A 57,671-nucleotide genomic window follows, 5' to 3' on the forward strand; every position below is an offset into this window, starting at 1 on the left:
CATCAGCCCCATAACCATCCACCTTCCAAGGAATATTATGAACAAAGCCGTGAAGATGGTTGCCAGTCTTCGGTTCATTGACAGGAAAACGATATACGCTGCCATTCCAATGAAAGTCGCCGTCTTCATAACGATTCGGTGGAAACAGTACCGGGATGCCATGAATGATCGGATTGGCTTTGAAGGCTTCCATCTCGTTTTGCTCCGGTTCGTGCAGGAAGCTGTACTGGTTGGCTGTATCGCGAAAGGCAATCAGATTGGCGCCCACACCCGGCAAAACAGCAGCTTCATAATTCGCTGCGCGCAGCCATACAGCCGGTTCTTCTTGATACATGCCTTCATGAGCCTGTGCTTGATTGTTCATATTTTCCTCCTGAAATGATAAGAATAATAGCCTATACCCATTATAAGAAAAAGATCTAAAAAAACAAACAAAATGATAATTTTACAGCATGCCAATTGGTCAGCACCCTTTATATAATGAGGGAAAGGAGCTGATAACCATGCTAACCAAAGCAACCTATGACAGCACAACCGCTTATGTGAATACGTATTCGATTCCTTCCGAATTAAAAATCACCGATATTCGATTTGCCGATATCGAGGGTTCCCCGATGCACTGCAGTTTAATTCAGGTATACACCAATCAAGGTTTAATCGGTTATGGCGAAGTAAGGGATGCGGCAGACAAGAACTATGCGTTACTATTGAAATCCCGTTTGCTTGGTGAAAATCCATGCCAGATTGATAAGCTGTTTCGTCGTATCAAGCAATTCGGAGGCCATTCCCGTCAAGGCGGAGGGGTGAGCGGCATCGAGATCGCACTTTGGGATTTGGCAGGAAAAGCATACGGTATCCCTATTTATCAAATGCTGGGAGGCAAGTTCCGCGATAAAATCCGGATGTATTGTGACACCGATGTGCAAGGCAGAGATACCGGACTGACAATGGGGCAAGCGCTGAAATCACGGATGGAAAAAGGCTATACGTTTTTGAAAATGGATCTGGGCATTAATCAAATCATCCAGGAGCCGGGCACCTTAAGCGCACCTTTGGGCTTCTTTGAAGATATGAAAAAGCTGTCGGACGTATGGGCAAATCGGAAAAATACCGAAATGACGGAAATGGAAATCATCCATGCCCGCAACCGAATGTATGACGCCTACAATGTTGCGCATCCTTTTACCGGCATCCATGTAACTGAAAAAGGGCTTGATATGCTGGAGCAGTATGTAAGCGACGTACGTTCAGTCATCGGCTATGAGGTACCGCTCGCGATTGACCACTTTGGTCATATCGGCGTGGAGGACTGCATTAAACTGGGACGCCGGATCGATAAATATAATTTGGCCTGGATGGAGGATATGATTCCATGGCAATACACGGAATTATATGTCAGACTGGCGAGATCGGTCACGACACCGATATGTACCGGGGAGGATATCTATTTGAAGGAAAATTTTAAACCGCTGCTGGAATCCGGTGGAGTTGCGGTGATACATCCGGATCTTCTGACTTCTGGCGGTATATTGGAAACGAAAAAAATCGGCGACATGGCGCAGGATTACGCTGTTGCAATGGCCATTCATATGGCTGAAAGCCCGATTGCCTGCCTGGCTGCTGTCCATTGTGCAGCAGCTACGGAAAACTTCCTTGCGCTTGAATTCCATTCCGATCACGTCTCCTGGTGGGATGATATCGTGATTGGGCGTTCACTGCCCAAACCGTTAATACAAAATGGCTTTATAACCGTACCGGATGCGCCGGGACTAGGCATCGACTCCTTAAATGACGAGGTAATTGCCGAGCATTTGCATGCGAATATTCCGGGCTTGTGGGAATCGACGGACGAATGGAACCATTCGTGGTCCAACGATCGTCTCTGGAGCTAAATAAAGACAGGATTCAGAAAAGCGAACCATCGGCGCAGCCGTCATTCGCAATTCCGAATCCTGTCTTTTTGTAGGAGTCGCACCTCATTGAGGCCTGAGTTATACCTTTAATTCGGCTAGCAGAATTTGCCGTTCGCGCTCTCCCGCAGCTGCCGCTTCCATTAAACCTCTGATATAACCAACTCCGTACAAGCGACCAAGTAATTCATAGCCCGGATTATCGTTATTCTCGCCCTCCATCGTCGGGACGTGGTCAGGTCGAGCGGGACCTTGAAAACCAACCTCGTAATAGGTCTTCATAGCTTCAAGCATATCCGTTTGACCATCATCATGAAACGTTTCCTCGAACTTCTCTGGCGTTCCGCGAACATCACGGAAATGGACGAAAAAGATTTTGTCCTGCGCTGCAAACTTGCGGATCACAGTCGGTATATCCTCACCTGCTGTCGCTAGTGTTCCTTGGCATAACGTAATACCGCTGTATTCGCTCGGCACCAGATCAATAGCTTGCTGCAGCGCATCCGAGCTTCGCAGAATTCGTGACACCCCACGAATCGGAGAGATCGGCGGGTCATCGGGATGCAGGGCCAGCCTGACCTTTGCTTTTTCCGCGACAGGTACAATCCGTTCCAGATAGTATTTCAAATGTTCCCATAATTGATCCTCACTTACGATACCGGCTTCGGTCAACGGCGCATTGGCTAATAAGGCATGATCGTAGCCTGAGACCAGCGCGCCTCCACGGGTACGGATCGTGGTTGAGGTGCGAAACCAATTGAATTGAGCCATAAAGTTATAGCAGAGCACAGAGATGCCAGCAGCCCCCATATTCGTGATGAACTGGCACATGATATCAATCTCTTCATCTCGTCCTGGCAGGCCAAGTTTGATGCGGTTCGTTTCGGGCGCCGATTCAATGACTTGAAGATTGAGTCCAAAATCAGCGAATCTTTGTTTCATTTGCACCAAATTCATATAATCCCATGGTTTCATACCGTGATCTTCCTTGGGCAGAGGACCAACGGCATCATTAACGCCCATCTGCTTGGCAAGATGCCAGAGCCTGCTTGGATATCCGGGGAAAAATTCAGCTAATTGAAGCATGAATAGACCGACCTCCTTATAATGAAAACCCGTGCTTTGTTCTGCATCGTCCCCTAATATACCGCCCTGTTCTTTTGCAAGAAGCAGGACGGTACAAGGATACCCAGGACGATTTACTTTTTGTTCAGCTTCGCTTCGGTTTCCTTGCCTTTGGCTACGATTTTGTCATATGCCTGTTCAATCGTTTGTTTTTTGAACATGACCGCTTCCATTTCCGACTTATACAAGCTTGTGAAATCGGACCAGCCTTGAGGAGCCGGATAGAACGGAAGTGCCTTATCGAGTGCATTGCCTAACAGATCCTTACCCATCAAGTCTTTTTTGCTTAAGGTGGGCTCCAGGGTTTTGTAAATCGCATCGTTGATCGGAACGCCGCGAGTCAACCCGAGTGTTTTGCCTACTTCCTGATCGGAGATAAACCATTGAATAAATTTCTTGCCTTCAGCCGCATATTTGGTGGATTTGCTTAAGCTGAAGAAGATTGTGGCTTGTGCCCATCCGCCTCCAGCCGGACCTACAGGATTGTTGACTACCGAAATTTTACCCGGGTTGAGTGTTTCCATGACGCCAACAGAACCGACAGTAACGCCTCTTGCCATGACACCGGATACCATCGCGTCGGCTTTGGGATCATTTTCTTTAAAGGCCGTGGTCGCTTCTGCAGATGGAAGGGTTCCGTCAGCACGCCATTGCTCATGCATTTGTTGAAATTTGAACCAGAGATCCTTATCCAGATTAAATTTGGTTCCATCCTGCATGATTGGTCCTTTGCCATTGGATGTCTGATAGAACTGATACCAGTCCCATACGCTTGTATTATCGGTAAACGGATATTTACCTTTAGGCAGCTTGTCATGAGCTTCCTTCATGTAAGTGAAATATTCATCCCATGTCCAATCCTTATGTGGCAGCTTCACGCCAGCCGCCTCCAGCTCCGCTTTGTTGAAGGCGACTCCCGCACCGTTATGACTGAGCGGAATTCCATATAATTTGCCGTCAATCTTGACGTTGTTGACGATTCTTGGATCGACAAGTCCCTTCAGATCGACATCGGATAGATCCATAAGCAAGCCTTTTTTGGCATATTCGTTAATATAAGCTCCGTCCATTTGCAGGATGTCGGTCATGGAATTGGAGGCAGCAAGTGTAGGCAGCTTGGTCCAAAAGGCATCAAACGCCATATATTCGGAAGTGAATTTAATATTTGGGTTTTTGGCGGAATACATTTCGAGTGCTTTCAGAGTCGCTTGATGGCGGTCATCCGGTCCCCACCACATAATCCGCAGGTCGGCATTTTTGCCGGCAGCAGGTGCATCCTTGGCAGGAGTACTGGTGCCAGTGGTCTCAACGGTTTTGGAGCAAGCAGTCAGAATCAATGAAAAAGCAAGCACCGCTACAATTATATTTGTCTTTTTATTAGCTTTCATTATACATAACACTCCCTTTGATCATATAGTTGTACAGGTTCCACCCGTTAATCGATCTGCCTGCACAGCGCAGCGTACACTTCCATAACATGGCTAGCTCATGAATGGATTGCATGCCTTCCGTGAGGCCGATGAACCTGCAGGCTGTTTATCTAACATATATCCATCATTTTCGCTTCACGCAGTTGGTTTATGAAGATTCCAACTATCAGTCTGTCATCCGGGTGCGGCCAACATCCCAGATCGTTCAGTACATGGGGATACAGTTATCCTTTAATACCGGTTGTAGCAATGCCTTCAACAAAATGCTTTTGTGCCGAGATGAACAAAATGACGGATGGAATAATCGATAGCAGGGACATCGCGAGAAGCTGTCCCCATTGAATTTCAAACTGATCAATGAACATGCGAAGCGCCAGGCCAACGGTATAGTTATCAACCGAGCTTAAATATAAAACCTGCGCAAAAAAATCGTCCCAGCTCCATATAAAAGTGAAAATCGCTACGGATACCAATGCTGGCTTGATTAATGGAAAAATAACATGTGAAAATGTTTTGTACACCGAGGCTCCGTCGATCTTGGCGGCCTCATCGAGCTCTCTTGGGATCCCGCGTATAAATTGAACGACAAGAAATACGAAGAAGGCGCCGCCTCCAAAAAAGTGCGGGAGAATAAGCGGGATATAGCTGTTTACTAATCCCCAATTGTTAAACATGATGTATTGGGGCACGATGGTAACCTGTCCGGGAAGCATCAGGGTGAGCAGCAAAATCGAGAACCAGAAGGAACGAAGCTTGAATTTGAGTCTGGCAAAACCAAAGGCGACGACCGCGCTGCTCAATACGGCTCCGAGCACATTCCAGAATTCCATCACCAGGGTGTTGAGATAAAAGGTAGTAAAGCTGTATTTGGGTGAAAATACCCAGCCTTTGGAGTAATTTTCCCACATAAAGGTGGTCGGCCAGATCGATGTCGATTTCATATCTGTTACCGTTTTGAGCGAAGCGCCCAGCCACCAGAAAATTGGATAAATCATGATCAAAGAAAATAGGATCAGGATCAAATGGCTGCGAAACGTGCCGAAACTGGTGACTCTGTTCATTTGTCATTCCCGCCTTCCGACTCATAGAATACCCAATACTTGGATGCCAGGAAGTTTAAGCCGGTCATGATCGCTATAATCACGAGCAGGATCCAGGCAAGCGCCGAGGCATATCCCATTTGATAATGTTTGAAAGCCTTTTCATAAAGATAAAAAGCATACATATATGTAGAGTTTGCGGGTCCACCAGCCGTAATGATAAATGCAGAAGTAAATGTTTGAAAGGAGCCGATGATGCCAAGGATGAGATTGAAAAACATAACGGGAGAGAGCATGGGCAAAGTAATGTGAAAGAATTGGCGTATCTTGCCTGCTCCATCGACGGATGCAGATTCATACAAATCCTTCGGTATTTGCCGTAAGCCAGCCAAAAAGATAACCATCGTGGAGCCGAACTGCCATACATTGAGTAAAATGATGGTGCCGAGCGAAGTATCGGGGTTGGCGATCCAGGCTTTACCTTGAACACCAAACCACGAGAGGATTTGATTAACATAGCCGTCCAGACCGAACAGGTTGCGCCAGAGGATCGATACCGCTACGCTGCTTCCGATTAGCGAAGGGAAGTAGATCGCCGTACGGTATACATTCATTCCTTTCAGACTTTTGTTAATGAGAAGCGCTACCATCAATGAAAAAAATAACTTGAGTGGAAGAGAAAACAACACAAACGTAAAAGTAACTCCGAGCGATTTGGTGAACAGATTGTCTTTGAAAAAGATTTCCGTGTAATTGTCGAGTCCCGCCCACACGGGCTGCTCAAGGAGTGAATACTCCGTGAAGGACAAATAAAAGGAGCGTCCTATCGGCCATACGGTTAGCAGTAAAAAACCGAGCAGCCAAGGCGAGATAAATATGTACCCTTCCAAGTGGTTGCTGAATAAGTTTTTTTTACTTTTGCGAACGGGAACTTCTGCTATCGTGTTCATGCTGGATATTTCCTTAACCCCCATTGAGTCACTTCCTTATCCTATGATTCTTGTACTTTCACAGTGTAGCAAAGCGAATTTAACATGCACAGGTGAGGATTTTATGATATTGTTTGATTTTTTAATCAGTCTGATCAGGGTGAATTTAGCTTGCTGCAGGGGGAAATACACATGATGTAAAACCATCAATGCGGTAGTTGGAGGCCATAAATGTAATCACGGAGCATACAAACGGATGTCATGTAAACGCATTCAAAAAGCTTGAACAGTGGAAAAAACTACCTCCTTTCTATTCCAATATACAGACGGTTAGTCATTCCATATAGGGGAATATCATCAGTTGTTAGGGGGAATATGATAAGAATTTACCTATTTGATGAAAAATTTATAATTACTGTACGAAAAGTGCGTAAAAAAACCACATCGACAAATGTATAAATTTGCTTAACATAAGAGGTGAAAATACAATCAGTGAGAAGGAAGGGTTGCACTTGAAATATGATAACCCCGAAGACATTATTCAATTGACGCCACTGTGGCAGGGCGAAAGATTTGCCAATGGCCGTCCCCGGGTATCGGATGATGTATTACGCCGTATGGCGAAAATTACTTTGGAGGAAGCATGGGGCACCTTGTGGAATCACGGCTATGCCTTTCAATTTGAAGGCGATCTCAAAATTGTGCATCCGAATCAGGTGATGGTAGGGCGTGCCGTGACATCCGTATTCGTTCCCAAACGTCCGGATCTGCATGAGACTTTACTGAGCTATGGTCATCAGCAGGAGGACAGAAAAGGCTTTTTCAATCAATGGGTCATCGACACACTGCAGGAGGACGATATTGTAGTGGTTGATTTGTTTGATAAAGTCCATCAAGGGACCTTTGTGGGTGGGAACCTGTCAACGGCGATCGCTTCCAAAACGAAGCGGGGTGGTGCCGTGATCTGGGGTGGTATCCGCGATAACCAGCAAATAGTTGAAATTGAAGGGATCAACGTGTTTTATCGTGGCAGTGATCCGACAGCGATAGCAGATGTCACCATGGTAGGAATCAATACCCCGTGCCGGATCGGTAAAACGATCTGTCTTCCAGGTGATGTGGTGCTGGGAACACCGTCAGGTGTGCTGTTCATTCCGCCTCATCTGGCAGAGCTTACAGTCGTTCAGGCAGAAAAGTCGCAGGTACGCGATATTTTTGGCTTCGTTCGCTTGCGCGAAGACATCTATACAACAGCACAAATCGATTCGCCATGGACTGTTTCTATCTGGAATGACTTCACAGCATGGTTGGATAGCACACAGGAGTCGGCTGAGTACCGTCATCTGACCTGGGATCAGGAGCTGGAGCACGCTATGAGAACAGAGACAGAAGGAAATTCAGGTCAGGTTCGATTGTAAGATGAAATTAAAAAGGGGCAAAACAGGTGATCCCGCCTATTGCCCCCATAGCTTAGTGATTGGCTGATTCCCGATAATCACTTGGCGAGCATCCCACCTTTTTTTTGAATATTTGGCTGAAATAGCGGGAGTCCTGATAACCAATCGATTCAGCGACTTCATAATTTTTTAGATGAGTGTTCTTTAACAGGTGTTTGGCTTTGTCGATGCGAATGTCGGTTAACTGCTCGATGAAGGTTTTGCCAGTATTCGTTTTGAATAACAAGCTGAGGTAGGAGGGTGTCATGTACACTTTTTGGGCAAGGCTGTCAAGCGTGGCGTGCTGAAATTCATTCTCCATGTTCTGGATCGTTTTCATAATAATACTCGTATGGTTGTAGTTAAACTTCCGCATAATAATGCCCCGTAATTCCATGAAGCATTCAAATACATAGGCTTTAATTTCCACGAGATTTCTCTTGGTGACCACCGAGAGGACATCGAATTGGTTGCAACGGGTATCATTCCCGAACTCCGCAAGAACTCTTTTTTCCATTCCGACCAGCAAACGAACCGTAGCTTCGTACAAGACCAGCATTTCACTCGAACCGTTCTCGACCAAAAATTCGTAAAAGACGTCTATCACGTGTTCAACTTCAGAGGAATCTACGGCTGATTTGAAAGTATCATAAAGCTCCTTTTCTTTCACATATGAATATTCACACATGTACTCACTCCTAACCAAGTTTTCCGAATTACAATCTTTTTGTTAGGTTAATTGTTATGTTGTTAGTAAAAGAATACTGTTTTCAATAAAATGATATCGGTTACATTACCAATTTATGATAATAGTACAATGAATAGGGTGGAATTTCAACCTAATTTATTAGAACTTAGAGAATTATAGCAGATATTTTAAAATTCAAGCATACATCATACAAATAAAACCTAACAAAATAATTTGTTAGGTTGCTGTGTGTTAAGTCTTATTTTTGAAAAATGCGGGTGCTGCCTCTGACAATCATTTGACTTTGCAGTAAAACTTTTTCATATGGCATCAAAGGGTTATCGATTCTCCACAGCAATAAATCAACAGCCTTGGCTCCCAGCGCCGCTTCCTCGGCTATGATGGTTGTCAATTCAGGGAACAATTTGATGATGTCTTCATTGTTATCAAAGCCGGTTATAGAGCAATCCTCGGGTACCTGAATGGCTAGCTCGTTCAGCACATTCAAGACATGCAGAGCAACTTGATCATTGGCACATACGAAAGCAGTGGGGAAGGTGCTCCCTGTGAGCTGTACAAGCTCGGCTGTAAGCCGATTGTAATTGTCTTCATCTACAGACGGCTTGATCTTAAGCAGGCTGCTGTTGAATGTATAATCATTCATTTTCTCATCCATCACGGATTTAAACCCGCACCATCGGTCATAAAAACTTCTCGAATAATGAATATCCCCGACAAACTGGAAGCGGGTATGGCCTGTATCCAATAAATAATGGGTTAACCTTCGTAAACTATCAAAGCTGTTCATAAAAACGCTATCGGAAGCGAGCAACTCATCCTCATGATCAACCAGAACGAAAGGGATCGATAAATTTCTAAGTTCCAGAAGCATTTCGGGAGCAATAAGGCCCACACTGATTACGCCTTTTAATCCTTCAGGTTTAATAACGAGGTTAAAATTTTGTGGAGAATCATCAGTGATGATAATCGTACCGATGCCTCTTTTCTCCAAATTAGCTGAAATTCCTTCCAGAATTTTGCCCCAATAGGCCGATTCCTTGTTCTGACTTCTGATGTTGGGGATGAGAATGCCGATTATTTTGTAATCAGGATCTGTGGAAGGCTGCGGATCAGGGCTGCTGTTTTTTTGATTGCTATAACCGAATTCGGCAGCGACTTTATGTATCTTTTCACGGGTTGCTTCACTTATACCTGATTTGCCAGACAAGGCCTTGGATACAGCGAACTTGGATACGCCTACTTTATCGGCTATTTCCTGCATAGTGACCTTTTTGCTTCGAGACATGATGCTCACTCCGATAATAGGTTTTGATATAATTTTTGCATACTTGTAAACCGAATATCAACTGTTTTTATTTACAAACCGATGGTCGGTATGTATAATAACATTAACTAAATAAACTGATTATGTTATGGAGGTGTTACTTCTTGAAACAGGAAGAACGAAGACAGCTAACGAAGCAAAAGCTGCTCGACACGACCAAGGAGCTGATCCGCGAGAAGGGCTGCGATTCCTTGACGATGAAAGATATTATGGATCATTCGGGTTTGTCCAAAGGAGCTATTTTTCATTATGTAAAAAGCAAGGATGAGATTTATGCCTGGGTGCTCAAGGAAAGAAATGAGATGATCAATCGCAGCTTTATGGGAGAGGTCGAGCGTGGAGATAAGGATTTTGAGGGGCCTTTACGGAAAATAACGGAAACTCTTCATCACTTGGATGATCCCGCGGATGTGTCGAACAAAGTTCTGAAATATTTGATCGGCAAGGAGGACCAGCCTGAGGTTGCGGAAGTGCTGGAAGAGTTTTATGAGCAGACACTCAGTTTTTCCAAACAATGGATTATTACTGGTCAGCAGCATGGTGTCATTCCGAATACGGTTGATGCGGACAAAACAGCAGGATTATTTGTGTTAATTTCACTTGGCTTGCGGATCCGTTCTTCTTTAACTTCTGCTCCTGCTACTTTCAGTCTACAGGATTATTTCAGCTTTCTGTCTGATACGTTGAAGCCGCGTTAAAAACATGGAGAGGTTGTGTATGCAAATGAGCTATTGGTTAGTGATCCATATTATCGGAGTTGTTCTGTTAGTCGGAAATATCGTGACAGCAGCGTTCTGGAAAATACGAGCGGATCTGCAAAATAATCCGGTTGTGATTCATAGTGCAGTCAAAAATGTGATGCTGGCGGATTATGTGTTTACGCTGCCAGGTATCGCATTGATTACGATATCCGGCATAGTCATGGCGGTTCGTTCAGGAATGCCGATGTCAGGCTTGAGCTGGCTTACGTTGTCGGTAATACTGTTTGCTATTTCAGGGATCTTGTGGCTGACACTGCTTATACCGCTTCAGCGCAGCATGATTCGGCATAGTGCTCAATCCGTTGAACAAAAAGCGGTTACGGAGGGATATCGTCGTGCTTCCCGCTATTGGGCTATTTTTGGCATCGTGTCGACGCTTCTGCCGGTCGTTATTTTATATTTGATGATTACGAGGACCTTATAATTAGGAAGAGAGAGGTGGAGGAACATGGCTCCGTTATATACGCTTATTATATCGTTATTATCATTTCGATTGTTTGGGGCGCTTGGTTGGTCATATTTTATTTCTTGGCATGCATCGCTTCAGGCCGCGGTGGCCGTCATGCTGCTGCTTACAGCTTCAGCCCATTTCGGGAAAAGACGTCCCGATCTGATACGGATGGTTCCCTCCTGGCTTCCTGCGCCGGATAGGATCGTAACCATTACCGGTTGGCTTGAACTGGCCGCTGCTGCAGGAATTCTGATACCTGGCATTTCGCAATTGACCTCGATTTGTCTGGTCATCCTGCTTATAGCGATGTTCCCTGCAAATATTCAGGCTGCCCGTCAGGGCTTGACCATTAATGGCAAACCTACACCTCCTCTCGGGATTCGTTCCTTGCTGCAAATTATTTTTGTGGTCGCAGTTCTAATAGCTGGATAGAAAGCTTTTTGTTTTGGGTAACTTATATATAAGCAGCTTGTAGCAGCATAAGGACCATGCTCCGCACATCTCACAATCTAATATTGAAGGCGAGTTGTACAAATGAAAAAAATCTCTTGCAAAGAGAATGAGTTTTCATTATTATATATTTAAATAATTTAAATATTAACTTGTATAACATTAAACCTATGATAGAGAGAGGTGAAAAGCATGGAGAAAGCAATGAGCTCATCTAAGGAAAAGGAGTCTATTTACGACAAGGACTCCTCATTGGAAGCCCATGATCCGAACAATCGGAAAGGACTGTTGGTTGCGGGATTAATCATCGCCATGCTGTTCGGTGCATTGGATGGAACGATAGTCGGAACCGCAATGCCGAGAATTGTTGGTGATTTGGGTGGATTAGGTTTGATGACATGGCTGACGACAGCCTATATGCTGACGTCTACGGTTATTGTTCCGATTGCCGGGAAGTTGGCCGATTTATTGGGACGCAGAGTTGTTTATGTAACGGGCTTGAGTATTTTCATCATAGCATCCGCCCTGTGCGGATTATCGCAAAATATGACCGAGCTTATATTGTTTCGCGGCTTGCAGGGTATCGGCGGCGGGATTATGATGCCGATGGCGATGATTATTATAGGTGATATTTTCACAGGCAAACAGCGTGCCAAATGGCAGGGGGTATTCGGTGCCTTGTTTGGGCTTTCCTCCATTATTGGTCCGCAGGTCGGCGGCTGGATTGTTGATGCTGCCAGCTGGCGTTGGGTGTTCTACATTAATTTGCCAGTGGGGGTATTGGCTATCGTATTGATTGCAATTGCTCTTCCCAAGTTCCAAAGAAAAGACAAGGTTGAATTCGATATTGCCGGTATGACGACGATGATTGTGGGTGTCGTAAGCTTGCTGCTGGCATTAACGTTCGGCGGGAAAAATTTTGCCTGGGTTTCCTGGCAGGTCATTGGATTGATTGTACTTGCGGTCGTTTCTTTGGTTAGCTTTGTTGTGATCGAATCGAAAGCGAAGGAAGCGATACTGCCTGTCTCGCTATTCCGCAATAAAACGTTCACGATCATTAACGGAGTTGGCTTTCTGATGAGTGTCGGCATGTTCGGTGCGATCATGTTTGTACCGTTGTTCATGCAGGGCATAGTCGGAATTAGTCCGGCAGCGTCCGGTACTGTGATGACGCCCATGATGATCACGATGATTGCAGCGAGTGTTCTCGGCGGTCAGATGGTTCAGAAGATCGGTGTACGTACGCAGATGGGTATTGGGATGGTCATTATGGCTGTCGGATTTATTTTGCTGACCACACTCAGCATGACTACCTCGAAGCTGACGGCTTCCAGCTTTATGATGGTCATAGGTCTTGGCATGGGGCTGGTTATGCCGCTGCTTACACTGGCTTTGCAGGAAAGCTTTCCTAAGTCAGAGCTTGGCGTGGTCACCTCATCAAGTCAATTTTTCCGGCAAATTGGCGGTACCTTTGGGATGACCATACTTGGAGCGATTATGAACCATCATTCCAGTAATTTGCTGACCGTTAATCTTGTTCCTGTGCTAAAGCAGATTCCTCAGCAAGGAAGTTCATTGATCAGTGATATGATTGCCAAAATCAGTTCGGACCCGCAATCACTGTATTCGGTGCTGCTCAATCCAGAGGCGCTAAGCCAGATGCCGCAGGCATTAACCGCTCAGATTGTACCGATTTTAAAAACAGCCTTGGTCGATTCCTTGCATACGGTGTTTATGTTCGGTCTCGTATTCGTCATTCTGGGCGCCATTCTAAGCCTGTTTGTTGGCAAGGTACAGCTGTCGGACCGTAAAGGCTCTGATCCTAACAAGGAGCCACAAGAGGCTGTGTAATAATGCGGATTACAAGCCACACGATAACGTGTGGCTTCATGCGGAAGAGTAAAGCAGATGATAGTCGTGATTCTATACGATATTTGCGATTAATTGGCTATTTTTGGAGTTTTAAAAACATCTGTTTTTCTGCTATATTATTTCGTGTACTAAATATTTTTATTATAATGATTAAGACATGTAAATGTTAAAGGGGAAATGATTTTGTTTAGTAAAAGGAGTGAACGTCCTTGATTGACTTTTTTAGTATGGAGAAGATCGAGCGTCTTCATCGGCAGATTCATAAAAAATTCGTATCTGAATGGAACACCGTCAGTCCGAGTCCGATGAATTTGAGCTTGCCTCAGGCGAATATGCTGCATATGCTGCGCAAAGAGGGGATTCAAAGAGTATCCGATCTTGCTGAGAGATTGTGTATGACACCTGGGGGACTTACATTATTATGCGATAAGCTGGAGGAAAAGGGATTAATTCTAAGATATCGGGATGAAGGCGATCGCCGTAGCGTATATCTGGAAATTAGTCCGCAAGGAGTGGAAGCCAGTATAGCAAGTCAGCAGTTGAAGAAGGAGCTTATTGAAAAAATGCTGCAGGGAATATCTGCCGAGGAGCTGCGAATTTTAGATAAGCTGTACACGACTCTTTTGCACAACCTCGGAGAAGAAAAGAGCTAGGCCTATATGTTCATTTATTTCGTACACGAAATAATATAATGGATACAGACATTTTAGAGATGGAAAGAGGATTGAGGAGAAACATGAAGCGAAAAGCGGTGTTAATTGTTATTTTGACGGTACTGGTGATCGCCGGTGGTGGTATTGGCGGTATGTTCTGGTATCAGGGTCAAAACTTTGTATCATCTGAGGATGCAAGGCTTGCTGGTGATATTTATAAGGTGATGCCGCGGGTAACTGGAAAGGTTCTTTCGATGTCAGTGAACGAAGGGGATCATGTACTGGCAGATCAAATCATCGGTCAACAGGACAGCAACAATCTGAGTATCAGTAATTTGGAGCAGGCTACGTTAAGATCACCGATTAAGGGAACTGTTATTAAATCATTAATCAAAACAGGCGAGATTGCTTCTCCAGGTCAAACAGTGGCAATGGTCGTCGATCAAAGTCAGCTATATGTGTCTGCCAACATCGAGGAGACGGAAATTCATCGACTTCAAGTAGGCCAACCGGTAGAAATCACAGTGGATACCTTCAAGGGCTTGACCTTGACAGGAAAGGTTCAAGAGATTAGCAAAGCAACAGCATCTACCTTTTCATTGCTGCCTGCTTCGAATACAAGTGGTAATTTCACAAAAGTGACACAGAGGGTTCCCATTAAAATTTCCATTGATAATCAACAAGGATATGAACTATCACCGGGACTCAGCAGTGTGATCAAGATCAGGGTTAAAAATTAAAGAATGCAACCATAATTAAGGTTAACTGATAAAGGGGAGCAAAACGATGAAAACAAGGCATCAAATTTGGGTTCCGGCGGTACTGTCGCTTGCACTGGTGAGCGCATTGTCCGGTTGTGGTTCTTCTGTCACAGGAGGCCAGGCTAATGGTGCAGGAGCTGAAGCACCCGTGAAAGTAATGAAGCTGGGTCAGCTCGCAGACTCTGGCTGGAGCGGTAAAATTAATCCGGATCAAGAAGTGAAAATTGTCAGTAAAATCTCAGGAAAAGTATCCACTGTCAATGTAAATGAAGGTGCTGCCGTGAAAAAGGGTGATGTGCTTGTACAGCTTGAGACCGATGATCTGGTTCAACAGCTGAAGCAGGCAGAGTCGGGAGTGGTGGCTTCCAATGCCAAGCTTGCCGATACGCAGGCAGGTGCACGTTCGCAAGAAATTAAAGCAGCTGAAAGCTCCGTCCGCGCGGCTGAAGCAGCCCATGGTCAGACCGTCGCAGCAGTCGAGCAGGCCAATGCAGGCTTTGAACTAGCGACGAACACGTACAACAGGCTTCGCAATCAGTTTGACAGCTCTTCAGCCGTAACGAAAGAGGACGTCGATCGTGGAAAGCTGGAGTACGAGAAAGCCAGAACAGGCTATGAGCAGGCTCAGGCCGCAAGTCAGGCCGCTGCTGCACAGGTCGATGCTGCCAGAGCGAAGCTTGAGCTGACACAAGCGGGGGCTACAAGCAACACGATCATGGCCCTGCAAGCGGATCTGGATCGTTTGAACGCTGCTGTTCAGTTAGCGAGTAATTCTGTCAATAATGCGACCATTACGTCGCCAACAGATGGCATTGTCATCAAGCGCAGCATACAGCCTGGCGAAATGGCACAGCCGGGTGTCGCATTGTTCTCTGTTGTGGATATGAATCAGGTACAGGTAGAGCTTAGCGTAACGGACACGCAAATCGGTTCTATTAAAGCAGGAACTGCCGTTGATGTGAAGGCGGCCAACATACCGGATAAAACATTCCCGGGCACAATTTCCTTTGTAAGTCCGGTTTCCAACGCCAACAGCAATACGTTCCCGGTTAAAGTTACTGTGGACAATAAGGATGGTCTGCTGTTTGCCGGAACTGTGGCCGAGGTGCATCTGAAGGATGCAGCGCAAGCACGTCTTGAGGCTCCTAAATCGTCGATCATCAAGAAGGATGGCAAAGAGTATGTCATCAAGGTAGACAACGGAACGGCTCACAAGATCGAAGTCAAGACAACAGAAAAAAATCAGGATTGGGTCTATATAGAAGCGAATGCCAATCTGCAAGCGCAGCAGCAAATCGCAGTGACTCCCAGCGATAGCATCGTTGACGGCGCTAAATTGAAAGTGGAATAGGTGGTGCAGTATTATGGCTGACGCTTCGACATTATCGGCGGATTCCAAGAGTGACAGCAGTATGTGGCTTGGGCTCATTGCCATTGTGCTCGGTACCTTCGTTTCCGTCCTGAACAGCAGCTTGATGAATGTTGCACTGCTGAAATTCGTTGCCGTGTTTGGCTCTGATGTGCCAACCGTTCAATGGGTTATTACCGGCTATATGCTGGCTGCAGCTGTAGTTATTCCAATGAGTGGTTTCCTGGGAGCACGGTTCGGCAATAAAAATGTATTTATTTACTCGGTGCTTGGCTTTACCATTGGTTCCGTTCTGTGTGGAATCGCCTGGAGCGATTCTACCCTGATCATGTTCCGTATTATTCAAGGGCTTGCCGGTGGTTTTATTATGCCAGTCGGCATGTCGATCATTTACACGACATTTCCACGTGAAAAAGTAGGAACAGCTATCGGATTATGGGGCGTTGCTGCAATGGTAGCGCCCGCGCTTGGCCCAACTGTAGGCGGATATATGATCCAGTATTACAGCTGGCGTTGGTTGTTCTTGGTTAACATACCCATCGGGTTGTTCGCTTTTATTATGGGCAAAATTTTGCTAAAAGATTCACCAAGAAAATTGGATATAAAGTTCGATACGGCTGGCGCAGTGCTTTCCATTCTGTTTTTTGGAACCCTGATGCTCGCATTATCCAAAGGACAGTCCGAAGGCTGGACATCGCTATTTATTGTTAGCCTGTTGTTTGTATCCTTCTTCAGTCTACTGCTGTTGATTTGGGTTGAACTCGGCAGTAAGAATCCATTATTGGATCTGAAAATATTTAAAAACCCGCAATTTACAATGAGTACCATTGCCGGTAGTCTCGTCATGATGGGAATGCTCGGGGGCACCTTTCTGACTCCTCTTTACTTGCAAAATATACAGTCCATGTCCGCCATGGATACAGGGCTTCTCATGATGCCTCAGTCCATTGCAATGGCCTTTATGATGCCGATTAGCGGTAAACTCACAGACAAGTTTGGCATCATTCCCGTTGGAATAGTCGGACTGGCCACTCTTGGCTTTACGACGATGGAGCTTCATATGCTGACGGCCGATACGCCAAATCATTGGCTTAATGTTGTCTTGACGATACGTGCTATTGGTATTGGACTTGTGATGATGCCTTTAACGTCTGCGGGTATGATGTCCATTCCGACGAGCCAAGTCGGCAATGCATCGCCATTATCCAATGTAGTCCGGCAAGTAGCGGGATCAATGGGTATTGCTTTATTTACTTCGATCATGAGCAGTCGTCAACTCGTTCACTACCAGCATATTTCGGAAAGCGTCCCTGTCGATTCGTTGGCCGCGAGCAATGCGATCTCAGCAATGACAGGAGCTATTTACCAATGGGGTGTGGACACGACCACTGCAAGTGGGGCTGCAGCTATGAACCTTGCAGGGATGATCCAGAAGGAAGCTCTGGTTCGAGGTATTGCTGATACGTTCTATATATCTGCGATTCCAGCATTCCTGTGTATACCGGTTGTATTCTTCCTGACCAGCAAGCGGAAGGCTGCTCCTGCCCCTGCAGCACCGGAGACTAAACCTCCGACTACAATCAGCTTGGAAAAAGATGGCGTGTTGAAGGCTTAACAGATTAAAGCTTAAATCAGATTTTGGGAGGATTTACAATGAAATTATATTGGAAACAGGCCGTCTCTACGGTGATGATTGCCTCGTCGGTTGTGCTAGCTGTCTCTCCTGCATTCGCGGACGCAGCTGTGCCTGTGCCTTCTGTGGTCGCGTCACCGACTTATAGTATTACAGATATGACGCAGGCTCAGGTGAAAAACGTGCTTTTGGAAAAGACCGCCGGAGGCTGGAGAATCGGTTCCGTTATTAAACTGTCCAATAGCTCCGGAGCAATTGTACGTATTCCTGATTTCGAATTGCGCGCCAAGGCAGCCGACGGCACTTCTTATACGCTTCTGCCGAGTGCAGCCAATGCCAAATCGATCTCACCTCAAAGCAATGTCGAGCTTAGCTATATGACTGAGATTGATGCGAAAAACGAGATTTCTTTGACAGATCTAATATGGGTAGATGTCAATATGAATGTATACCCCAAACAGGAGACTGTACTTGCTGATGCAGGTATCGGATCGATTGTCTGGAAAGGCAGCGATGCTGTTATTGATGATGCTTCGCTATTGAGCTGGGGACAATCCTTCACTTTACCTGATATCACTTCATCACTTACGTATTCAGCGGTAAGCCTGTCGACGCAATTTACAGAGCAAACACCGACCTATGTGGTTCAGTTAAAGGTAAATAATTCGAGCAGCTTTACAGAAACCGTACCTGATTTCACTTTGAGCGGCAAAGCAAGCGGACAATCGTTTGTTGGTAAGCGCGTCGAGCAGAAACCGGTCAGCGTGAATCCTGGAGAAAGCCAATATCTGTACTACACCATTCCAACGGATGCCGGAATAAAGCCGGAAGCTTTCTATGTGTTAACTCCTGAAAGCTTTCTGAAGCAGGGTCAAACGACTCCGCAGTCTTATTATACCGGACGAATTGGCTTCCACCTGCCAACGGAGGATGCGAATGCAGTCAGCTTGCCAGCTTATCAAATGGGCACGCCAATAACGATTGATGCCGTTAGTCAAGCCGTAAATCCTAAGCTTGCTGTCTCCTTGGTACGCGCAGATTGGTATGAGAACGAAGGACAAAGCTATAAAACAGTCGTGGCCAATTTGAAATATATGAACAATAGCGATAGTCCATTGCCAATTCCTGCCCTTGGAACCGAGCTGGTGAATAATTCAGGAACTGCCTATGCCGGGAACGTGCTGCCCAGCACTGTAAAAGAAGTATTGCCGGGTATGGGAGTATCAGTTGCTTATGCTTTCACAATGCCGATTTCCGAGGAAGCAGAGAGCTTTAACTTCAAGCTGCAGGAGCCACAGGGTGAATCCGGCTTTAAGGCTTCGATTGCACAATTGAATGTAGCCGTGCAGAAAACAGTGCCTAATGACACTGAATTTAATTTGTATCCATATAATGTGAAGTTGAACTCATGGGCCTTATCGATGATGATTGCGCAAAATGCTTCCACCAAAGATTATAATTATACGTACAAACTGAAGACACTGATGGATATTAACACCACAGATAATGTCGTGACGGAAGAAAATAATCCCAAGCTGCTAATTGAGCTGGATAATCCTGCTGGTGAACGCATTGCCTTCAAAACCTTATTGCTCAGTGGCCCGGACCGGATCATGAGCGGTAACCAGAATATTTACTTCACTAACGGCAGCTCCGATCAACTGGAATCACCGCTTAAATTGAAAATCTATGAAACGATTACAACGCCAATAGGTGAAGCCAGACGTTTGTTATCATCCTTGTCCCAGTAATCATATCGTATAGGATAGTTTATTGATGAAATAGCGGGCCCTCTTCTTGGCGACATTCGAATAATATGATATAGTTTGAACAATTATCTACAAATGATGCCAGAATGGGGGCTCTGTCTATGAATCAAGCCATGCATATTTCCAAGTCTATTCACATGCTGACCCGTTTATATAATGCTACACTTGAAAAATTCATGAAAGAGCTTAATCTGACCAAGCCACAGGGTATAATTATCGGTCAAATTTATAAGGAACCGAAGACCATTGGGCAAATTACAGAAGCGGTTCAGCTTTCCTACAGTACGGTATCGGGTATCATAGACCGTTTGGAACGGGATGAATGGATTCAAAGAGTGCGGGATAAGACAGATCGCAGAGTCATATGGATTCAAAGGACCGAAAAAATGGATGAAATTAAAAACAAGGTTGAATTTTATCATGAACAATTTTTTCATACCGTGCTTAGCGATCTAGATACAGACGAGCTTGATAAGATTGCATCCAGTCTTGATTTGCTAAATTCGCAGTTGGAAAAAAAGGGCTCATGAAAGTCTGTGTCAAATTTTAGTGCCATGTTTAGCTTCCGAATCCACCCGAGTGGGTGCCGGGAGCTATTTTTATTCACAAAATTGAGCATTGACAAGGATTAATAAACAGGTGTACGGTAAAGATACATAGGTCAATATTCCTACATAAGCGGATATTTGAAACGATGGGAGGCGAGTATATTGAAAAATGACTTGGATTTGCATAAGCTGTCGAGGAACGGGTTGGGACTACAGAGTCTTGATACAGAAACGGAAGTCCGCAACCTGCTCCTTACAGGAAACGATCACTTTTGTCCGGTTTCTCTCGGTAAAAAGACGACAGTGTCACTCTGGGTACTGATGGTGCTATCTATAGGCGCTGCTGTCTGGCTGCATATGTATTACTCTTCTCCATTGCTATTGGGTTTATATGCGGTTCCTGTCGTTATTGTTGCTTTGTATGTAGCCAATGTATATCTGGTGTCAACTTTTGCTGCCGCTGTAATGGGAATATGGCTGTTTTTTAGCGAAACGGGCTGGATTCCTGTAATTGGTGCTGCTGCACTGCTGCTGATCTCCATGCTGATTCGTAGAGTGGCGGTTGTTTCACAGCGAAATTTTGTGCAAAAGGTAGAGTTTGAAGAGCTGTTCATGAATACGATATTGTCATTCTCCAAAAGCATTGATGCTCGTGATCCCTATACGGCCTTCCATTCCAACAATGTCGCCAATTATGCCAAAAAGATAGCTACCGAGCTGGGCATGTCCTCCCGGGAAATAGAAGCCGTTCATTTGGCGGGACTCATTCATGATATAGGCAAGATTGGAACTCCGGAATCGATTTTGCAAAAGGAAAGCCGGTTGACAGAGGAAGAATATGATGTAATGAAGAAGCATGCCGAGGATGGCTACCAAATTATTAAGGATATTAAAAGATTACAGGAAATCGGTGCGACAGCAATGGTCAGGCATCATCATGAACGCATGGATGGACGGGGATATCCGCAAGGCTTAAAGGGTGATCAAATTCCGTTTGGTGCCAGGATTTTGGCAGCGTGCGACGCGTTTGATGCGATGACGACTAATCGTTCCTACCGGCAGAAGCTTTCCATGGAGACTGCTGCCGATGAGCTGCGCAGACATAGTGGAACACAGTTCGATCCGATGGTCGCCAATGCCTTCCTCCGGGTATTGGTAGAAGACGGGCTGATACCGGCTGAAGAGGAGCAGGGATCATTGGGTCTTATGGCCTCATTGCAAAAGTCATAAATGAACGATAATCGAGAGTGCAGCTGCGGCTGCCTCTTTTTTGCTGTTTGGGCATACTGCTGGATGCTGAGGTGTAAGGTTGCATGCAGTCCCGGGTTTGGTTACAATAAATCTTGACTCGAAAAATGATGTAGTCAACTATTCAGAAAAGCTTCATAAGACTCGGAAAGGATAGATATATGGATAGGAGCGGAAGACGTGAGCAAATTATTAGAGCGGCCCGTGAGGCATTCCAGAACTTTGGCTACAAGGCAACCACACTCGATCATATAGCCAAATACGCCAATATGGGGAAGGGAACTTTTTATCTTTCCTTCAAAACTAAAGAAGAGGTATTCACTTGTATCGTAGACGATGAGCTCAAGCAGTTCGCCAGGTTTGCTGAGGAAGCGATAAATAAGTACGGTCCGAACATTGAATCACTGCACCATTATATATGTAATCTGTCTGGCTACCAGCAGCAGCATCCCTTGTTTTGCAAGCTTAAGCAGGAGGCGGAAGCGTTTCAGACGCATGAGGTCAAGGAAGGTCTCACACGGATCGAGAACACTGCCTTTGATCAGCTCAAGGAGCTTATTATCAAGCTGATGGAAGCGGGCGCCATGGAGCCGGGTGATGTGGAGTTTGCTGCATTTCTTATTACCGAGCTGTATACAGCTCTGCTGTTTAAATGGGGAGAGAAGCATGATCCGCTGAGCAACGAGGAGATTCTCGAAAGGTTTCAGCAGTATTTGCAACCGGGCTTATGTCATTCAAGTCGAAATAAGAATAAGGAGATTTAACCATGAATGCAGTTGAAAATAAAACCATGCCGCTCGTTTTTTTAATGATAAATATTTTTATCGCCATGCTCGGGATCGGCTTGATCATACCTGTATTGCCTGAATACCTGAAGGCGTTTAATGCGGGTGGTCAGGCTGCAGGCTATATGATAGCGGCCTTCGGATTGACCCAATTTATATTTTCCCCAATTGCTGGGGAATGGTCTGATAAATATGGACGCAAGATAATGATCGTCACCGGTATGGGTTTATTCACGATATCGAATCTGGTGTTTGCTATGGCTGATCAAATATGGCTGTTGTACCTGTCCAGATTGATAGGCGGTGTCGGAGCGGCAGCCATGATCCCTTCCATGATGGCATATATTGCCGATGTAACGAGTGTGGAGAAGAGAGGCAAGGGTCTGGGGCTTCTCGGAGCTGCGATGTCGCTTGGTTTTGTTATCGGTCCTGGTATCGGAGGTTTTCTTGCCGAATTTGGGATTCGGGCGCCCTTTTACGTATCTGCCGGAGTTGCGGCCCTAGCTTTGATTGGTTCCTTAATTTTCCTGCCGGAATCGCTGTCCAAAGAGAAGCAGCTAGCTACACGTCAGGTTAGGGTTAAGCGAGAAAGTATTTTTAAGCAGTTTGTGCTTTCCTTTAAAGCGCCTTACTTTATACTGCTGCTGTTAATTTTTGCATTGACCTTTGGTTTGGCTAATTTTGAAGCGATATTTCCTTTGTTCGTTGATGCCAAATATGGATATACGGTCAGGGATATCGCGATCCTGATTACGATAGGTGCATTAATCGGTGCTTTGGTGCAAGCTCTGCTGATCGGTAAATTAATTCAACTATTCGGTGAGAAATTGTTAATTCATGTTACGTTCGTGCTATCGGCGGCCTGTCTTGTGCTGATGCTGCTGTCAGGCAACTTCTGGTTCGTATTGATCGTGACGATGCTGTTCTTCACTTTAACTTCCATCATGCGGCCGGCGATCAATACGCTGTTATCCAAAATGGCAGGTGAAGAGCAAGGGTATGTCGCAGGCATGAACAATGCTTACATGAGCTTGGGCAACATCTTCGGACCTGCTGTCGCGGGAACCTTGTACGAGATTCATCTCAATCTTCCGTATGCGTTCGGTGCTATCGTACTCGTGATAAGCTTCTTCTTATCCGCTGTATGGGGACGTAAGAAGTATGCGGATGCTCCTGTTGACTTGCAAAAGTCATAAGACGAATCGCTGGAATTCATAAATCCTTTACCCGGATATGACAGGGCTGGTCACTGCCTGTACAATCCGGATAAAGGATTTTTTGTTGTTCTCCTGGCATGAACCTCGCGGCCAGTCCATATATTGAAACAACGGTATGGGCATCGATTTCGGGGAGAATGGGGTGAAGCCATGAGCAGGCACATTGAGCTTCAGCATGTGACGCTGGATGTAGACGGAATGACCTGTGCAGCTTGCGGGGCAAGGATCGAGAAAGTAGTAGCCAAAATGGATGGAATCGAACAAATTCATGTGAATGTAGCCCTGAATCGCGCCTCAGTCGTCATCATCCCGGATCGAATCAGTGTAGAGCGAATCGAAACGAGAATCGAACAGCTGGGGTTTACAGCCAAGGAACGTCATTCAGACGGGAGCACCGGAGATGCTGCTCGTACGAGTGGTATCAGCAGCGGGATGATGTTCGGAATGTCTCTGCTGCTTACGTTTCCCTTTCTATGGGCAATGGCTGCACACCATGAGTGGACGGCCTCAGTCTGGGTACCCGAGCTGCTGCTGAATCCTTGGTTCCAGCTGGCTTTGGCGACACCGATTCAGTTCATACTCGGACTCCCGTTCTATACAGGAGCTTATCGTTCTATAAAAAGCGGCAGTGTCAACATGGATGTGTTGATTGTAATCAGTACCTCGGCTGCTTATATATACAGCCATTATTTGCTGTTTCATGGTGTATCGACGATTGGTCAAGGCAATGTGATGACCGGAGGTCATGGAGGCCATGTCCCGTTATATTTTGATGCGAGCGCGATGATTATTACGATTGTTTGGTTGGGCAAATGGCTGGAAGCTTTGGCCAAGCGGCAAGCACTAAGCGGCATACATCAGCTGCACCGTCTCAGGCCGGAGATGGCTTCCGTCATGAGAGAGGGTCGAGAACAGCGGATCCCAGTGTCCCAGGTTATGATCAATGACATTGTTGTCGTCCGTCCAGGTGAAAGTCTGCCGGTAGATGGTCAGGTTATAGAAGGTTACTCGAATGTTAATGAATCGATGCTTACAGGGGAGAGCATGCCTGTTGACAAAGCTGTCGGGGATCGGGTTACTGCTGGCACATTAAATGGCAGCGGTATGCTCAGCATTAGAACGACTGAAGTAGGCAAGCATTCGACTTTGGCACGAATCATTAAGCTTGTAGAGGAAGCACAGAGCACCAAAGCACCCATTCAAAGAATGGCAGATCAAATTTCCAGTATATTCGTGCCGATTATTATGGTATTGGCTGCAGCAGCATTTATCACCTGGTATATGGTGCTTGAGCCGGGCCAGCTCGGAGGCGCTTTGGAAAAGGCGATAGCCGTTTTGCTGATAGCTTGTCCTTGTGCCCTTGGCTTGGCGACACCGATTTCGATTCTGGTAGGCTCCAGCAGGGCAACCCAATTGGGTATTGTAATTAAAGAGGGTAAAATAATGGAAATATTGCCGCAAGCCAATGTGATTTTGCTGGACAAAACAGGGACGATTACAGGGGGAAACCCGAGGGTTACCAACGTGTGGGCTGCTGATGTCTTAACCCGGCCCGGTTCTGCTCGTGTTCTGCCCTTTGAGAAACGTTCTGCGCATGCTCATAGCCGCAGCACTTACCTGTCTATGGAAGACCGATCTGCCGCCAACGAGTCATTCATGCTGCGTATGGCAGCAGGTGCGGAGCAGCATTCCGAGCATCCCTTAGGCAGGGCTGTAGTGGAAGAAGCTTCGCGCAGAGGAATTACATTACCTCCATGTGAGAATTTCCAGTCGATACCAGGCTGTGGGATTCGTGCATGGGTAGATGACAGAGCCGTCTGGTTAGGCACACGTCAATGGCTGGAAGCTGAAGGCATAGCAGGCCTCCCGCAGGTAGAAATGGCTAGTCAGGAGAAACGAAGACATCCGCAGTCCGGTCTGGTTGATCAATGGGAGCGACAGGGCTTTACAGTCATATGGATTGCGGTAGACGGGCGATGGGTCGGGGCTATAGCACTTAGCGACCCGGTTAAACCAACTGCCCGCAAGGCGATCAAGCAGCTGACTTCAATGGGAGTGGACGTTAGAATGGTGACGGGCGATCGAGCATCGACAGCACATTATGCAGCCAAGCAAGCGGGAATCAGTCAGGTATACGCGGGAATGCTGCCTGAGGATAAAGCGAATCTGGTACAAAGCCTGCGAGAGCAGGGTCATCGAGTGGCAATGGTGGGCGACGGGGTTAATGATGCACCTGCCTTGAGCTCAGCAGATATCGGAATCGCCGTTGCCAATGGAACGGACATTTCCAAAGCGGCAGCAGATATCGTGCTTCTGAAGCATGATATAAGCGGACTGGTCCGCGCTCTTGTCATCAGTCAACGAACGATAACAATCATTCGTCAAAATCTGGCCTTTTCGCTGCTGTATAATGTGCTGGCGATTCCGGTTGCGATGATGGGCTATCTTGCGCCATGGATGGCGTGTACGGCTATGGCGCTCAGCTCTGTAACGGTCATATGCAATGCGTTGCGGCTTCACAGGGCGTAGCTTGGGTCAATCAATAACATAGAGCTGGAAAACCAAGGTTCCGCACAGTGGTTTTTATTGACGAAAAATAATCATGCTGATAAAGTAATATTAACGATGCACTATCCCAATAAGAATAGGGGCAATAGATTTGATAAAGACGAAGTGGGAGTATTGTCGGGCGAATGACTTTAATGAGCTGCATGCGTTGGGGCGTCAGGGCTGGGAGCTGGTTGGTGTTACCGGAGCAGGATCAGCAGAACCTGAAGCGGATCGAGGGGCTACCTTTTATCTGAAGCGACCTGTCCTATCAATTAGAGAGCAAATTACGTCCGAGCAGCGGGACCGGGCATTGGCAGAGAGGCAGGGAACGGAATGAAACGCGGAGGTATTTTAAATCCGACTTTGAATCGTATTTTGGCTGAGACAGGCCATACCGATCTATTGACCATCTGTGATCGTGGTTTTCCGGTACCCATGGGGATCGAACGGCTTGATCTGGCTTTGACAGATGGGATTCCGACTGTATTGGACACGGTCCGAGCCATCTATGGTGAATTTTTGATTGATTCGGTTATTGTCACGGAGGAGATGAGACAGGCAAGCCCTGAACGCTATCGTGAGCTGACTGAAGCTCTGCCGGACGTCGCTTTTCGAATCGTATCCCACCAGCAATTCAAGGATATTTGCGTGGAGTCACGTGCAGTAATCCGAACAGGCGATACCATTCCTTATGCTAATATTATGATCGTGTCAGGATAAAAAAACTAACTTTTCATTTCCAATATGTGATAAAATCTACTATATAGCAATAATGTTGGGGACAATAACCAAGGCCTGTTTATTTCCTACAGAACACAAACAGAACTGTCCTCTCGGGCAGTTTTTTTACGTATAAGTTCTTCAACATCTTGATAAACAGGAAGGTTGATTCATGGATAAACCTAATTTCTTAGCTGATGTTCGAAGCATGAAGCATGCTTATATTTCTCATTGGTCTGAGCTATTTAATGCGCGTTTTCCAGACCATTACGATGCGACTTACCTGTACAGTCTTGGGGAAGCAGGTTTCGACTATATAACTGAATTACATAATGCTGCCGATTTCAAGCCATTTCCACATAGCATAATGGAGAGCTTCCTTTTATTTGAAAATCTGGAAGAGGGCATCGCATTCATTTTCTGGACGGTACTGCTGTGGCGGAAGACATTGCATGAGGTTGAGAACAATAGCTTAACATTGGCATCCTATAAACAAATGAATTCGAGAATTGATGATTTGGAATCTTTCATTTTTGTTAAATATTGGAATAATAATTTATCACGAGATCAGGACAACTCGTCCGCGATTACCCTGCAGCATGATGACCGAATTTCGTTGTTAGGCAAGATGGCAGCCAGTATGGCGCATGAAATTCGTAACCCCATGACCTCAATCAAAGGCTTTTTGAAATTATTGCGTCACAATATAAATGAAAATAATTATGAACGGGCCGACAGCTACCTCGGTTTTATTGAGGATGAATGCGAGCAAATTTTGATGCAGGTGACCGGATTTCTCAGTTTTTCCAGAAAGCCGATCATGGATGAGGAAATGGTACATATTTCTGTCAAGCAGGTGCTTGATCATATTTTATCGCTATTAAATCCACGGCTCATTAACGAAAATGTGGACCTGCTGCTGGACATTCCACCGGGAGCGATGCTTTATGTTCAAAAAATGGGGATCCAGCAGGTGCTGTCCAATGTATTAAACAACGGGATTGACGCCTTATCCGAGCTGAGAAGCGACAAAAGAATAAGAATCTCTATCGTTGAGGACAGCTTGAACACTTATATTCAAGTAGCTAATAACGGACCACGAGTACCTGAAGAGCTGTATAGTACCATATTCAATCCGTTTGTGACCGATAAGGAAAATGGTACAGGTCTTGGCTTGGCCATATGCAAACAGATCATGCTCAATAATGAAGGTGATATTACCTTTACCAGCAATGAAAAAGAGACCGTTTTCATGTTAACGTTTCGTAAAGCTTCTATAATAAGTTGAGTGCATACAAAACCTAATTTATCCCTGCAGGCTGTGTCACTTTCCTCTTGAATGGGGTAAGAAAGAGATACAACGATGTCCGTGTAAATGGATATCAGCCGAACTAAGGGGGAATATGAAATGAGCCACTTGACAGCTCAACAGCTGGATGAATTGAAGACGATGCTGCTTGCAGAAAAAAAGGATATGGAGGAGCATTTCAAATTAGAAGAAGTCTCTGACGGTTCGGAGGGCTTCAAGGAATCGATCAGCGAGTCTGCTGGCGAACTCTCATCGTACGATAATCATCCTGCCGATCTGGGAACTGAGACTTTCGAGCGTGAACGCGATATGGCATTGGATGCCCTGATAGAAGACAAACTTCAGGAAACGGAGCATTCCTTGATACGTATGGAGAAAAATGAATATGGAATTTGTGAGGAATGTGGAGGCGAGATTCCTTTCGAACGCCTGTTGGCCATTCCCTACACTTCTTATTGTGTCGAGCATACGCCAGCTCAGGATAGCTCTGCAAGCAGGCCCGTGGAAGAACAAGTAATGACGCTGCCTCCGGCAGAAGCAGGGCAAGAGGGCCAATCCAACAATCGATTCGACGATGCGGGCGCTTGGGATACGTTAGAAAGCTACGGCAGCTCGGATTCACCAATCAAGACGTCCGATCCGTCAACGGAAGTAGAAGAAGACAAAATTCCAGCGCATAAGAGTGCATCCAGATAGACAGGGGAGGGCTATTGTATGGCAAAAGCCGTAGATCCTGCAAAAAAAAATCAAGCATCTGTCGAATGGACACAGCATTCCCGATTGCCACAATCCTCCGAAGGGCCAGGCGCAAGGAAAAGGCATTTTTCATTGATGAGCTTTGCGCAAAGCTTATACGGCCGATTTGAAGATGACGACGTCCCTGCCATGGGAGCGCAGCTGACCTATTATTTAATTCTTGCGTTTTTTCCGTTTCTTATCTTCGTATTTGCGGTCCTTAGCTATTCGGATATTAGCGTAAGCGATGCAATCAAGAATGTTAGCAGTGTGCTGCCGCAGCTTTCCGATAAGATGATAGTGGATGTATTCACAGAGCTTCAGAAATCACGCAATGGCTCCCTGCTCTCCATTGGTTTATTGGCTACTTTGTGGTCGGCCTCCAACGGGATCAATGCTGTAGTGAAGGCCTTAAACAAGGCTTACGATGTTGAGGAGAATCGCCCTTTCTGGAAGGCAAGAGGCATATCGTTTATTTTCACAATCATTTTGGCAGTATTGATTTTTTTAAGCATGATCCTGCTGATCTTTGGTAAAGTCATCGGTGAGACCATTTATCGAGTTACGCAATTACCAGGTAATTTTGAAGTGCTGTGGGGAATTGCTCAATACGCGATTCCACTGATTACGATGGTATGTGCTTTCGTGCTGCTCTATAAGTACACGCCTAACCTCCGGCTTCGCTTTCGCGAGGTCATCCCGGGAGCTGTATTTGCTACGTTGGGCTGGGTCGTTACTTCAATTCTGTTTTCGTTTTACGTTAATAATTTTGGCAATTATACGAAAACCTATGGAAGTATCGGCGGGATCATCGTGCTGCTGACATGGTTGTATTTATCAAGTATTCTCATCATATTAGGTGGGGAAATCAATGCGACCCTGCATTTTGACCGGGAAGGAAAAACAAAGGATGGAGCCAAGAAATTTGCATTTCCTTTGCCATTTGGCAAGAAAAGCAAAAAGTGATTCAAGTCAAAGCTATCACCGATACCCATATTCAGATGGGCGAGTGATAGTTTTTTGCATTTCATTTACTTGTGTTTGTTAGAGTGGTTGTTGAAATGCGTATTTCCAAGTAAACTGATACATAGTGTTGGAGGCAGGATGATTTTAAAAATTGATTACAATGAATAAGGAAATCAAACCAAAGGAGCGATACTACAAATGAACTTCATGGGGCAGAGAGTACTTCCAGCCGTCCGGAAAATGAGAGATCTGGAGCTGCTGATCAAAAGCCCATTTCAATATTTGGTGCTGCTGGATAGCCATGTTTCCCAACTGCAAAGCGTATCACAGCTTGCCCGCAGCAATGGGAAGAAGCTGCTCATTCATGCCGATTTGATCCATGGATTAAAAAATGATGAGTATGCGATTGAGTTTTTATGTCAGACCCTGAAGCCGGCAGGTATCATTTCGACGAAAAGCTCAGCTGTTGTAACCGCCAAAAAGCACAAGGTGCTTGCCATTCAGCGGCATTTTCTGCTGGATACTACGGCTCTGGAGACGATCTATAAAATTACGGAGAAAAACCAACCGGATTTTATTGAGGTGCTTCCAGGTGTCATGCCTCATATTATCGCAGAGATGAACGCAAAGCTGAGCATCCCTATACTCGCTGGTGGCTTGATTCGTACGGTAGAGGAGGTAGAGCTGGCCTTGCAGGCAGGAGCTGTCGCAGTCACTACCTCCCATAAAGAAATTTGGAGCCATTATTGAGCACGAGCGCAAATTACCGCATATGGAGCACTAATACTCATAATATCTCCCTGTTTACTTCGATTCAGCACTCAACGGAACTACGGCGTCGCGGATGTGACGCTCCAAGGTTTCAGCATGCGTATCCGTTTCAGCTGTACTCCAGCCAAACCGTTCAGCCATATAAGCTGTAACCGGCTGCTTCCAGCGCTGCAAGGCCTCGATGTTGAAATACAAAGCACCCGTCCGGCGTATGAAAAAGTCGTGAGGTGTCGCGACCATCTCGGCTTCGATGCTGTACAGCAGGGAGGCGAACCATTCGCCTGGGATGGCAAATTGCTCGGCTTCCTTGTTATGCAGCTTGTATAACTCGAATACCCGATCAACGTTGGAGCCGTAGCGGCGGACTAATACATCGGCAGCGGCGCCTGTAAGCCCGATGCTTTTCCCGTAAGCAATCTTGTCTTGAACAAATTGGCTGTAGCCGCGCGAACCGCCAGTGTCACCACCGGAAAGTACGATGCTTGCAGTTGAGCATACCGGGAAAGTGCTGCGACCTTCCTCTGTTTGCAATTGAGTGGCAACGAGATTAACGATGCGCTCGGCCATTTTACGATATCCTGTCAGCTTGCCGCCTGCTATCGTAATTAAACCCGATGGAGCGACGAATATTTCATCCTTACGTGACAGCTCGGAGGGGGATTTGCCATCCTCGTGAATGAGCGGTCGCAATCCCGACCAGCTGGATTCCATGTCGGCAGGAGTCAGATTGAGCGTAGGGAACATGAAGTTGGCCGCGCGGATAATGTAATCGCGGTCTTCAATCGTCATTCTGGGATGCACGATATCCCCGGTGTAATTGGTATCTGTGGTACCGATATAGGTTTTGCCTTCTCTGGGGATAGCGAACACCATTCGTCCGTCCGGTGTGTCGAAGTAGATTGCCTGGTTTAACGGGAAGCGGGACTGATCAAAAACAAGATGGACACCTTTGGTGAGATGCAATCTTTTGCCCTGCTTGGAGCCATCGATATCGCGAATCGTGTCCACCCAAGGGCCGGCCGCATTTACGATTTTTTTGGCTTTAATATTGACGATTTCCCCACTCAGCTGATCCTGAACACGCACGCCGATCAAACGTCCATTATCATAAAGCAGCTCATTTGCTTTGGCATAATTGACTGCTTTGACTCCACGCCGTACAGCTTCCTTCATGACTTCAATCGTCAGTCTCGCATCATCGGTACGGTATTCCACATAGTAACCGCCGCCCTTCAGCTTATCCTTGCGCAGCAAAGGTTCTTTCTTGAGTGTAGCGTCAAGAGAGAGCATAACCCGGCGCTCCTGTTTGGTTACACCCGCTAGAAAATCATACACGAGCAGGCCAACAGATGTAGCCAGCTTGCCATAGGTTCCGCCCTCGATAATCGGCAGCAGCATCCATTCCGGAGTAGTGACATGAGGCGCATTCTCATATACGATTGCCCGTTCTTTACCGACCTCTGCGACCAGCTTGAATTCAAGCTGCTTTAAGTAACGTAATCCGCCATGAATCAGCTTGGTTGAACGACTGGAGGTGCCAGCGGCATAATCCTGCATTTCAATAAGTCCTGTGGACATCCCGCGTGTTTGTGCGTCCAATGCGATACCTGCTCCCGTAATACCGCCTCCGATAACGAGAATATCCAATGTCTCAGATCCCAATGCTTTTAGATAGGCAGACCGTTGTTCCCCAGAAAAATTCAAGCTCATCATTACCCCATCCTTCGTATTAACCGTATTTTTTGCAAAAAGAGCAACAAAAAAGACCGCCACACCCCCTGAGGTAATTGCCAAACGGCTCCCCAAAGGTTGTATCGGTCCACTCTTAGTCTCTGACCACTTATTAACTTGTCTTTTGTGTGAATATTACCGTCATCATATCATGAGCCGAGCGATTAATCAATAATAGGATTGCGATTGCTGCAGAGGGTTAACGTGGCATAACTTAAGGTTGACAGTTAAAAACGGGATGTGGTAGATTGCTTCTTGAAAACTAATATGCGCGTGAATAGGGTTGAAATGGGGGAGAGACACGATGACAAAACCGCGTTATGTCGTTGCAATTGACCAAGGGACAACAAGCTGTCGAGCGATTGTATTTGATCCACAGGGTGTGATAGTCAGCACAGCTCAACAGGAATTTACCCAATATTTTCCTCAATCCGGTTGGGTTGAGCACGATGCTGAAGAGATATGGCAAGTACAGCTTAAGGTTCTTCGCGAGGCAGTGAGATCGCTTTCAATTGAAGATATTGCAGCGATAGGCATCACGAATCAACGTGAAACAACGGTTGTTTGGGATCGTATTACAGGCAAGCCGCTCCATAGAGCCATTGTATGGCAATGCCGCAGAACAAGCGCGATGTGCGATGAGCTTAAGCTAAAAGGCTGGGAGCCGACCATTCGCAGTAAAACAGGCTTGCTGCTGGATGCCTATTTCTCCGGTACCAAGCTCAAGTGGCTGCTCGATTCAAATGTGGATATTCGTGAAAAAGCGGAGCGTGGTGATGCGCTGTTCGGCACAATCGATTCGTGGCTGATCTGGAAGCTGACTGAGGGACGTCAGCATGTCACAGATGTCTCGAACGCTTCGCGAACGATGCTGCTGAATATTCATACAGTGCAATGGGATGAGGATATCCTAAGAGATTTGAATATTCCGCTCGCGATGCTTCCGGAGGTGAGGTCCTCAAGTGAAGTATATGGGCATACCCAGCTTCTGGGCGATGGCTTCAGTATTCCGATTGCTGGAGCGGCAGGAGATCAACAGGCAGCTTTATTCGGACAGGGCTGCTTTGTCGAAGGCATGGCCAAGAATACCTACGGCACGGGCTGCTTCGTGCTGAAGCAAACCGGGGAGAAGCCTGTCATGTCACTAAACGGCTTGATTACGACAATCGCCTGGAAGCTTAATGGCAAGGTTTATTACGCGCTCGAAGGCAGCGTCTTTAATGCCGGTACGGTTATTCAATGGCTGCGGGATGGGTTGGGGATTATCGGTGATGCTGCTGAGACAGAGGCTGTTGCGTTGTCAGTAGAGCATACGGAGGGCGTATATTTTGTGCCGGCATTCACAGGCCTGGGCACGCCTTATTGGGAGCCGGATGCAAGAGGAATGATAACGGGACTAACGCGTGCTTCGAAGAGAGCGCATATCGTGAGGGCTGCACTGGAATCGATTGCCTTCCAGAGTCAGGATGTGCTGCAGATTATGGAAGCTGAGTCAGGCATACATCTGCGCGAGCTTCGTGTGGACGGCGGTGCAGTCCGCAATGAGTTTTTGATGCAGTTTCAGGCTGATTTGCTTGGCGTGACGGTAACACGTCCCAAGGTGATTGAAACCACTGCGCTTGGAGCTGCATTTCTCGCAGGTCTCGCGGTTGGCGTGTGGCAGGATGTATCCGAGCTGGAGCAGCTCAAGGGCTTTGATCGTGCGTATGAGCCGGGTATGGATGAAGTGAAACGCGAGGCGGCCGTTGCGGGCTGGAAGCGGGCCGTAGGGTATCAGCTGCGAAGCAGCGATAATTAGAACGACTACTATATAGCTAAACAGGACCTGAGGCGGTATGAGCTTAGGTCCTGTTTAGCTATATAGTATTATTAAATACCCGAGTCGATGAGGATAAGCTCTGACGGTAGATTGAACATTTTACCGATGCCTCGTGCACATATTAATGCTTCTTGTTTACTGCTCCAAGTATAACTAACTTCCTCCTCATGGGTTCGATTTACAGGGACTCCGTGAATCTTGACACAATAGGTACTGATGCTTTTCCTGGATATCTCAATCTTGTTCACGGATCTGGCTTCACTTAAAGACAGTTTCATCCACATTCACTCCTATTTAGATTTAACCGGACTGCATCATCTGACATTATAGGAGTCAACGATGCTCCTTGTTGGACGTGTCCATAGTATAACAAAGCATTCTGGACAATTTCTGAACATTCGTATGATTAAGTATCAGATGCAATGATTCACTATGCAACGATTCCGGAGAAAGAGACCAGAACTTCCACCCCGCATTAGGGTTTTTCAAATGTGTTGGCGGATGGCGCTTTTGCGGATGCTGGCGATTTTTCCTTATTTGCTGAACTCGCTTTTAAACGAATGCTTACCTTCGTACCCTGGCCAGATATAGACACCACTGTTACTCCATAATTGTCACCTGCGAATAATTTAATCCGTTCATGAACGTTATACAGACCATAACCGCTGGTTTCTTCCTTACCCGTTGGTGGTGATTGGAGTCGGATCACTTGTTCTTCCGTCATTCCAATCCCATCATCTTCAATACTTACAATCAAATCATCTTCTTGAAGGGAGGCATAAATCCGGATTGTTCCTTTATGATTCAGCTTTTTTCGGATTCCATGCAATAGAGCATTTTCAATAATAGGCTGAAGCGTAAGCTTAGGCATCCTTAATGGAAGTACAGCTTCTTCGATATCGAACTGCACCTCGAAATGATCACCAAACCTGTTCTTCTGTATGTCCAAATAGACTTCAGCCAGCCGGATTTCATCGCGTACCTCGACAATATCCTTACCTTTGTTCAAAGTTAACCGGAAGTATGTGGACAGGGAGCCGATCACTCCACTTATATCGTCCGCATTACGGCTGATCGCCATCCAATGGATCCTCTCCAATGTATTGTAAAGAAAATGCGGATTGATCTGAGCCTGTAATGCACGAAGTTCCAATTCCCGTTGATTTAGCTTGCCTTGATAGGTTTCTTCGGTCAGTTGTTTAACATTTTGAATAATGCGAATCACGTTATGCTCCAGCTTCTGCAGCACACCATAATCCTCTTCAACCTTTCCTGTATAATCAACAATACCTTCCTTGACCATAATATCTGATAGTTCCTTTATCCGACTGTTCATTCCTCTCATAATAAAGGCGAACAACAAAACAATGGACAAGATAAACACAATAAACGTAACCATTGCGATAAATATACCGGACATTTTCGTAAATGTTTTATTCTTGGATGAGATTTGACTGATCGGGATTTCGGCCACGATACGCCAATCGGTGTAAGGGATCTGCTGATACAGAACATATTGCGTGCCATCGGTTGTGTTTTGTTTAAAATAACCGTCTGGAGCCTTCAGGATCTGGGTCAGGCTAGCGTCATCCAATACAGGCTTTCCGATCAGGGAATGATCTGAATGGCTAATAGCTCGGCCACTCGCATCGGCAACATACAGATTCCGGGCTTCGGCGAGATTCGCATTCATTAAACTTTCGGCGATCAATTCCTCTTTCATATCTACGACTACAATCCCTATGACCTTATCGTAGTTGGACGGATGGCGAATGACTCGGGCAGCGGATATGACTGGGTACGGTTGTAATTCGTCGAGGTAGCTTTGTTCATGTGTACCGATCCAAACTATTTTGCCATCTTTGTCAAGTACCTGGGGGTACCACACTTCATTACGAATCGTATCAATGGAGAAGAAACGAATTTTCTCTCGGGCATACTGCAGGTTAGGATCAACGAATATTCGGACCTTGAACACATCCGTGTTACTTTCAATACTGGAGATATCTCCACGCATTTGTTCAATCTGGTTGTATAGATCAAAGGGCTGTGAGCGTTGTTCTTTGTCCAGATATTGATAAAGTCGGGGATTGCTTATAAATATATTGGACGTGTTGGTGACATTACGAAAATAGTAAGCGACATTGTTGGCTGTCTGATTGAGTGTTTTTAAAGTAGTGACATTGTATTCACGTTCGATTAAATCGGAGGAGCGCTGATAAAAAATAAACATGGTGACTAAAGAAGGTATAAGGATCAGGATGAAATATAACGCAAGCATTTGCTTGACGATATTCAACTTGCGGAACATAGTAAGCATCGCAAACAAACGTTTCATAGGATTCGCTCCCTATATTCAGTCGGGGTCATTCCGGTATGCTTCTTGAACAGTCTGGTAAAATAACTGGGATCCGGATATCCGACCGACTGCCCGATTTGATTCAACTTTTGAAGCGGATCTTTCAGATGTTCCTTAGCTTTTTCCAGCCGTGTTTTAGTTAAATATTCGTTAATCGTTTCTCCGGTTTCATGCTTGAAAATCAAACAGATATAAGTAGACGTCAAATACACCTGCTCGGCCATTTCGTTTAAGGACAAGTTGCGGTGGTACGTCGTCTGGATGATTTCTTTGATTTTCTTGACAACATGATTCGATTTTACCTCGCGTTTATCCCGAATGATCCGGCACAATCCAGAGAAGTGGTATTGCAGTAAAGTGTACATGTCATCCAGCGTTTCACTGTGAAACAATTGTTCTCTTAGCTCCTGTTGATGGGAATCGTCGTCGGTCACAAGCCCCAAGTCCGCGCAGACTAATGACCCAAGTAAATGAAGATGGAGGCAAAACTGTCGACATTGCTGCAGGCTGTAAGATTTTATTTCTCGGATTTGTTTGAAATATTGTTGCAGAAGTACAGTAATCTCCTCCTCGGAAGCCATCTTTAATTCCGTGGTGAAGCGGTCCGCCTTACCCGAGTCCAACAGCACAGAGGCATGCTTAACGGGCTCCAGACTTTCCATCATAATGATCCGGCTGTTGCCGAGATACAGCTTTTGACTGGCTGCGGTTACGGCCTGTTTATAGGAAATTGGTATATCCATCAACGTAGTGACAACAGGGCCCACACCTAACGTGAACGTCCATTTCAGAATCCGTTCCAGGTTCACTTTCATCTCATTTAACAATGAATAAAGGGTGTCTTCTTCATCCTGGGAATGCATCGATAGAATGCAAACAAAACGACCCGGGGCAATTTGAAACGCATACCCTCGTGAGTAGGTGTCTATGATTTCCTGACATATATTCAGGATGGCAAATGCCATTAACTGTTGATTGCGTTCCGTCATACTTAAAAAGGTTTGGAAGGTGTCATCGATTCCTACTACAAGTACACCGAACAACCCTTCCATATGGAGCTTGATTTCAAAAAAATCCAGTTTACTTTGCAGCGCACCCTGGTCTTGAAATCCGTCCCGAACGAGATAAGATAGGAATTGCTCTCGCAAGAGTGGAAAGCTTTGAATCAGCTTCTGATTCATGTCCTCCAGCAATCGCTGCTGCTCACTCTCAACCCGGATAGCCTCCACCGTTTTGCCGATAACTTGATGAAGTTCGGGAAATTGAATCGGTTTCAGCAAATAATCAATAGCCTCAACCTTTAAGGCTGATCTTAAATATTCGCTATCGTCATAGCCTGATATAAAAATGATTTTGACCTGAATCTGCTTCTCCCTTAGCTTGTCAGCAAGCTCTGTTCCGTTTAGAAAAGGCATTTTCACATCAGTAATTACGATATCAGGTGATAATTGTTCAATCATAGGAAGTGCGGTTAACCCATCATTGGCTATGCCGACAACTTCTATTGAATGCGCTTTCCAATCAAAATAATCGCGCAGTCCACAGGACGTCGATTCTTCATCATCCACAATGATCAGCTTGTACATTAGAAACCACCTCTTGAAAGTTTATAAGATTTGACAACGGATTATAGGATTGTCTGATTGTTAGCGTCTTCATGAAACCTTATGATGTTGATGAGGGGGTTACGATTACATTATCACAACAGAAAGCAACTTGGGAAGGAGACAAAATGTTTGGGAAAACAAACCAGAACACATGAAAATATGAAGCATTCTACCGTTACGCTGGGGCAAATTATCCGATATATGAGAGAGTACTACCCATTATATTTGATGTCTTTACCAGGGTTAGCGGTACTGCTGTTATTCAAAATTATTCCGCTATATGGTCTGACACTTGCCTTTAAAGACTTTAACATGTTCGCCGGCACCAATGTTATGGATTCGATCATCCAGAGCGACTGGGTTGGCTTGGCTCATTTTGAGAAAATATTTACACGTCCTGAGTTTTTACTGATTATTGCTAACACGCTTATTATAAGTATTTACAAGCTGGCGTTTCTGTTTATGATGCCGATTGTATTGGCCTTGTTATTGAATGAGGTCCGTCAGGTTTACTTTAAACGCACCATCCAAACCTTGGTGTATATGCCGCATTTTTTATCATGGGTGGTCGTATTCGGATTGTTTTATACACTGCTTGGCAGCTTTGGAGTGGTTAATCAACTGCTGTCCGACCTCGGTTGGCAAAAGATCAGCTTCTTCACGGACCCCGGGCTGTTCCGTTCGCTGCTTGTCATGTCGGAAGGGTGGAAGGAAACCGGCTGGAGTACGATCATTTTCCTGGCTGCAATGACTTCAATCTCGCCTGAGCTGTACGAAGCGGCGGTGATCGATGGGGCAGGCCGTTACAAACGAATGTGGCACATTACGATACCGGGCATTCTTCCCGTGATTGTGCTTATATTTATTTTGAAGGTAGGTCATGTTCTGAATGCCGGTTTTGAGCAGGTGCTGGCAATGTATAATCCGGCGGTGTATGAGGTAGCGGATATTATACAAACCTATGTATACCGCGTAAGCCTGGGTAGGATGGATTTCAGTTTGGGTACTGCATTTGGCTTGTTCGAATCGGTTGTCGCATTCATACTGATCGTTGGAAGTAACTCGATTAGTCGTAGGGTTCTGGGTCGGAGTATTTGGTAGAAGGAGGGGGACTATGAAAAAAGAATCAAGCTTTTCCAAAAGAGAGCTGTTTCCTTATGTGAATGGGCTTGTATTAACGGTCTTTGGGCTGTTATGTCTGCTGCCGTTCCTGCATGTAATATCCAAGTCTGTCAGTGAAGAAACCGCGGTAACCGCTGGAAAGGTAGGGCTGTTTCCGGTAGGGATTCAATGGGATACCTTTTATTTCGTCATTGTTAAATCCGGATTTTTGAGCGCATTCCGCAACTCGCTATTCATTACCATAGTAGGAACAATACTGGCTCTACTTGTTACGGTGATGGCAGCCTATCCTCTCTCCAAACCCGGATTTAAGGGTGCAAAGGCTATTCTAATGCTATATGTTTTCACAATGCTGTTTAGCGGAGGGATTATCCCGGGGTATGTGTTAATGAAAAGCCTGGGACTTCTTGACAGCCTATGGTCACTTATTTTGCCAGGAATTATAGTGCCTTTCAACATGCTGGTGATGAAAACTTTTTTTGAGGGGATCCCGGAGAGCCTGGAGGAATCCGCGAAGATTGATGGCGCTTCTTATATGCGCATATTATTTGAGATCGTGCTGCCGATATCCATGCCAGTCATTGCGACGATCGGTTTATTTTATGGAGTAGGGTACTGGAACAGTTTCTTTAATGCGATGATCTATATTAACAGTCAGGATTTAAAGCCACTGCAGTTGTTTTTATATGAAATGATTGTCAATTCAGATACGAATCTGAAGGAAATGTCCTCCGACGAAATGATGAATATCACAAGTGAAGGAGTCAAAGCGGCGACAATTGTTGTGTCAGCGCTTCCAATCATGGTTGTTTATCCATTCCTGCAAAAGTATTTTGTTAAAGGTTTAACATTGGGTTCAGTCAAAGGATAGCAGCGTCAAGACCGTATAGAAATATCGGTAGCACTGAAGGGGAAACAGCGTCTTACAACAGTGTATATCAAATAGGGGAGGTCATTTAGTTGAATAAATGGATCAGTAAGAGCATCGTCACCGGGTTAGCATTGAGCCTTGTCGCAGGCTGTGCGAGCAGTGGAAATGAGGATGCGGCATCCAAGAAAAGTGCAGACAATACCAAGCCGGCATCCAAGGAAGAAGTAAAGCCGACATTGAAATATTTGGGACCGAGCACGTCATTTGATATTCAAAAGCAGGGTGTGGTCGATGATATCAAGAAGCTGACAGGCTATAACCTGGAATATTCCATGCTGCCGGCGGATAAAGCCGACGAAAAGCTGAATATTGAGATTGCGTCAGGTACAGATAAAGATATATTGATGTTGTCGCCGGCTCAATATGCCCAGTTATCTACGCAGGGGGCATTGGCGGATATTACAGAACTTGTTGATAAGTATGGCCCTAATATTAAAAAAGCAATTGTTCCCACAGATATGGAGCAAACCAAGCTAAACGGAAAATTATACGGCATTCCATATATGCAGGACAGCCTTAATATTCGCAGGGGAATCGAGGTTCGAACAGATCTCTTAAAGCAGCTTAATTTACAGATGCCCCAAACCCCGGATGAATTTTATCAGGTGTTAAAGGCTGTAAAGGAATCTAATAAAGATGGAATTCCGTTTTCTGCTGCGACTTGGAATATTAATACCTTGATGAGTGGATTCGGCCTATATAATGATTGGAATGAGGTCGATGGAAAACTGCTACCGCTTATGAAAACGCCGGGTATCAAAGATTACCTGACTTACTTGGTGAAGCTGTATCAGGAAGGTTTGCTAGATCCGGACTTTGCCATTAATCAAACCAAGACGGTGGAGGAAAAGTTCTCCAGCGGCAAAGCATTCTCCTTTTATTCCGGCTGGAATGAGCACGCACGTATTGCGCCTGCCTTGTCCAAAGCATTCCCGAATGCGACAACCGATATTGTCGATCCGTTGAAGGATAAAAATGGGAAAGCCGGCGTGGGTGTTCCAGTGGATGTTCAGCGGATATTGTCGATCCCCAAAGCAAGCAAAAATGCGGAACATGCCATCAAGTATATGAATTTGCGAATGCAGCGGGAAAACCCGGACATCTTTATGAAAACGGTTATGGGCGATGAAGGAGTAACTTTTAAAATCGAAAACGGCAACTACTATCCGATAGAGCCCGCATTTTCAGAAAAGTTTGCTTTTGCTTGGTGGTTTATGCCAGGCTTTGACCAGAAGGATTACCCGACGATGTGGCAAGGCCGTTTACGCAGGGATCCAAATATGTTTAGCTCTTTTGAGCAGGTAAATCGTCAGCTCAAAGAAGTTATGGTTAAAGATCCGGCGGGATATATGCCTCCCAACGCTGCTAATCTGAGATACAAGCAGTCGCTTGGTAAACTGCAAAGTGATTTTGTTGTAAAAGTATTACTTGGCAATAAAAAGGTAGCGGATCTGGACGCGTTTAATACGGAATGGGAAGCAGCGGGGGGCAAGGAAATGGAAGCGTCAATTAATGAATGGTATGCAAAAAATAAAAATAACACAAAGAAATGATAATCTGGATATTTATTTAATTGCGAATAAACCGGATGGCTAATTATAGCCTCCGGTTTTTTGGTGATACGTTCAACATAGACATGGGGAATCAGCTTAATGATGAGATTCAGTTCACGAACCAACTTTATTTGTTCGTGTGAATCGCTCGCAATTTTTCAAGTTATGACTCTCTTAGCCGAAATGATGCGACCCTTCCAGCTGTCATCCAAATCCGTCACAATGACGCCAATTCCTACCCGGTACGTATGCAGCACTTTATTGTCTCCGAGGTAGATGGCTACATGTCCGATCCGCTGGAGTCCTGATTCATTTTTCCGTTGGGGTGTCGTGAAAAAAACCAGATCGCCTTTGCGAATTTTGGTGATATCTACATCTTGTCCAATCTGGCTTTGCTCTCTGGAAACCCGTGGAAGCGTCACTCCGTTTTCACCAAAGACATACCGTGTGAATGACGAACAATCGAACGTAGCTGTCTGCTTGGAGGAGGCGCCGAACTGATAAGGTGTGCCCATATACTTTAGGCCGGTGGCAATTACTGCATCAGCCCTTTGCTCCCATGCGGGTCGGTCCGCCTTGAACCGGTAATCCGTTGCTGCGGCAGATACATAGCCTTGTCGGCCATTAACGGTAATCGCGAGCCATTCCCGATTTACCTCCGCCGTGACGGTTACTTTGGCATTCGCTGGTATCGTCTGCACAACGGCTGCATTTGTATCTGCTTTCTCCAGCATAACGGAAGAGGTTTTGAGCACCGCCTTGTTAGGCGCGTAATCCGTCTGGGAGGGCGCAGGCAGATCCAGGCCAGGATCATCGCTTTGAGCCGGATCGATAAAGGTGGCGGTTTTCGAGGAGTCGTCCCATCCCACCTCGTACCCAAGCGTTTCGGCTGCCAGGCGGATAGGGATGTAGGTGGTGCCTTTATAGTTCATGCTTCCCGGAAGCTGCTCAGTTCCATCGTTATAGCCATCCTGCGCTGAATAACGGGTATCACCCGCCTTCCAATAAAATGGGGACAAATCAGCGGTTACCTGCTGTATGTTCCCAGAAGCCAACGAAATTCCCGAACCGAGTCCTCCCACAAAAACTACAAGTCCAAGCGCTATGTACGAAGCTGATTTTTTCATGCGGCTCTTCCCCTCTTAGTGAAGTTAGTACTAACTCTATTCGGAGGGAAAAGTTCATTTGGCAGGATTCAGGGATGTGTAAATACTGGAAAACGCTAATTTTGCTATCACAGCCCTCTACGCGGTAAAATATATTCATAAGGCAGGGGGGAGGAAGTTATTATGCAAAGAGCGATTTGGGCCGGCATTGGAGCCGGTTTATTCATTGGAATTTTTTTTAGAATCGTGGAATTTGAATGGAAAATAAGGGTGTATACACTTTTGCTGAATGTGGATTATGTACCTGTGCTGCGAGATCTGACCTTAACTGAAGCGACTGAATTTTCTATACATATGATCATCTCGGCCGTTGTAGCTCTCGTTTTTTACAAGCTCATTCGACGTAAAGACTATGCCAAGCGAATTGTGCAAACCTTTGTTCTGTGGAGCGTAATCGTCGGAGCTGTGCTGTATCTGACTACCATGTTATCTTCCAAAACACCTGCCATTTATGATGTGAGCGCAATTGCCATCTGGCTTGTGGGCCATGCTATGTACGGATTCCTGCTGGCCTTGCTTATGGGTAGGCGTACTCCCAGATAAAGCTGGGCGTTAGGGTTTGATCGATATTTAAGATTGTTCAAATGGAAGGTTTATTGTATAGTGTACCAAGACAGTTCGCGACCATCCTGTCTATAAACAAAACTATGGAGGTAAGTGCATGAACAAATCAAGCCGTACAGCAAGTGATCTATCGAAAGGAGGGGCAATCCCTTATCTGCCGATAGATGGGACGACAAAAAAGCTGATTTTATTGATGGCAGTTTTTATTTCGTCGTTGATGATTGCCAACATTGTGGCGATTAAAATTGTCGATGTCGGCTTTGCCGATGTCACAGCCGGTATTTTCTTCTACCCGATTACGTTTATCATTGCCGATACGATATCGGAAATATGGGGGAGAAAGGTCGCGCGGCAGGCGATCTGGATCGGGTTGTTTATGAATGCCTGCATGGTTGGAGCGTTCACACTCGTCATTCATATGCCTTCAGCGGTGTTTTTCGAGAATCAGGCCGAGCTGGCAACGATTCTGGGCGGTGTTCCAAGAATTGTGCTCGCATCCTTAGTAGCCTATTCAATCAGCCAAAATATTGATGTGTACCTGTTCACTCGTCTGAGAGAGAAAACCAACGGTAAGCATCTTTGGCTGCGCAGCAATGTGGCGACGATTACGTGTCAGCTGCTCGATACCTCGGTATTTTTCGTGATTGGGTTTATCGGAATTATGCCGATTCCGGACATGGTGGCAGCTACAGGTACGGAGTTCGGCGTCAAGATTATGATGTCTATTATAGGCACACCGATTATTTATTTACTGGTTAGATGGGTGAGAGGAAACTCCAGGTCGACCCAGCAGCCTCAATATGAAGTGACTCATCATACGCAGATTCAATAGCAATGGCGAATACCCCTTATTCCACGATTTCAGCGGAGTAAGGGGTATTTTGTCTATTATTAGGCGTCGTTGTAGTATTCCAGTAAATGTAAATGGAAATAAGTTTTAGACTGCTCCGCTAGCCGTCGTAGTCGACGCGCCGATCACAAAGCCTGGCTTCATCCGAAGAACCAGGAGCACAAGCTGCAGCCGCGGCATGCCATCCGCCGTCAACGTCGAGCATATCGCAAAGCATTGGCCTCGAGTGCTTCCTGCGAAACATCTTTATACAGTTCTTTTTACGTGCTTGGATTGCTCTGGTGAAGTAAAATTGTGCTCTTTTACAATCGCATGCAGCTCATGCCTGGTCCATAAATTACTTTTGAAGTGATGATTGTTACAGACTCTTTATCGTATTGATTCAGGTTGCATGATCTGCGAACTACACGAGCTATTTATATTCAGTTTATAAAAATATCTTAACCTGTTCAATGTTAATAAAAATATTGTGGATCATGGGAGGAACGAATATATGAGAAATAATATCCTAGTTAGCGGGGCAAGTTTCGCCGGACTCTCAACAGCCTACTGGATGAAGAAACTAGGCTACAATGTTACCGTTGTTGAGATTGCCAATGATCTAAAAAAAGGCGGCACGCCTGTAAATATCCGCGAAAATACCGTAGACATTGTGAAACGCATGGGGCTGCTCGATCAAATCCAGTCAAACAAAATACTGATGGGATTGATGGAATACAAAAATTTCGATGATGTCACTGAAAGATTGGAATTCCGCGAGGAGCTCGTAGAAGATGAATATGAAATCGAGCGAGATGTATTGTTGAATATCATGTTCGAAGCTGTCAAAGATGATGTCGAGTTTATTTTCGGCCACAGCATAACATCGTTGAAGGAAGAAAGTAATGGCGTCGAGGTAACTTTTAAAGGGGGACAAAAGCGGTCGTATGACCTGCTATTCGGCTGTGATGGTATTCATTCGGTCGTCAGAAAATTGTGGTTCGGCGAGGAGACGGATTTTTCGCATTTTCTTAAAACTTATTTTTCTATCACGATCGTGGATAAGTTGTTGATCCGGGAGAATACGACACAGATGTACAATGAGCCGGGCAAGGCGGTCATGCTGAACACCTACAATAATAAAACCGATATCGTCCTCTGCTTTTCTTCGGAAAAGGAAATACCTTACGACTACCGAAACGAAGAACAGCAGAGGAATATAATTTTGAATCAATTTTCCGGACTAGGCTGGCGAACGCCGGAATTGCTGGAAGAAGTGAAGAACTCAAAAACTTTTTACTTTGACAAGCTGTGCCAAATGAAAATGCCGTCGTGGACAAAAGGCAGGGTAGCGCTGGTCGGTGATGCTGGATACTGCGCCTCTCCGGCTGCTGGCATGGGTGGGTCACTGGCCATAGATGGGGCGGCAGCCTTGGCTGATGCTTTCCAAAGAAACCATGGGAATTTTGAACTTGCGTTCCAAGAATATAATAAGAGTTTCCGTCCTTTCATCGAGGGAGTGCAAGCAAACGCGGAAATGATGGTGGATTTTCTTGTCCCACGAACTGAAGAAGCCATTCGCGAAAGAATTTCGCAAGCGGCATCCATCAAGGACATCTAGGGACCGATCTGTAGGATTATGTGAAGCCCTTTATGTTATTTGATTTTCTTAAGTTTAGGACTTGATAATTTTCAGTCTAATCAGTAAACAAACAACCAGCCCGTCATGCGGACTGGTTGTACGTCTTCCTCATTTGAACTTACAAAGGGACGATTTGACGTTCCTTTTGTTTGAAATACACCCATTCCTTAAAGCCAATCTCCTTCAAACGCTTGCTGACCTCGTCCCAGTCATCGCCTACACGCTCAGGCACATGGGCATCCGATCCGAAGGTAACTCTGACTCCGTAATGAAGCGCCCGTTCAAGAACCTCATCAACCGGATACCAGCCGCCGCAGGCTTTGGTTTTACCGGAGGTGTTGATCTCGATTGCGACATCTTGCTCGCCAATGATCTGGAGGGTGCGATCCACGGAATCGGTCGGTACCGCCGAAAAAGGGACAAAGTAAGCACGCATCGCATCAATATGCCCAAGAATTTGAAAAATACCGCTGCGAGCTGATTGCTCAATCAGACCGTAATAAATGTCTTTTTGTTCAACAAGCTGAGCATCGGTTAGTCCCTGGAAACGGGTTTTGTTGAAAATACTCGTACCCCCGGACAAATGAACGGAGCCGATAATGTAGTCAAAAGGGTATTGCTCATATATTTGTCGATACAGCTCTGCATGCTCAGGGAAAAAATCAGACTCGACGCCCAGCAGCACATCGATTTTTCCGCTGTATTCCTGCTTGAGCTTCAACACTTCATCAATATAGATCGCGAACTCGCTTTTGCCCATTGCAATACCCGGCTGTTCCCGTTCCTTCGAACTCCCGAAATAGGGAGAATGGTCAGAGATCCCGATTACCGATAGTCCATGACGAATACCCGCCTCGACATAATCGCGTATCGTGCCTACGGCATGGCCGCAGCGTTCATGATGTGTGTGTAAATCGAATTTCATTAAAATTCACTCCGATCCGATAAATTGTATTTCTTGCATGCCTTTTAAATCCAGTAAGAATTGATGCAGCGCCGAGCTTAAATAGCGTCCGGATTTATATATAACGCCGACAGGGTGGCTGATTTCAAGCTCATGAACTTTAACCATCTTTAGGGTACCCAAGCGAAGCTCGTTAGCTATCGACATCTTGGAAATAATCGCAGCTCCTAAATTCAGCTCGACCATTCGTTTGACCTCTTCGCTGCTGGACAGCTCCATAACGATTTGCGGAGTGATGTTAAGCTGCTTGAAAATTTGATCGACAAACCTGCGGCCTGCTGTTTCAGGCGAAAGCATAATTAACGAAATGTCATGCAGCCTCTCTATAGGTACGTGAGCGTAGCGGCTGAGCGGATGATTAGGTGATACGACCAATTCGAAAGTATCGTAGTACAGCACCGAGCTTTCGAGTGAAGGCTGTTTTTCAAATAAGTACGTAATGCCGATATCAATGGTGCCATTCTCGACGCTATGCATGATTTGTGAGGTTGTCATCGAGTGGATCGTTGTTTTGATCAATGGAAATTGATTTTGAAAATAGGACAGCACACGCGGTAAAATCTGAATGGCAATGGAGGTAGTCGTTCCCAGATGGATATGGCCCTGCGGCGTATGGTTCAAATCGTTCAGTCGTTCCTTCATATCCTCAACCGTATGCAAAATTAATTCTGCATGTTCGAGAAATATGCGTCCGCTGTCGGTCAGGGTTACTGGCTGGTTACGGTCAATAAGTACGGTCTTGAACTCATCCTCCAGACTTTTAATCTGAGCGGATACAGCTGGCTGTGTGAGATTGAGCAACTCGCCCGCCTTGCGGAAGCTCATGGTTTTGGAAATCGTAATTAACGTTTCGAGTTGGTTCAAATTCACTTAATCGGACCCTCCTCTCTAAAAAGTTGTGCCTTAGGTGGGTATATAAACCGATTTGAAAAATAGATAAATTTTATCGATTTACCCTATAATATAAATACAATTTCTCAATATAGACATTATATGACACATGGCAGCGAGGAGCAAACCTAAATAAGGGAATTTCTAAAAAATGAGCCGATATTCCTTGTTAATTTTTGATTAATCACTTGTTAATTACTCAAATTTGAATATAATAATTAACGTAAGTATAAAAGTAAAAATGAGGGTGAAATGATGGTTAACAAAAAATCTAACGTCCGTCTGACGATCGTCGGATTAATGCTGGGCCTGCTTCTGTCTTCACTAGACCAAACGATCGTCTCTACGGCGATGCCAACGATTGTCGGTGAGTTTGGTGGCTTGGACAAGTTTGTATGGGTATTCTCCGCATATTTGATTGCCAATGTCGTATCGATGCCGATTTTCGGTAAATTGTCCGATATGTATGGGCGCAAGAAATTTTTCCTGCTTGGCTTGGTCGTGTTCATGATCGGCTCTGCCTTGTGCGGGACTTCAACGAGTATGTTCCAATTGATCGTTTATCGGGCAATTCAGGGTATTGGCGGTGGCGCACTGATGCCGATTACGTTCACTATCGTATTTGATCTGTTTCCACCTGAAAAGCGGGGTAAAATGCAGGGCTTGTTCGGTGCCGTTTTTGGTATTTCGAGTGTGTTGGGGCCGCTGGCCGGAGCTTATTTTACGGATTACGTAAATTGGAAATGGATCTTCTTCATTAACTTGCCGCTTGGTGTGGTCTCTCTCTTGCTGATCACTTTATTTTATCACGCGACATTGCCAAGTAATCCGAATCAAAAAATCGATTGGTGGGGAACCATCACTTTTGCCGCTTCCGTGTTGTGTCTGATGTTCGGGTTAGAGCTTGGAGGCAAGGAGTTCGCCTGGAACTCTCTGCAGAGCTATGGCTTATTCAGCGGTTTTGTCATTCTGCTGGCGTTATTTCTCTGGATCGAGACTAAAGTATCGGATCCTGTCGTACCGCTTAAATTGTTTCGCAATAAGCTGTTTACAGCGAGTATGGGAACAAGCCTGTTCTATGGAGCGATCCTGATGTCTGCCGCTTCTTACATTCCTCTGTTTATACAAGGTGTGTATCAAGGCTCGGCTTCAAGTGCCGGGCAAGTGCTGACTCCGATGATGCTGGGTGTTGTGGTCAGCAGTGTATTTGGAGGCCGCTTTATCAGTAAATTGCCTTACCGTAATATATTGCTCGTATCGTGTGCACTTCTGCTTATAGCAACCTCGTTGTTATCGACGTTGTCCTATTATTCGCCTGCGTGGGTTCAATCGCTGTTGGGTATATTCGGAGGTACGACTCCACAGCTGACACCACGACCATTGGTGATCGTTTATATGATTCTTATGGGCCTGGGGATTGGAGCATCCTTTCCGGTGGTCTCGATGTCGTCGCTGCATAATGTAGGCTTTGAGTTCCGCGGTACCGTGACGTCCATGGTTGCCTTCTTTCGTTCGATCGGCTCGGCTATCGGGGTAACCATACTTGGAAGTGTGCAGACGGGTGCACTGACCTCGCGGCTGACAGAGCTGCTTCCAGGCTCCAATATGGCACAAATCGATCCGCGAGCGCTATTGCAGCCTGATGTGAGAGCCAAGATTCCACCGCAAGTATTGGAAAAGCTGACGGTTGGGCTGGCAGATTCGATTGCTGTTGTTTTTCAGTGTACACTGATCATGGCGGTCGCCGCCTTGATCTGCATTTTGCTGATGGGTAAGGCGAGGATGGAAATCCCTTCGCATACGAAGCAAAAGGCGTAGTGTCAGTACTTGAAATTTTCAGAAATAAGGTGAGTGCTCCATGTCCATGAAGCTGGTTATTCTCGGGCTTTTAATGGAAAAAGAAAGCCATCCCTATGAAATCAAGCAGACGATGATGGAACGTGAAATGCATCATTATATCAAAATGCGTGATGGTTCCTTGTACTATGCGATCGAGCAGTTGAAAAAAAATGACTATATCGAGACCGTTGAAACCGTCAAGGACAGCAGCAGGCCGGATCGGACCATATATCGGATTTCACCCTCCGGCAAGCTGTTGTTTCAAGAGCTGCTGCTGCAGCAATTTCAGGAAAAATCCCCTGTCTATTATCCGATGGTAACGGCATTAATGTTCTCGGGTTATGGGGATCAAGGCAGAATCTATGAGATTATTGTAAAGAAAATCGAAGAGCAGAAGCTGAAGAATCGCAAAATGAAGGATCTTTATGAGGAGCATATTCCGATTGTGCCGCGCGGCGTGCTGCATATGATGTACTGCTCCTATGAGCACGGCCTCACCCAGCTGCGCTGGCTGGAGCGTCTGGCGAAGGATGCCAAGGAAGGACGCCTGAGCGAAGAAGGACTTCCCCTGGATGGGCAGGCATAGTCTCCATATTTGATAAGAATGAAGCCTCCGGATCGCTGCAAAGCGGGAATGGAGGCTTCATTCTTCATATACCCCTATGCCAGGCTTCGAACCCATCTGACAAGGCAGCTAGCTGGCACTGGGTACATCAAGACCCTGATACAAAGCTGTTAGGCTCAAGATGGGCGTGGTCGTTAAATTGCAGCAGCGACCACTGCTGGTCCTCGAGCTTAAAGCGGCTGATGGACGTGTTCGCTGCTTCGAATGTCTGCATATGATGGGCTGGAAGTCCAACAGCATGACGCAGGAAGGCGCGAATCGGACCTCCATGTGTAACGATGACAATATGCGTCCCGCGATGGAGCATGGCGATACGCTCAATCTCCGTAACAACCCGCTTGTGCAGGTCTACGAAGGATTCTCCGCCAGGAGAACGGAATTCCGGATTGATCCGACTTGCCTGCCAGCCAGCAGGATCGGCGGCAGCACAAGCCTTGTAGCTCATTCCCGTCCAGTCGCCACGGTTAATTTCCCGCAGCTGGGAGGAGGTTCGAATTTCCTTGTCGTGCGGCTTCACGATAATGGCGGCTGTTTGCACGGCACGCAGCAGATCAGAGCTGTATAGCACATCAACCTTCACAAATGACAACCGCGCTGCCAGCAGCTGGGCTTGACGGGTTCCTTCAATCGCTAACGGATTGTTCATTTGTCCTTGAAAGATAGGCTCGCGATTGACATCTGTTACTCCATGGCGTATAAGACTAATAATTGTAGGGTTCATCTGATCAACCCTCTTTTTCTTGGCTTAGAGCTTCGGCCAGCAGCATTAAATGGTCACAGACAAGCTCTGCCCGTATACCGGTTCGCTGCTCTTGTGCTTCCAATGTATTTGGTTTAACGAGACCCGTAAGCACAAGTGCGGTTCGGCAGCCCGCGGCTAATCCGCCTTGTATGTCGGTTTGCAAATTATCGCCGACGACCCATATTTGATTGGATGGCAGGCCAAGTCTGGCAATAGCATAATTCATAATAATCGGAGATGGCTTGCCAATAATCGTTGGTTCCACTTGACTGGCCCGCTCTATACTTGCGGCAATGGAGCCTGCACCCGGATGAAGCTCATGGTTCATTGGCAGCAGATGGTCGGGATTGGTCAATATAAAGGCTGCGCCACCACGAATATATCGAACTGCCGTTGACAGCTTGGCATAGCTGAATTCCCGATCGATCCCTTGCACAACAAAGGCTGGCTGAGAGCCTTGCTCAACCGTCTGAAAGCCTGCATCCTGCAACGCCTGCTGAAGCCCTGTTTCTCCAATCGCATATACCTGTTTATTACTGGCCCGTTCCTGCATATAAAGTGCGGCTGCCTGGGATGAGGTAAGCACCTCTTCCGGCAAAGCCTCAATACCAGTTTTACGAAGGTGCGCTGCCACCTGCTCTGGCGTACGCGACGAGTTGTTCGTTACGTATAAATAGGGATAATGATGACTGCGCAGCCATTCGATAAATGCCGGCGCATAGGGAATAGGCGCATCCCCATCATATAAAGTCCCATCCAAATCGAGTATAAAACCTTTCACTGTCGGCTCTTCCTTTCGTTGACACACAGATTCTCAAACTATTGTGTGCATGTCATATTGTAACAAATAAACTAGCAGAACCGCCACAATCCATTTCGCTAGACCCATTGATTTACAAAGCGAAGCCTCTATGATATCATAGTAAAAATTTTCCTCTGGAGGTCACAATGGATATAATTAAGGCTGTTGTCCTGGATTTGGATGGAACGCTCTTGAATAGCCGTCGCGAAGTATCAGCACGCAGTCTTCAAGCCCTCATATCGTGTTATCGGGCTGGTATTCATATGATCCTTGCTACAGCAAGGCCTGCGAGGTCTTTGCGTATGCTGTTACCCCCTGAGATGCTGGAAATGGGTTGTATAATCTACTATAACGGTGCCCATACTGTTGATTCTGCTTACGATACGGAGGATCATCTATGGATGAATCAGCAGACGAAGGTTGAACTCTATGAGGCGATTATGAGGCGGAATTCGGGACAAATTGTATCTTTTGAAGTAACGGGTACGATGCTCTGCAATCGCAGTCTGACCCCAGAGCATGCCATTCTTCTTGGTTTTCCGGATGGTACCCCGTTTCCTGAAGTATGCACACGAGAAGAGCTGAATGAATTTTTGCTTTCCAAAATGCTGCTCTCGAATGACGATGATATCTATACCGAGTTGAACCGTGAATTTGGACATCGCGTCAAAATCATGTTGACGGATAAAGGCCGACTGATACAAATTATGAATGCCGGTGTTTCCAAAGCAGCTGCCCTGCTGCCTGTATTGACACGCAGAGGCATACACCCTGATCATGTGATGGTTTTTGGAGATGATTATAATGATCTTGAGCTGTTTGATATGTGCGGGTATCCGGTAGCCATGGGCAATGCCATTGACGAGTTGAAATTAAAGGCAAAGCTAATGACAGCGACCAACGATCAGGATGGTGTGGCTGTCGTGCTGGAATCCCTATTACAGACCCACCCATAGTAGCAAAAAAAGCGATGTATTAAGGGAAGTGGATGAATGGATGAATAAGTTTGACAAGCAGGAAAAAAGGCTGCTGCTCCTATGCGTCATTGTCATCGTGTTGTTGGGTGTTTCGCTGCTGCGCCGGTTTTTTTAGCAAAAGCGGTATGGGTAGTATACAAAATCGCTTAATTTATTAATAATGGGCATGAGGATCTGTCTTTGCTTCATAGCTTTGTAGTAGGAAGAACTACGAGGTGAAGGAGAGATGTCTTATGTCTTTTTTTGATAAGATGAAGCAAGGTGCATCGGGCGCAGCCAAAAAAGCGCAGCAGACGGTCGAGACCACTAAACTGCGTACGCAAATTACAGCTAAGGAAAAAGAGCAGGAGAAGACAAATAAGCTCATTGGGGAAGCGGTATATAAAGCTTATACGGCGGGCAATTGGAAACAGGCGGACAAGGAAGTGACCGCCCATTGTCAGCACATTAGCGCCTTGCGACAGGAAATCCAGTCCATTGAACTGAAAATCAAACAAGCCCGCCATATGAAGGAATGCCGCTGCGGCAAGGTTGTTGCCAGTGAGGTTAAATTTTGTCCGGCTTGCGGATATTCGTTTGCAAGCTCATATGAAGAGAAAGCATCTGCGGCTGAAATCCGTCTTATTTGCCAGGGGTGCCGGACCGTCAATGATGCGGATACGAAGTTTTGCTCACACTGTGGGATGACTATGTAAGGAACTTTGGCTGCCTCGCAGGAGCTGACACCATTTATTGCAAAGGCCCTGATTGTTGATTTTGTCGGGATATGAGGTCTGTAGTCCAATCGATCATCCCGTTCATCATCGCAAGAACCAGATTAATCACATCTTCTTCTTTAAGTGGTTTGCCGGAGGTTTGATTGGATATATAGCTTTGCATTTTGTATTCCAACTGACTGGTTAAGTCCTTGAGCTTGGAAAAGTCCTGGGCAATTGCTTGAAAATCACTATCTTGTCCGCTGGATCCATCATAACTGCCGCTTTGATTGCCACCGCTATCGGTTTGTTCTGAATCGCTGCCGGAAGAATTGCTGCCACCGGAAGAGTCACTGTCACCGCTGTCAGCCTGCTTGGAATTACTGCCGGAAGAATCACTGCCACCACTGTCAGCCTGTTTTGAATTACTGCCGGAAGAATTACTGTCACCGCTGTCAGCCTGCTTGGAATTACCGCCGGAAGAATCACCGCCGCCGCTATCGGCTTGCTTTGAATTACCACCGGAAGAATCACTGCCGCCGCTATCGCCCTGCTTGGAATTATCCCCGGAAGAATCATTGCCGCCGCCGGCCTGCTTTGAGTTATCTCCGGATGAGCGGCCACCGCCGTTGGCTTGTTTTGCTTGACCACCAGTTGAATTTGACCCGCTATTCCAATTTGACTGGCCGTTATTGTTGACTTGGTTTTGAAGCATTTCTTTAATCGATTGCAATTCCTGGGTCAAGCCTTGATTTTGTTCATTTAATTGCTCGATTTCATTCTTCAGCTCGCGATTACTAATCATGGCTGTCGCTCCTTCAAATGGCATTAAGATGACCATAGTATGACTCATTCGTTTAAACTTCATCCATAAATTGACGTTTGGTATAAGCCTTTGAGGCAAGAATCCTTGGGAGAGCTGTGCTGCAGAGAGAAATGAAGGATGACTCTCGCGGGTACGGTTCTATTTTTGTGTAAACAATGCTTGCCTATTGAAAAAAAATATGTTTTAATACATTTAAATTGTAATTATTACTATTAAAATAGACATAAATCAGGAGTTGGTTTAGGAATGGATCGATTTGATTGTATTATCGTTGGAGCCGGACCGGCAGGGATAGGTGTCGGTATTGCTTTGCAGGATATGGGTTTGACCCAATTCGTTATTTTGGAAAGAAGTGAGGTAGGGGCTTCATTTTTGCTGTGGCCGGAGGAAATGCGCTTTATTACCCCGTCCTTTACGAGTAATGCTTATGGCTTGCTGGATTTGAACGCGATTGCGCTAAGTACCTCACCGGCTTACACGCTTGGAACGGAGCATCCTTCAGGGACAGACTATGCTGACTATTTGCAGGCAGTTGCTGATTATAAGAAGCTGCCTATCCAAACGGGTATCGATGTGGAAGCTGTGCGGACAGAGGACGGTGGGTTTGTTGTGGATACCTCGGATGGACCTCTGCATAGTCGATTCGTTATTTGGGCGGCAGGTGAATTTCAATATCCGCGTCTGGATGGATTTCCTGGAGCTGAGCATTGCATACACAACAGTCTTGTAGACGAGTGGAAGCAGATTGATGGCGAAGAAATCGTGATCATCGGGGGCTATGAAAGCGGTATTGATGCCGCCATTCACCTGAGCAGGCTGAATAAGAGGGTCAAAGTAATTGATCGCAGCAATCGTTGGGAAAGAAAGGGCAGCAGCGATCCCAGTGTGGAATTAACGCCTTATACGAAGGATCGATTAAAGGAGGCAAACGCTGGCGGACTAATCGAGTTTATGGGCGGTTATGAGGTTCACTGGGTAGAGCCAACCGAGGAAGGCGGATTTATCGTTTATTGCGAAAATGAAGTAGGAGAGCATCAGTTCGTCACAACGGAGCATCCGCCATTATTGGCCACAGGCTTTAATGGAAGTTTGAGCTTGATCGGAAACTTATTTGAGCGAGGTGAGCAGGGTGAAGTAAGGCTGAATGCAAATGATGAATCGACGCTGACGCCAGGATTATTTGTTGTCGGTCCGGGTGTTGCACATGATCATTTGCTGCTGTGCTTTATTTATAAATTCAGGCAGCGCTTTGCGATTGTGGCCCGGGCTATCGCGGCTTCCTTAGGACTTGATGCTTCAATTATCGAGGAATACCGTAAACAAGGGATGCTGCTTGAGGATTTATCATGCTGCGGGGAGGATTGTCAGTGCTGAGTCAAGTGAAAGCCAGCCCGAGCAGTGTCGTTCTGATCGGTTTTGAATCATCCGGTAAATCGTCATTGTTTCGGGGACTTACTGGAGATGCAGCAGGAGAGGAAGCGAACTTTCGCGGTTCCACAGTCATGAGCCGTAAAGCGCGATTGTCTGCTGAGCTGGAATTAACCGATCTGCCAGGCATCCGTTTGAAGGATGACAGTGCAACGACCAAGTTGGCTCTCGAGCAGTTGTATGAGGCAGATACGGTTGTGCTTGTGGTGCGCGGCACCCACGCACAAGTCGAGCTTCCTTTGCTGCTGGATGCCGTGAACCTGCATAGCAAAAAAACACTGCTGCTGCTAACCTTCGAAGATAAGTCATCGGCCAAGCTGCACGAAATCATGGACTATTATCGCGAATGGCTTGGGATTCCGGTTGCATCAGCCGATTCACGGAGCTTGCAGGTTCATAAGCAGCAAAGCCTGATTCAAGTCATAGCTGCGGCGAAGCCTATGCGTTCCACTGCAATTCCACTGCTGGCACCAGAGATTCCCGTGGTCCGTCCCCAGACAACCTGGTTCGAGCATCGCGTGTGGGGAAGAGGATTATCGCTGCTGGTGACCGTTCTGATTTTTGCCGTTCCCGTTTACGCGGCGTACCTTTTCTCCGCATGGATGCAGCCGATAGCAGATCAGGCAGTCATCCGTCCGTTGACAGCTCTATTTAGCGAATTCCCGGCTATCATTCAAGCGGTCATTGCTGGAGATTATGGGATATTGACCTTAGGATGGTATTCCTTTTTGTGGGCTTTTCCGGTTGTGCTATTGGTGGGACTTAGCGTCGGTCTTGTGGAAGAAAGCGGCTTGAAGGATCGGATTACCGATGCATTGGACGGTTGGCTGCGGTATATTGGACTAAATGGCCGGGATTTGATTCCGGTATTAAGCGGATTCGGTTGTAATGTGGTTGCTGTGTTTCAGAGCCGGACCTGCAGCGCCTGCACACGCAAATCGTGTGTATCGATGATTACCTATGGCTCCGCCTGCAGCTATCAGATTGGTGCATCCTTGTCTATCTTCGGATCGGCAGGCCGTCCTTGGCTATTTATCCCTTATTTACTCGTTTTGTTTGTAGTCGGTACGCTCCATACCCGATTATGGAACGGCAGATCGGCTGCTCATACGCTACCCGCTTACGATCATACAACCTTTTTACAAAAGCCGACACTTCGTGGGGTTAGTTGGAGAGTACGTGCGGTTATTAAACAGTTTGTCTTGCAGGCGATGCCCATTTTTATACTCATTTGTTTGGTAGCGACCTTGCTGGAGCAGGTTGGGGGACTGACGTGGTTGGCTGGCATTGTAGGCCCGCTATTGGCGATCTTTCATCTGCCGAGTGAAGCGGCTCCCGGGATACTTTTCTCCATACTGCGCAAAGACGGATTGCTGATACTTAACGAGGGTAATGGCAGCTTGCTGACTATGCTTAGCGCAGGTCAGACGTTCCTGCTGGTTTACTTGGCCTCCACACTGACAGCGTGTCTGGTCACAATGTGGACCATCGGTCAGGAACTCGGTATTCGTTTCGCCGCAACGCTCGCAAGTAAACAGGTGCTTACATCTGTAGGAAGCACGCTTCTGCTTGCATGGCTGTTCGCCTAACCTTTAATCATGTTAAAAAAGGCTGTCCAAGGGACAGCCTTTTGTCATGCTGCAGCTGGGGAACAATAACTTGCATGACTGTGCCCAGTTTCCGTCGAGCGGCCTAGCAGGAAGCTGTTTAATGGACTACGCAGCCTGCGAAGCGTGTTTGAAACCACTCAACATCAAGATTTCTGCCGATGATCACAAATTCGCTGAGCGGCGTTTCATTGTCCTTCCAGTCACGATCCGGGTATGAGCTGAACAGCATGTGAATACCTTGGAACACGACACGTTTTTTTACCCCTTTAATATATAGAACACCTTTGTATCTAAACGTATCGGGACCATGATCCTCCAGCCATTCCTGCAAAAACATCTCCAGCTTTTTCAGATCAAGGGGACGCTCTTCACGGAAGAAAACAGAGGATACCTTATCATCATGGTCATGAGTTTCTTCCTCTAGGAAGCCTGGGTCCACCTCCAGCTTGGTAGCCAAATCAAAAGCTTCAATCCCGAG

At 46.0% G+C, this 57,671-nt stretch carries 53 protein-coding genes and 1 pseudogene (2 of these 54 only partly in view); 35 read left to right on the forward strand and 19 right to left on the reverse strand.

The genetic code is table 11. The features are described from left to right. Positions 1 to 364 carry the beginning of an aldose 1-epimerase gene (locus NST47_RS09090; RefSeq protein ID WP_341154845.1) on the reverse strand. Its footprint begins 647 nt before the window's first position, so the window shows 364 of its 1,011 coding nt (coding positions 1–364); the start codon lies at positions 362 to 364; its stop codon lies beyond the left edge, outside the window. 139 nt (positions 365 to 503) lie between these two features. Here NST47_RS09090 and NST47_RS09095 point away from each other — a divergent pair, with 139 nt between their 5' ends. Next, positions 504 to 1,892: a mandelate racemase/muconate lactonizing enzyme family protein gene (locus NST47_RS09095; RefSeq protein ID WP_341154846.1), complete on the forward strand. Its 1,389-nt coding sequence runs from the start codon at positions 504 to 506 to the stop codon at positions 1,890 to 1,892. A gap of 99 nt (positions 1,893 to 1,991) precedes the next feature. On the opposite strand, the gene NST47_RS09100 is transcribed toward NST47_RS09095, so the two are convergent. The 4 genes from NST47_RS09100 to NST47_RS09115 all read right to left on the reverse strand — a co-directional run bounded on the left by NST47_RS09100 (position 1,992) and on the right by NST47_RS09115 (position 6,455). Beyond that, complete coding sequence (locus NST47_RS09100) at positions 1,992 to 2,996, reverse strand: mannonate dehydratase (protein WP_341154847.1); 1,005 nt, start codon at positions 2,994 to 2,996, stop codon at positions 1,992 to 1,994. Positions 2,997 to 3,109: 113 nt separating this feature from the next. Then, positions 3,110 to 4,423, reverse strand: coding sequence for an ABC transporter substrate-binding protein (locus tag NST47_RS09105; RefSeq protein WP_341154848.1), 1,314 nt, complete (start codon positions 4,421 to 4,423; stop codon positions 3,110 to 3,112). Between the two features lie 266 nt (positions 4,424 to 4,689). Then, positions 4,690 to 5,526 carry a carbohydrate ABC transporter permease gene (locus NST47_RS09110; RefSeq protein ID WP_076232261.1) on the reverse strand — a complete coding sequence of 279 codons (837 nt, stop codon included), beginning with the start codon at positions 5,524 to 5,526 and terminating at the stop codon, positions 4,690 to 4,692. Beyond that, positions 5,523 to 6,455 (reverse strand): carbohydrate ABC transporter permease, encoded by a 933-nt coding sequence (locus NST47_RS09115; RefSeq protein ID WP_341154849.1) that lies wholly within the window; start codon positions 6,453 to 6,455, stop codon positions 5,523 to 5,525. Before NST47_RS09115 ends, NST47_RS09110 begins: the two co-directional genes overlap by 4 nt. 491 nt (positions 6,456 to 6,946) lie before the next feature. Between NST47_RS09115 and NST47_RS09120 the strand changes: the two genes are divergently transcribed. Then, positions 6,947 to 7,852 (forward strand): RraA family protein, encoded by a 906-nt coding sequence (locus NST47_RS09120; RefSeq protein ID WP_341154850.1) that lies wholly within the window; start codon positions 6,947 to 6,949, stop codon positions 7,850 to 7,852. A gap of 52 nt (positions 7,853 to 7,904) precedes the next feature. Here the strand turns inward: NST47_RS09120 and NST47_RS09125 are convergent, their stop codons facing one another. Further along, positions 7,905 to 8,558, reverse strand: coding sequence for a helix-turn-helix transcriptional regulator (locus NST47_RS09125; RefSeq protein ID WP_341154851.1), 654 nt, complete (start codon positions 8,556 to 8,558; stop codon positions 7,905 to 7,907). A 259-nt stretch (positions 8,559 to 8,817) separates the two neighbouring features. Continuing rightward, positions 8,818 to 9,864 carry a LacI family DNA-binding transcriptional regulator gene (locus NST47_RS09130; protein WP_341154852.1) on the reverse strand — a complete coding sequence of 349 codons (1,047 nt, stop codon included), beginning with the start codon at positions 9,862 to 9,864 and terminating at the stop codon, positions 8,818 to 8,820. Between the two features lie 143 nt (positions 9,865 to 10,007). Here NST47_RS09130 and NST47_RS09135 point away from each other — a divergent pair, with 143 nt between their 5' ends. The 20 genes from NST47_RS09135 (at position 10,008) to NST47_RS09230 (ending at position 30,450) form a co-directional block, all read left to right on the forward strand. Then, entirely contained in the window at positions 10,008 to 10,601 is a 594-nt protein-coding gene (locus NST47_RS09135; RefSeq protein ID WP_341154853.1) for a TetR/AcrR family transcriptional regulator, read from the forward strand. A gap of 25 nt (positions 10,602 to 10,626) precedes the next feature. Next, positions 10,627 to 11,088, forward strand: a complete 462-nt coding sequence (locus NST47_RS09140) for a DUF2269 family protein (protein WP_341154854.1) — start codon at positions 10,627 to 10,629, stop codon at positions 11,086 to 11,088. Between the two features lie 24 nt (positions 11,089 to 11,112). Next, entirely contained in the window at positions 11,113 to 11,547 is a 435-nt protein-coding gene (locus tag NST47_RS09145; protein WP_341154855.1) for a DoxX family protein, read from the forward strand. 270 nt (positions 11,548 to 11,817) lie between these two features. Beyond that, positions 11,818 to 13,416 (forward strand): MDR family MFS transporter, encoded by a 1,599-nt coding sequence (locus NST47_RS09150; RefSeq protein WP_445667450.1) that lies wholly within the window; start codon positions 11,818 to 11,820, stop codon positions 13,414 to 13,416. A gap of 248 nt (positions 13,417 to 13,664) precedes the next feature. Next, positions 13,665 to 14,090, forward strand: coding sequence for a MarR family winged helix-turn-helix transcriptional regulator (locus tag NST47_RS09155; protein ID WP_341154857.1), 426 nt, complete (start codon positions 13,665 to 13,667; stop codon positions 14,088 to 14,090). An 83-nt stretch (positions 14,091 to 14,173) separates the two neighbouring features. Continuing rightward, positions 14,174 to 14,830, forward strand: a complete 657-nt coding sequence (locus tag NST47_RS09160) for an HlyD family secretion protein (RefSeq protein WP_341154858.1) — start codon at positions 14,174 to 14,176, stop codon at positions 14,828 to 14,830. Positions 14,831 to 14,876: 46 nt separating this feature from the next. Further along, complete coding sequence (locus NST47_RS09165) at positions 14,877 to 16,202, forward strand: efflux RND transporter periplasmic adaptor subunit (RefSeq protein ID WP_341154859.1); 1,326 nt, start codon at positions 14,877 to 14,879, stop codon at positions 16,200 to 16,202. Between the two features lie 13 nt (positions 16,203 to 16,215). Next, positions 16,216 to 17,835, forward strand: coding sequence for a DHA2 family efflux MFS transporter permease subunit (locus tag NST47_RS09170; RefSeq protein ID WP_341154860.1), 1,620 nt, complete (start codon positions 16,216 to 16,218; stop codon positions 17,833 to 17,835). A 38-nt stretch (positions 17,836 to 17,873) separates the two neighbouring features. Next, entirely contained in the window at positions 17,874 to 19,604 is a 1,731-nt protein-coding gene (locus tag NST47_RS09175; protein WP_341154861.1) for a hypothetical protein, read from the forward strand. Between the two features lie 119 nt (positions 19,605 to 19,723). Next, complete coding sequence (locus NST47_RS09180) at positions 19,724 to 20,152, forward strand: MarR family winged helix-turn-helix transcriptional regulator (RefSeq protein WP_341154862.1); 429 nt, start codon at positions 19,724 to 19,726, stop codon at positions 20,150 to 20,152. Between the two features lie 180 nt (positions 20,153 to 20,332). Then, positions 20,333 to 21,400 carry an HD-GYP domain-containing protein gene (locus tag NST47_RS09185; protein ID WP_341154863.1) on the forward strand — a complete coding sequence of 356 codons (1,068 nt, stop codon included), beginning with the start codon at positions 20,333 to 20,335 and terminating at the stop codon, positions 21,398 to 21,400. A 179-nt stretch (positions 21,401 to 21,579) separates the two neighbouring features. Then, positions 21,580 to 22,182, forward strand: coding sequence for a TetR/AcrR family transcriptional regulator (locus NST47_RS09190; RefSeq protein WP_341154864.1), 603 nt, complete (start codon positions 21,580 to 21,582; stop codon positions 22,180 to 22,182). A 2-nt stretch (positions 22,183 to 22,184) separates the two neighbouring features. Further along, the gene (locus tag NST47_RS09195; protein WP_076232231.1) at positions 22,185 to 23,399 is read left to right on the forward strand and encodes an MFS transporter; all 1,215 of its coding nucleotides are present in this window, start codon (positions 22,185 to 22,187) and stop codon (positions 23,397 to 23,399) included. Positions 23,400 to 23,570: 171 nt separating this feature from the next. Then, the gene (locus NST47_RS09200; RefSeq protein ID WP_341154865.1) at positions 23,571 to 25,949 is read left to right on the forward strand and encodes a heavy metal translocating P-type ATPase; all 2,379 of its coding nucleotides are present in this window, start codon (positions 23,571 to 23,573) and stop codon (positions 25,947 to 25,949) included. Between the two features lie 130 nt (positions 25,950 to 26,079). Further along, entirely contained in the window at positions 26,080 to 26,307 is a 228-nt protein-coding gene (locus NST47_RS09205; RefSeq protein WP_341154866.1) for a hypothetical protein, read from the forward strand. After that, on the forward strand, positions 26,304 to 26,690 hold the full coding sequence (gene rbsD / locus NST47_RS09210) for a D-ribose pyranase (RefSeq protein WP_076232225.1): 387 nt from the start codon (positions 26,304 to 26,306) through the stop codon (positions 26,688 to 26,690). The genes NST47_RS09205 and rbsD overlap by 4 nt, the downstream gene beginning before the upstream one ends. 172 nt (positions 26,691 to 26,862) lie before the next feature. Next, the gene (locus tag NST47_RS09215) at positions 26,863 to 27,978 is read left to right on the forward strand and encodes a sensor histidine kinase (RefSeq protein ID WP_341154867.1); all 1,116 of its coding nucleotides are present in this window, start codon (positions 26,863 to 26,865) and stop codon (positions 27,976 to 27,978) included. A gap of 120 nt (positions 27,979 to 28,098) precedes the next feature. Beyond that, complete coding sequence (locus NST47_RS09220) at positions 28,099 to 28,695, forward strand: TraR/DksA C4-type zinc finger protein (protein WP_341154868.1); 597 nt, start codon at positions 28,099 to 28,101, stop codon at positions 28,693 to 28,695. An 18-nt stretch (positions 28,696 to 28,713) separates the two neighbouring features. Continuing rightward, a complete protein-coding gene (locus NST47_RS09225) occupies positions 28,714 to 29,700 on the forward strand; it encodes a YihY/virulence factor BrkB family protein (protein ID WP_341154869.1) in 987 nt (328 codons plus the stop codon). 198 nt (positions 29,701 to 29,898) lie between these two features. Then, positions 29,899 to 30,450, forward strand: a complete 552-nt coding sequence (locus tag NST47_RS09230) for a glycerol-3-phosphate responsive antiterminator (protein WP_341154870.1) — start codon at positions 29,899 to 29,901, stop codon at positions 30,448 to 30,450. Positions 30,451 to 30,504: 54 nt separating this feature from the next. Here NST47_RS09230 and NST47_RS09235 read toward each other — a convergent pair whose 3' ends face one another. Further along, positions 30,505 to 32,181 carry a glycerol-3-phosphate dehydrogenase/oxidase gene (locus NST47_RS09235; RefSeq protein WP_341154871.1) on the reverse strand — a complete coding sequence of 559 codons (1,677 nt, stop codon included), beginning with the start codon at positions 32,179 to 32,181 and terminating at the stop codon, positions 30,505 to 30,507. Positions 32,182 to 32,506: 325 nt separating this feature from the next. Here NST47_RS09235 and glpK point away from each other — a divergent pair, with 325 nt between their 5' ends. Continuing rightward, complete coding sequence (gene glpK / locus NST47_RS09240; protein ID WP_341154872.1) at positions 32,507 to 34,000, forward strand: glycerol kinase GlpK; 1,494 nt, start codon at positions 32,507 to 32,509, stop codon at positions 33,998 to 34,000. A gap of 71 nt (positions 34,001 to 34,071) precedes the next feature. Here the strand turns inward: glpK and NST47_RS09245 are convergent, their stop codons facing one another. From NST47_RS09245 to NST47_RS09260, 4 genes and pseudogenes are all read right to left on the reverse strand, one after another. Continuing rightward, positions 34,072 to 34,299, reverse strand: a complete 228-nt coding sequence (locus NST47_RS09245) for a hypothetical protein (protein ID WP_341154873.1) — start codon at positions 34,297 to 34,299, stop codon at positions 34,072 to 34,074. A gap of 55 nt (positions 34,300 to 34,354) precedes the next feature. After that, positions 34,355 to 34,540 (reverse strand): annotated as a pseudogene (locus tag NST47_RS37160) (catalase); the annotation flags it as partial. Beyond that, on the reverse strand, positions 34,497 to 36,359 hold the full coding sequence (locus NST47_RS09255; protein ID WP_341154874.1) for a sensor histidine kinase: 1,863 nt from the start codon (positions 36,357 to 36,359) through the stop codon (positions 34,497 to 34,499). The gene NST47_RS09255 and the pseudogene NST47_RS37160, both read right to left, overlap by 44 nt. Next, entirely contained in the window at positions 36,356 to 37,966 is a 1,611-nt protein-coding gene (locus NST47_RS09260; RefSeq protein WP_341154875.1) for a response regulator, read from the reverse strand. The genes NST47_RS09255 and NST47_RS09260 overlap by 4 nt, the downstream gene beginning before the upstream one ends. Positions 37,967 to 38,116: 150 nt before the next feature. Here NST47_RS09260 and NST47_RS09265 point away from each other — a divergent pair, with 150 nt between their 5' ends. The 3 genes from NST47_RS09265 (at position 38,117) to NST47_RS09275 (ending at position 41,593) form a co-directional block, all read left to right on the forward strand. Next, positions 38,117 to 39,088, forward strand: a complete 972-nt coding sequence (locus tag NST47_RS09265) for an ABC transporter permease (RefSeq protein WP_341154876.1) — start codon at positions 38,117 to 38,119, stop codon at positions 39,086 to 39,088. A gap of 13 nt (positions 39,089 to 39,101) precedes the next feature. Further along, positions 39,102 to 39,980 (forward strand): carbohydrate ABC transporter permease, encoded by an 879-nt coding sequence (locus tag NST47_RS09270; RefSeq protein WP_341154877.1) that lies wholly within the window; start codon positions 39,102 to 39,104, stop codon positions 39,978 to 39,980. An 89-nt stretch (positions 39,981 to 40,069) separates the two neighbouring features. Beyond that, complete coding sequence (locus tag NST47_RS09275; protein WP_341154878.1) at positions 40,070 to 41,593, forward strand: extracellular solute-binding protein; 1,524 nt, start codon at positions 40,070 to 40,072, stop codon at positions 41,591 to 41,593. A 158-nt stretch (positions 41,594 to 41,751) separates the two neighbouring features. On the opposite strand, the gene NST47_RS09280 is transcribed toward NST47_RS09275, so the two are convergent. Beyond that, positions 41,752 to 42,720 (reverse strand): C40 family peptidase, encoded by a 969-nt coding sequence (locus NST47_RS09280; protein ID WP_341154879.1) that lies wholly within the window; start codon positions 42,718 to 42,720, stop codon positions 41,752 to 41,754. Between the two features lie 162 nt (positions 42,721 to 42,882). Between NST47_RS09280 and NST47_RS09285 the strand changes: the two genes are divergently transcribed. From NST47_RS09285 to NST47_RS09295, 3 genes are all read left to right on the forward strand, one after another. Continuing rightward, entirely contained in the window at positions 42,883 to 43,302 is a 420-nt protein-coding gene (locus tag NST47_RS09285) for a hypothetical protein (RefSeq protein ID WP_341154880.1), read from the forward strand. Positions 43,303 to 43,420: 118 nt separating this feature from the next. Further along, entirely contained in the window at positions 43,421 to 44,155 is a 735-nt protein-coding gene (locus NST47_RS09290) for a queuosine precursor transporter (RefSeq protein ID WP_341154881.1), read from the forward strand. Positions 44,156 to 44,666: 511 nt separating this feature from the next. Further along, positions 44,667 to 45,773: an FAD-dependent monooxygenase gene (locus NST47_RS09295; protein ID WP_341154882.1), complete on the forward strand. Its 1,107-nt coding sequence runs from the start codon at positions 44,667 to 44,669 to the stop codon at positions 45,771 to 45,773. 139 nt (positions 45,774 to 45,912) lie between these two features. Here NST47_RS09295 and NST47_RS09300 read toward each other — a convergent pair whose 3' ends face one another. Both NST47_RS09300 and NST47_RS09305 read right to left on the reverse strand, forming a co-directional pair. Next, positions 45,913 to 46,719 (reverse strand): histidinol-phosphatase, encoded by an 807-nt coding sequence (locus NST47_RS09300; RefSeq protein ID WP_341154883.1) that lies wholly within the window; start codon positions 46,717 to 46,719, stop codon positions 45,913 to 45,915. Between the two features lie 6 nt (positions 46,720 to 46,725). Next, positions 46,726 to 47,628 carry a LysR family transcriptional regulator gene (locus NST47_RS09305; RefSeq protein ID WP_076232196.1) on the reverse strand — a complete coding sequence of 301 codons (903 nt, stop codon included), beginning with the start codon at positions 47,626 to 47,628 and terminating at the stop codon, positions 46,726 to 46,728. Between the two features lie 276 nt (positions 47,629 to 47,904). On the opposite strand from NST47_RS09305, the gene NST47_RS09310 reads away from it, so the two are divergent. Together NST47_RS09310 and NST47_RS09315 are read left to right on the forward strand one after the other, a co-directional pair. Continuing rightward, complete coding sequence (locus NST47_RS09310) at positions 47,905 to 49,467, forward strand: MDR family MFS transporter (RefSeq protein WP_341154884.1); 1,563 nt, start codon at positions 47,905 to 47,907, stop codon at positions 49,465 to 49,467. A gap of 40 nt (positions 49,468 to 49,507) precedes the next feature. After that, on the forward strand, positions 49,508 to 50,074 hold the full coding sequence (locus tag NST47_RS09315; protein ID WP_341154885.1) for a PadR family transcriptional regulator: 567 nt from the start codon (positions 49,508 to 49,510) through the stop codon (positions 50,072 to 50,074). 127 nt (positions 50,075 to 50,201) lie between these two features. On the opposite strand, the gene NST47_RS09320 is transcribed toward NST47_RS09315, so the two are convergent. Continuing rightward, the gene (locus NST47_RS09320; RefSeq protein WP_341154886.1) at positions 50,202 to 50,834 is read right to left on the reverse strand and encodes a histidine phosphatase family protein; all 633 of its coding nucleotides are present in this window, start codon (positions 50,832 to 50,834) and stop codon (positions 50,202 to 50,204) included. 4 nt (positions 50,835 to 50,838) lie between these two features. Beyond that, positions 50,839 to 51,636 (reverse strand): HAD-IIA family hydrolase, encoded by a 798-nt coding sequence (locus tag NST47_RS09325; protein ID WP_341154887.1) that lies wholly within the window; start codon positions 51,634 to 51,636, stop codon positions 50,839 to 50,841. A 167-nt stretch (positions 51,637 to 51,803) separates the two neighbouring features. Between NST47_RS09325 and NST47_RS09330 the strand changes: the two genes are divergently transcribed. Both NST47_RS09330 and NST47_RS09335 read left to right on the forward strand, forming a co-directional pair. Then, on the forward strand, positions 51,804 to 52,613 hold the full coding sequence (locus tag NST47_RS09330; RefSeq protein WP_341154888.1) for an HAD family hydrolase: 810 nt from the start codon (positions 51,804 to 51,806) through the stop codon (positions 52,611 to 52,613). 254 nt (positions 52,614 to 52,867) lie between these two features. Next, the gene (locus NST47_RS09335; protein ID WP_341154889.1) at positions 52,868 to 53,329 is read left to right on the forward strand and encodes a zinc ribbon domain-containing protein; all 462 of its coding nucleotides are present in this window, start codon (positions 52,868 to 52,870) and stop codon (positions 53,327 to 53,329) included. 34 nt (positions 53,330 to 53,363) lie between these two features. Here the strand turns inward: NST47_RS09335 and NST47_RS09340 are convergent, their stop codons facing one another. Beyond that, a complete protein-coding gene (locus NST47_RS09340) occupies positions 53,364 to 54,134 on the reverse strand; it encodes a hypothetical protein (RefSeq protein WP_341154890.1) in 771 nt (256 codons plus the stop codon). 267 nt (positions 54,135 to 54,401) lie between these two features. Between NST47_RS09340 and NST47_RS09345 the strand changes: the two genes are divergently transcribed. Beyond that, positions 54,402 to 55,529 carry an NAD(P)/FAD-dependent oxidoreductase gene (locus NST47_RS09345; protein WP_341154891.1) on the forward strand — a complete coding sequence of 376 codons (1,128 nt, stop codon included), beginning with the start codon at positions 54,402 to 54,404 and terminating at the stop codon, positions 55,527 to 55,529. After that, positions 55,523 to 57,172 carry a nucleoside recognition domain-containing protein gene (locus NST47_RS09350; protein ID WP_341154892.1) on the forward strand — a complete coding sequence of 550 codons (1,650 nt, stop codon included), beginning with the start codon at positions 55,523 to 55,525 and terminating at the stop codon, positions 57,170 to 57,172. Before NST47_RS09345 ends, NST47_RS09350 begins: the two co-directional genes overlap by 7 nt. Positions 57,173 to 57,290: 118 nt before the next feature. Here NST47_RS09350 and NST47_RS09355 read toward each other — a convergent pair whose 3' ends face one another. Beyond that, positions 57,291 to 57,671 carry the end of a CobW family GTP-binding protein gene (locus NST47_RS09355; protein WP_341154893.1) on the reverse strand. 624 nt of this gene lie beyond the right edge of the window, so 381 of the gene's 1,005 nt are visible here — the last part of the coding sequence; the start codon falls outside the window, past its right edge; its stop codon occupies positions 57,291 to 57,293.

Origin of the sequence: Paenibacillus sp. FSL H8-0034, assembly GCF_038000305.1 — a bacterium.
Classification (GTDB): domain Bacteria; phylum Bacillota; class Bacilli; order Paenibacillales; family NBRC-103111; genus Paenibacillus_S.

Excerpts from the sequence above, each read along its gene's own strand:
- NST47_RS09235 (WP_341154871.1), bottom strand. The coding sequence starts at position 32,181 with ATGAGCTTGAATTTTTCTGGGGAACAACGGTCTGCCTATCTAAAAGCA.
- NST47_RS09175 (WP_341154861.1), top strand. The coding sequence starts at position 17,874 with ATGAAATTATATTGGAAACAGGCCGTCTCTACGGTGATGATTGCCTCG.
- glpK (WP_341154872.1), top strand. The coding sequence starts at position 32,507 with ATGACAAAACCGCGTTATGTCGTTGCAATTGACCAAGGGACAACAAGC.
- NST47_RS09315 (WP_341154885.1), top strand. The coding sequence starts at position 49,508 with ATGTCCATGAAGCTGGTTATTCTCGGGCTTTTAATGGAAAAAGAAAGC.
- NST47_RS09200 (WP_341154865.1), top strand. The coding sequence starts at position 23,571 with ATGAGCAGGCACATTGAGCTTCAGCATGTGACGCTGGATGTAGACGGA.
- NST47_RS09095 (WP_341154846.1), top strand. The coding sequence starts at position 504 with ATGCTAACCAAAGCAACCTATGACAGCACAACCGCTTATGTGAATACG.
- NST47_RS09330 (WP_341154888.1), top strand. The coding sequence starts at position 51,804 with ATGGATATAATTAAGGCTGTTGTCCTGGATTTGGATGGAACGCTCTTG.
- NST47_RS09340 (WP_341154890.1), bottom strand. The coding sequence starts at position 54,134 with ATGATTAGTAATCGCGAGCTGAAGAATGAAATCGAGCAATTAAATGAA.
- NST47_RS09145 (WP_341154855.1), top strand. The coding sequence starts at position 11,113 with ATGGCTCCGTTATATACGCTTATTATATCGTTATTATCATTTCGATTG.
- NST47_RS09170 (WP_341154860.1), top strand. The coding sequence starts at position 16,216 with ATGGCTGACGCTTCGACATTATCGGCGGATTCCAAGAGTGACAGCAGT.
- NST47_RS09295 (WP_341154882.1), top strand. The coding sequence starts at position 44,667 with ATGAGAAATAATATCCTAGTTAGCGGGGCAAGTTTCGCCGGACTCTCA.
- rbsD (WP_076232225.1), top strand. The coding sequence starts at position 26,304 with ATGAAACGCGGAGGTATTTTAAATCCGACTTTGAATCGTATTTTGGCT.
- NST47_RS09270 (WP_341154877.1), top strand. The coding sequence starts at position 39,102 with ATGAAAAAAGAATCAAGCTTTTCCAAAAGAGAGCTGTTTCCTTATGTG.
- NST47_RS09160 (WP_341154858.1), top strand. The coding sequence starts at position 14,174 with ATGAAGCGAAAAGCGGTGTTAATTGTTATTTTGACGGTACTGGTGATC.
- NST47_RS09115 (WP_341154849.1), bottom strand. The coding sequence starts at position 6,455 with ATGAACACGATAGCAGAAGTTCCCGTTCGCAAAAGTAAAAAAAACTTA.
- NST47_RS09180 (WP_341154862.1), top strand. The coding sequence starts at position 19,724 with ATGAATCAAGCCATGCATATTTCCAAGTCTATTCACATGCTGACCCGT.
- NST47_RS09190 (WP_341154864.1), top strand. The coding sequence starts at position 21,580 with ATGGATAGGAGCGGAAGACGTGAGCAAATTATTAGAGCGGCCCGTGAG.
- NST47_RS09195 (WP_076232231.1), top strand. The coding sequence starts at position 22,185 with ATGAATGCAGTTGAAAATAAAACCATGCCGCTCGTTTTTTTAATGATA.
- NST47_RS09260 (WP_341154875.1), bottom strand. The coding sequence starts at position 37,966 with ATGTACAAGCTGATCATTGTGGATGATGAAGAATCGACGTCCTGTGGA.
- NST47_RS09290 (WP_341154881.1), top strand. The coding sequence starts at position 43,421 with ATGAACAAATCAAGCCGTACAGCAAGTGATCTATCGAAAGGAGGGGCA.
- NST47_RS09345 (WP_341154891.1), top strand. The coding sequence starts at position 54,402 with ATGGATCGATTTGATTGTATTATCGTTGGAGCCGGACCGGCAGGGATA.
- NST47_RS09255 (WP_341154874.1), bottom strand. The coding sequence starts at position 36,359 with ATGAAACGTTTGTTTGCGATGCTTACTATGTTCCGCAAGTTGAATATC.
- NST47_RS09335 (WP_341154889.1), top strand. The coding sequence starts at position 52,868 with ATGTCTTTTTTTGATAAGATGAAGCAAGGTGCATCGGGCGCAGCCAAA.
- NST47_RS09285 (WP_341154880.1), top strand. The coding sequence starts at position 42,883 with ATGCAAAGAGCGATTTGGGCCGGCATTGGAGCCGGTTTATTCATTGGA.
- NST47_RS09165 (WP_341154859.1), top strand. The coding sequence starts at position 14,877 with ATGAAAACAAGGCATCAAATTTGGGTTCCGGCGGTACTGTCGCTTGCA.
- NST47_RS09230 (WP_341154870.1), top strand. The coding sequence starts at position 29,899 with ATGAACTTCATGGGGCAGAGAGTACTTCCAGCCGTCCGGAAAATGAGA.
- NST47_RS09155 (WP_341154857.1), top strand. The coding sequence starts at position 13,665 with ATGGAGAAGATCGAGCGTCTTCATCGGCAGATTCATAAAAAATTCGTA.
- NST47_RS09125 (WP_341154851.1), bottom strand. The coding sequence starts at position 8,558 with ATGTGTGAATATTCATATGTGAAAGAAAAGGAGCTTTATGATACTTTC.
- NST47_RS09105 (WP_341154848.1), bottom strand. The coding sequence starts at position 4,423 with ATGAAAGCTAATAAAAAGACAAATATAATTGTAGCGGTGCTTGCTTTT.
- NST47_RS09310 (WP_341154884.1), top strand. The coding sequence starts at position 47,905 with ATGGTTAACAAAAAATCTAACGTCCGTCTGACGATCGTCGGATTAATG.
- NST47_RS09130 (WP_341154852.1), bottom strand. The coding sequence starts at position 9,864 with ATGTCTCGAAGCAAAAAGGTCACTATGCAGGAAATAGCCGATAAAGTA.
- NST47_RS09215 (WP_341154867.1), top strand. The coding sequence starts at position 26,863 with ATGGATAAACCTAATTTCTTAGCTGATGTTCGAAGCATGAAGCATGCT.
- NST47_RS09140 (WP_341154854.1), top strand. The coding sequence starts at position 10,627 with ATGAGCTATTGGTTAGTGATCCATATTATCGGAGTTGTTCTGTTAGTC.
- NST47_RS09100 (WP_341154847.1), bottom strand. The coding sequence starts at position 2,996 with ATGCTTCAATTAGCTGAATTTTTCCCCGGATATCCAAGCAGGCTCTGG.
- NST47_RS09280 (WP_341154879.1), bottom strand. The coding sequence starts at position 42,720 with ATGAAAAAATCAGCTTCGTACATAGCGCTTGGACTTGTAGTTTTTGTG.
- NST47_RS09320 (WP_341154886.1), bottom strand. The coding sequence starts at position 50,834 with ATGAACCCTACAATTATTAGTCTTATACGCCATGGAGTAACAGATGTC.
- NST47_RS09300 (WP_341154883.1), bottom strand. The coding sequence starts at position 46,719 with ATGAAATTCGATTTACACACACATCATGAACGCTGCGGCCATGCCGTA.
- NST47_RS09220 (WP_341154868.1), top strand. The coding sequence starts at position 28,099 with ATGAGCCACTTGACAGCTCAACAGCTGGATGAATTGAAGACGATGCTG.
- NST47_RS09110 (WP_076232261.1), bottom strand. The coding sequence starts at position 5,526 with ATGAACAGAGTCACCAGTTTCGGCACGTTTCGCAGCCATTTGATCCTG.
- NST47_RS09225 (WP_341154869.1), top strand. The coding sequence starts at position 28,714 with ATGGCAAAAGCCGTAGATCCTGCAAAAAAAAATCAAGCATCTGTCGAA.
- NST47_RS09245 (WP_341154873.1), bottom strand. The coding sequence starts at position 34,299 with ATGAAACTGTCTTTAAGTGAAGCCAGATCCGTGAACAAGATTGAGATA.